Genomic DNA, 43,950 nt, shown 5'->3' with positions numbered 1-43,950 from the left:
AGTACACGCGTTGCAAGACGTCGTGGACCGCGGGGTGACGCGTTGTTTTTACGTCTAGAAGCAACGGGCAGCGGCACTGCGGCATCACCCCCAGTCCTCTGTGCCGCAGACAACCGCTGCGGTCGCACGTCGGTGCGAGGGGGCGGCTTACCCTCCTATTGCCGACTTTGAGACAACGGCGATGCGAGCGTCGCCTATGGGTCGACTACAGCCGACCGCGTCGGGCAGCAGTCGGCCAACGGCGGACGTAGCTGCGCGCCGCTCTTATCAGCTGTTCAAGTCGGTCGGGTTTGTAGCACGTCGAGAGATCCCTGTCGCCATCGATCGTGGTCACGCGAATCGCGCCTTTCTTACAGGAACAGTGTCGTCAGTAACGACCGTGGTCGTGCGTATCGTCTTTGGCGCTTTCAATGCTAAGGATGTCCCGGCTTGCGCTAGTGTAGCTACTACAGTAAGTGCGAATGTCGGTGAGAGTTTCGAAGCTGTCAAGATGCCGGTGAGTGTGTCTCCAACGACATCGCGGCAGTCAAGGAGAACGCCCTTTTTTAGCCCCGCAAAGAGCGGGGCCAGCATTCAAAACTTTAGTCGTTTGCCACAGCCGCTATCTTCTTCTTCGCCTCATTAATATCATTCAGCCCAATCGTTTGAACTCCATTGCCGCGAAGCTCATAAGGAACATTCATCTTATACAGCACCTTCGATCCATTTCTGTAAGGCATCACATTGACATAAAGCGGCACCTTTCTAGTTCCAACCTGAAGATTGTATGCCGCAAACTTCTCTATATCACTGGCTTTAGGCTCGTTTTTGCTAAACTGATATGCTCCTAGTTTTCTCAGAAAGTTAGCGTATGTCGATTCTGAATTGAATGGAACGTTAATTTCTCCGCTAACAGGCGCGGAACGGTGGATGATAAAATTCTCTGGACTGGATAGTGCGCTGCGCAAATCAGCTGCAAGCGTTTGAGTCGCAGCTAACTCGGGATACTCCGTGCAAAGCCTCACACTTGCTTCGGGGCCAATTTTGATTTTGGCCGAACTTTCCCCGACGCTATCTACGTCGACGGAAAAAGAAACTTTCGATTGGAGTCGCGCAGACGGTATAGGCGTTTGGATTGCTGCGCCTCTTGTGTCGCCTCGCGCATATGAAGCTGTCATATGATTGGCGGTTTGCGTTGTATACAAGCCTTCGAAATTGTAAAATTTTGTGGTTTGATACTTATATTCCGTGCGAAGCGGGAAGTGCGTGTTTGCATTTGCCGCTGAAGCCACGGCATTGACTATATCCGTTGGAGTAACGGGGGCGCCGGAGATGCTGTCCCTCACAAAATGAACGGACGTCTCGGATGTCGAAATATGGACTGATTCGTCGCTGAATGTTGTCGGAGCCGCACATCCGGACAAGAAACAAGCGGCCAAGACACCACCAGCTCCAACTAGGCAATCTGATTTCATCGTTATCTTCCTTGACATTTTGTAAGCGCATGCGGCTGCAACAAACAAAGAGCTGGCGATTCGAATCATTTGTGGTCCCCCAGGTTATGTGGTTGTGTAATGTTTGGAAAGGCGCCGGAACTCTACCCGGATCCCGTTGTTTTTTGAAGGGATCAATCACGCTAGGGCAAACCCGTGTTCAGAAACTCGTCGCGGCGTGCCCCAGTCGCGGCAACTTCATCGCCTCGATATTCGCCATGCACGCGAGTCGCGCCGCGTCGATTTGCGGGCCGCGCCTTGATCGAGCTGCGCGAACTCTCGTATGTCGTGCGTCGTGGCTGGCGTTCGCGGCTGCCGCCTAGTTAGGGCGTGCATATTGGCAGCTCGCTGGCTATCGTCGCCTGGACGCCTCTCGCCTTGAGCGACGCGCTTCGCACGTAAGCGTCGAGCCGCTTCAACGCGGCGCGATCGTTCCGGTCGTCGACGACAGCGCGCACAGGCGGGCCGAGGCCGAGCGACAGAATGCGTTCCGCAAAACAGTCCGCAAAGGTCGAGCGTAGACCGAAGCGTGCAGTGTTGCGGATGGCACCGTCTCAACACGGCCATGAGCGGCCGGTCGAGGTCGTCGTCCAGTTTGGGTGGCCGAGGTGTCGTTCGCCCTCGCTCAATGGCCGGTATCCGGCCAGCAAATTGCGGAGGGCACTGCCTTAACCCGGCCAGGAAGAGACAATCGAGACTCTCTTTCCATGGACATTTGAACGGCAGGTACCGGTCCGCCAAGCGTCATTCAAGCGTGGAAGGGCCTTAAGTGGACAGCGTCAAGCAGCGCGGCGGGTCGACCACTTTGCTTGTCGCGCCCATTCAAGAACGCCGAGCCAAAGGTCGACCGCTTGGGAAAGCTTCGGAAGAGACGGGTTCACCGATGGAGAAGGGCCAGTTCGTGAGGCTTACAGCATCGGCCAGCCATAACGAGGTCCGCCGGCTAGCGGGCAAAAGGACAAGTCATCGTTGCTCGGTGCCAATTTTAGTCGCCGCCTGGCGCAGGGATGCCGGTTGCTCAGCTTGCAATCGAGCTTCGGCCTTCTGCAGCCTGGCAGGATAGTCCACATCATCGGGGATCGGGTTGTATCCAGCTCTTTCGAGCTTAACGAGTTCGGCTCGTACTTGTGCCCGCGTAACTGGTGCGTCAGTTTGGGCGAACGAAGCGACGGGAGCTGAGGCAAGCAGGGCGAGCGTACCCGCAACGAATATCTGTTTCATCACAAAACCTACTTTTTGGCGCTAGTTAGTCGGGCTTCTCAGAGGCACGAATTATATGTGCCAAAATCTAGGTATTTACCCTCATCCGTACAAAAGTGAATTTCCACCCACAAGCAGAACTGTGCGCCCGCAGAAGCTTCTCAGATGGATCGCAGGAAGGCTGCAGACATGCCCAGCCGAAGGTCCGAGGACAAATTTCGCGATCGCGCGATTTCCTTGGTGAGTTGCATCACCGTGCGGCACGCCAGCGTTAGTTCGCCATGTGGGGACATAGCCAGCGCAATGAACCGCGGTACTGGCGGATCGACCACCATCGACGCTTGCAACTGACATTCCTTTTCGAGATTCGCGATCGCGTAAGGTCCGAGCAACGCGTAGATTCCGCCGTCCGCCACGATGTGCCCTTGCAGGCTCAATGAGTCGGCTTCTGCCGCGAAGTTAAGGGTTACCCGATGTTCACCAGCGATTTGTTCCAGGCGGTCGCGCCAGCTATTGGGGCGGCAGAAAGAGACCAGCGGAATTCCGTTGAGCTTCGAAAAGGCGATCGTACGCTGCTCGGTTAAAGGATCGCCCTTTGCCCCGACAAGGTAAGTGGCGGCCTCAACCAGATACTCATCACCGTCTTTCGGTGTCGGACTGTTTCGGAAAAGGATTGCGAGATCAACGCTGCCGTTTTCCAACCACGTTTCCAACAACGCTCCTTGACCTTCGCGCACCTGCAGTTGCACCAGGGGGTAACGCTCCCTGAGACGATGGTAAAGGGTGCTGACAAGGGGATGAGCGGTTGAGGGCAGTATCCCGATTCTGACCACCCCGATCGGCTCTCCCGCCGTGCTCCGGATGTCGTTGGACAATTGTTCGGTACTGGCGAGCCACGTTCTGACGCGCGGGGCAATTCGCGCCCCAAGCTCCGTCAATACAACGCCGCGCCCCGTCCGCTGAAACAGGCGGCCGCCGCAGTATCGCTCTAGCTCGACGATCTGGCGGCTGATGTGTGGCTGACTTGTCTCATAAGCATTGGCAACCTTGCTCAAGCTCCCCAACTCAGCCGCGTCGATGAATAGCTTCCAGGCAGCGTAGTCCATCGCTGGCCTCCAATCGAGATATACCAAATCAGTATAGCTGAAATGTCCCTTTCAGCAGTTCTCGCATGGGCCGCTCCTCCCTACACTGCAACGCATGCACCGTTGTTTCCAGCCTGAAGCGAAAGAACCAGCGGGCTCTCCTCTGCGGAAAGAGGAGCCGAAAAGCTCATATTTGGAGGCGTCATGAAGGCAATCGATCTGCGCGGTTTGGTCCCGGCACCTGTTACCCCCTTTACCCGTGATGGAGCAGTGGACCATGCAGCAATTCAACGGCTGGGTTCCTGGCTTGGCAGTATCGAGGGCGTGAAAGGTCTGACTGTTCTTGGCCACGCTGGCGAAGGCACGTTCCTCACGCAGAAAGAACAGGCTGAGGTCATTCAAAGCTTCGTCAAGTCGGTAGACGGCAAGATCCCGGTCATCGCCGGTATCACGCTGGAAGGCACCGAAGTGGCGGTGGAAGAGGCGAAGCGCGCTGTAGAGGCAGGCGCGTCGGCAGGTCTTGTGTACCCGTCGCACGGCTGGTTGCGCTTTGGCTACCAGAAGGGGGCGCCGCAAGATCGCTACCGCGCCATTTACGAAGGTAGCGGCCTGCCGCTCATCCTGTTTCAGTACCCGGATGCCACCAAGGCAACCTACAACCTGGACACGCAACTGGACATCGCAGCACAGCCTGGCGTCTTCGCAATGAAGAACGGCGTGCGCAACATGCGCCGCTGGGACACGGAAATCCCCGTCATCCGTCGCGAGCGTCCGGAACTGCAAATCCTCACCTGCCACGACGAGTATTTGCTCCACACGATGTTTGACGTCGATGGTGCGCTGGTCGGCTACGGTGGCCTGGCCCCCGAACCGCTGATTGAGCTGATCAAAGCGGGCAAGGCGAAAGACTACAAGGCCGCTCGCGCTATCCATGATCGCCTGCTGCCCGTGACACGCAATGTGTACCACCGCGGCTCGCACATGGAAGGCACCGTCGCACTCAAGCACGGTCTGGTGGCGCGCGGCATCCTCGAGCACGCTACGGTGCGCTCGCCGTTGATGCCGCTCGCCGAAGGTGCCGACGTGGAAATCGCAGACGCGCTTCGCTCGGCGGGCCTCGTCGACTGACGACAAAGCGGCGCACTGAAAGCGTCATTGCGGTAGTGGAGCGGCGCCCGGCTTCGCTATCGATGTCGAGCGGTAACGGCGACGCGCGAAGCCTCGTTTCGCGCGTCGCCCACAACAGGATCGGTAAACGACCAAGAAAGCTCCGAAGTCGCGACACAACCATAGGGAAACGCGACCAGTGCTTCAAGACAAGAAGAAATCTGAGGGCCCATAAAATGCAGCTTTTCAGGAGACAGCATGAACACCCCTTTGACCGCTTATGGCGTCGGCGTTGGTCAATCCGAGAGCGCAACGCGCACCACGCGCGAGCGGTTGCGTGCGGCGAATTTGCTGTTCCGGATCGAGAACGTACCGTTCTGTCGGTGGCACACGAAGGCCCGGATCATCATGGGCAGCGCGACCCTCTTTGACGCATTCGATGCGCTCTCGCTTGCTTTTGTCCTGCCGGTTCTGGTGGGTCTCTGGCATCTTTCTCCCGGCCAGATCGGCGTGCTGATCGCCGCCGGCTATCTCGGCCAGGTCGTGGGTGCGTTGGTGTTCGGCTGGCTTGCTGAGCGTATCGGTCGCGTACCGAGTGCGACCGTGACGGTAGGTGTGATGTCAGCCATGAGCATCGTCTGCGCCTTCACCGGCAGCTTCCACATGCTGTTCTTGATGCGTTTTCTGCAAGGCATCGGCGTGGGCGGAGAAGTGCCCGTCGCGGCCACGTATATCAACGAGCTGTCGCAAGCGCATGGCCGAGGACGCTTCTTTATCCTGTACGAACTCATTTTCCCGCTGGGTCTGCTTGCAGCCGCGCAGTTGGGTGCGTTCATCGTCCCACGCTTCGGTTGGGAGTATATGTTCCTCGTGGGTGGCATTCCGGGCATCATTGTCGCCTTCCTGATTGCGCGTCTCCCCGAATCGCCACGCTGGCTTATCTCAAAGGGACGCTTTGATAAGGCGGAAGGAATCATCGAGCGCCTGGAGGCCAGCACGCCCAAGCGCAACCTCGATACGCAGACGCAGAAGGCCGAGGTTGACGAGCGCGTGGTGAGCCTTTTGAACGGCCTGCAGTCTAAGCAGAAGGGATCGTGGAAGGAACTTTTCTCGCCGTTCTACCGTGGGCGCACCATCATAGTGTGGTTACTTTGGGCGACCTCTTACTTTGTCGCGAACGGCATCAACAACTGGCTGCCCAGCCTCTACAAGACTGTCTACCATCTGCCGCTGCAAGAGTCGCTTCACATGGCGTCCATCTCGAACGTCCTGAGCACGTGTGGGGTGCTTGCCTGCGCGTTGTTGATTGATCGTGTCGGGCGCCGCCGCTGGGCAATGGCCTGTTTCATCATCAGCGGCATTCTGCTCGCCGTGCTGGGCATTCATGGCGCTGGCAGCGCGTGGTCCGTGATGTTCCTGGGATCGTCGGCCTACGCGGTCATGGCGACCACAACCGTACTGCTGTACCTCTACACCCCTGAAATCTATCCGACCCGGATGCGCGCGATCGGTACGGGCCTCGCGACGTCCTGGCTGCGAGCCGCTTCTGCTGCCGCACCCGCGATCGTCGGCGTCGTATTAACAGGGAAAGGTATCGCTGCGGTATTCATCCTGTTCGCTGTGGTCAGCGCAGTGGGCTTCTTCGTGGCTTCGCGAATGGTGGAGACGACCAATCGCGCGCTCGAAGAGATCTCCCCGTAACCGCTCGCATCCCTTGTCGCTCCTTCTCCTGATATTGACTCAAGGGAAGGAGCCTCCGGGCTCGCAACACCTTTAATTTCAGCGCGACAGGTTCGCCAGATAGCGACAACGCTCCCAGACCTTCCGTTCGTAGTCCTGATCGGATGTCGGTGGAGGTCGCATATAAAAAGATGAATGGAGACAGCCGAGATGAAAAAGGCACAACGGGTCATGGCCCGCGCTTCGATACGGAACGTTGCAGGCACACTTGGCGTAGCAGCGATGCTAAGCTCGGGCCTCGCATTGACCTCTGTCAGCGCCCGCGCAGATAGTGGTTCCCAAGTCCAACTGTATGGGATCGTCGGCACCTATGTCGGCAGTGTCAAACGTAGTGACACGCCGCAATCCACGGTACTTATGGGCAGCGGCGGATTGACCACTTCATTCTGGGGAATCCGCGGCAAGGAAGATCTGGGCGGCGGCGTTAGCGCGATCTTCGCCTTGGAGAGCTTCTTCCAGCCTCAAAACGGCGCGCAGGGCCGCAATGCCACAGACCCGTTCTTTTCACGCAATGCGTACGTGGGCTTTCAAGGCGACTTCGGTCAGTTGACGTTCGGGCGCCACAGAAATCCGACCTATACGGCCGAATCCCTCATCAATCCGTTCAGTTCGTCGACTGTCTTTTCTCCGCTCGTCCTTCAGACATTCGTGACCAATTATGGCGGCACGATTATCGGCGATACGGTGTGGAATAACACCGCCAAGTACACAACGCCAGACTTCAAAGGTTTCGGCGCAACGGTGATTTATGGCCTCGGTGGCGTCGCGGGGTCGCCCGGCGTCAGTAACCTCGGCGTTCACCTGAATTATCAAGGTCACGGCCTCACGGCAGTGCTATCCGGTCAGCGCGTACGGTACACCGCAGCCGGGCCGGTGGGCGCACAATACGCCTACCTCGCGGGCGCAGCGTACGACTTCAAGGTCGTGACGCTTTATGGCGCGTGGGCGATGACAAGTGACGTGAGTACGCCTACAGGCAGCCACACGTACCAGGCGGGTTTCTCCATCCCATTCACACCGGCCGATTTCCTGCTCGCCGAGTGGGCGCGGACGCAACGGTCGGGACCGACCCCTGCGACCAACGGCTTCCGCAATACGGCGTCTCTCGGCTATGACCACTTTCTCTCGAAGCGCACAGACATCTACGCGATTTACACCTACGACAAGCTGAGCGCTCGCCCCACCGGCAACACCTTTACGGTCGGCGTTCGACACACGTTCTAGTTTCGGCCCGGTGGTGAGCACCTCCTCCATTGGAGCCAGTGGACGATTCCAGCGGGTTCCCGAAGCATCCTGCAGACGGGAAGCGCCTCGATGAGCCTGCACCGAGATGGCGGGTGCTCGGTCGGCACTAACTCTGCCCGCGAGTGGCGGTTGTGCCCTCGGAAGCCGCCGTTCTGGCTAGATGAGGCGGAACGGCGGCTGAGGGTCGGGAGTACGCACTGCCGACTGGCCGCTTACGGGCCGCTGAATTCAGTGACCGTTTTCGGGCGACGAGTTTCGGGAGCGGACTGACGCAGCCCGACCCTTCCCGGTCATCCCCTGGATTCGAGTTGAGAGAGCGAATTGGGTCTATGAGCGGTCATCCGGCCTGATAACCACTTGCACGGCCTGCGCCAACAAGCCATCCGCTGCCGAAGACTAGTTCTTGCGGAGGCTCATCGCATCAGGAATCTCTGTTTCCAATGCAAACAGGACGCCGTTCAGCCCGCGCCGGTATCCACACGAGGACGCCCAGAGGATTCCAGAAGCAAGGGCAGCAATCGCTTGAGGGCGGACTAGGTGAGAAGGACAGCGAGATAGACAGCGTCAAGCAGCATGGCCGGTCAAGATAATTTTCGCCGCCCAGCGAGACGACCAGGAACCCCCAAGCGGGGGCGGGGTTGCTCCTTCATTGCGAGCTTCGGGAGGCCGTCCCCGAAGCTGTCTCACCTTTGCCTTTGCTTCCCCCGAGTGCATCCAATCGAAGCGACACGATCAGCCTGGCTACTAGAGGCCGAGATCTGACAAGCCGGGATGATCATCCGGACGGCGGCCGAGCGGCCAATGGAACTTCCGCTCTTCTTCCTTGATTGGCAAATCGTTGATGCAAGCGTAGCGACTCACCATCAGACCGTCCTCGCGGAACTCCCAGTTCTCGTTGCCATAGGACCGGAACCAGTTACCAGAGTCGTCACGCCATTCGTAGGCGTAACGCACGGCGATCCTGTTACCAGTGAACGCCCACAGCTCCTTGATGAGACGATACTCGTGCTCCTTCGACCATTTGCGCTCAAGGAACCCTCGGGCTTCATTGCGGCCGTTTGCGAATTCAGCACGGTTGCGCCAGCGAGTATCCAGGCTATATGCGAGGGACACTTTGGCAGCGTCGCGGGTGTTCCAGCCATCCTCGGCCAGGCGCACTTTCTCGACGGCAGATTCGCGTGTGAAAGGAGGGAGCGGCGGACGGATTTCAGTATTAGTCGACATGGTATTACCTCAGTGGTTAGTGGATGACCCGAGACCGGGCCGAAGGTTGGATAAGAGCTGTGCTGCGAGTCCTTGATCGCTCGATCTGGCGATTAGCCCGTGTACATGGCGGACTTCGCTCGCTTACGCCGCAAAGGTGATGTAACCGCCAGAGTGCGTCATGATGTGCGCCCAACGCACCGCCGCGTACAGGCCCTCGGCGCACGCAAAGTCGCTGCCGTCAATCGCGACGACCCACTGGTCTTCTTTGAGGCGTAGCGCGAGTCGTTGGTGGTCGACCAGATCGCTGTACCAGCGCCATGTGGCTAAGTTTGACTCGTCCGACTGCAGAGCTTGATGAAGGACAGCGACTTCGTAATGTGAGTGGCTCATGACAGTCTCCGTGAAGTACCGACCTTCATATGATGTAGACCGGTCTATATCCGATGGGCGACGCGATTGCCCGGGTTCGGCTCGTTCGCTAGGCAAACTAGCGAGCGAATCGTTACCTGGCGAGAATGAAGCACGCGGACGTGCCAGGACTTGCGCGATACTTCAGATCGCGTGGCGTCTAGTATCCGCAGTGCCGTTGGACCATTATTGGCCGAAATAGATTGGCTGCATGCCGTCGTTGTCGAGGTGACGGGCAGTCTTGGGAACACCCGCTGACGAGGAGCCTGCCTCGGCGACACCGCCATAGCTCGCATCCCCGCGTTGCGCTGCCAGGCGTGCTTCGGCCGCCTGAATCTCGGCGGGGTAGTTGGGGTCTTCTCCACGAGACTGGTCGTAGCCCACGGCACGCAGTTGCGCGAGTTCCGCGTGAACCTGGGCGCGAGTCAATCCGGATGTGTCAGTGCCTGCGAAAACGGGGCTGGTGACAGATGCAGCGATAACGAGTACCGCAAGGAAGCGAGATTTCATGATTCTCTCCAAAGAAACAGTGACGATGGAGCAAGAATGCATCAATCCGGCTATAGGGTCTAAGACCGATATCCTATGTTCTCTATAGGATAGGCAAATAGTTCTGGCGATGGGTTGAGAAGCCCGTTTTCTGACCAGACTGCAGACTTCTCGGAATGCGCCGTTGCTAGCTTCCGTCCCGCGATTGCCGAATCTAGGCCCGGTGCTCGAGTTGCTTAGTGCCAACCCCGGCTGTCTTCAACGCCGCGTAAACCACAATCCAGTTCCTGGCCGAAGTCGAGCGCCCACTCCTCACCGTCTCACCGCACAGTCATGCTCTTCAGCTGAAGCTTTGCGATGCCCACACCACCGGCGCGGGTTGTGCGAAGCGGCGTAGGTGTCGGTCCTAACGGAGAGCGCGTTACGTGTCGATCTCTTCGCTTCGCGCGTCGCGCGCCGCGATCTCCATTAGCGTCGGAAGTTCTCCGTCAATTCCATCAACACCTGGACGAAGGCCCTGCTCGCTGCCGTCCGATACGCGTCCTTGCGTTGCAGCAGCACGGCCGTGCGCGTCGGCAGCGGCGGGTCGAGCAGCACGGGGTGCAGCTCGGTATGCTCGCGCGCGATGCCGTCGGGCAGTACGGTTGCGAGCTGCCCGCGCCGCACGATTTCGACGATCGCACTGATCGAACTGACCTCGATGGCAACCTGCGGGAGAATCCGGTTCTGCGTGCAGTATTCGTCGATGTAACGCCGCGTCGCGAACGCCTTGTTAAGCAGCACCAGCCGTTCGTTGGCGAAGTCCTGCACGGACAGCGGCTTGCGGCGCGTCGCGCGCGCATGGCCGCCGCCGACGACGAGGCTCAGCGTCTCGCGAAACAACGGCTCGCTTTCGACTTCCGCAGTGTGGACGGGCTCGAACGCGATGCCGGCGTCGAGCCTGTCGTCGGCGAGCTGCGCTTCGATCTGATCCTGCGTGATTTCCTGAATGTCGATCGCGATGCCGGGATGCAGGCCGTAAAAACGATCGATCACGGGCCCCACGAGATACGCCGTGAAGGTCGGCGTCACGGCAAGGCGCAGATTGCCGCGGCTCAGTTCGCCGACGTCATGTATCGCCCGCACGCCCGCATCCAGATCCTGTAGCGCGAGCTTCGCATAGCGCATCCACGCCGCGCCCGCATCCGTAAGTTGCACGTTCCGCCCCGAACGGTCTAGCAGCTGCGTGCGCAGCGTCTCTTCCAGTTGCCGTATCTGCTGCGACAGCGTGGGCTGCGAAACGTGCAGCGCCTCGGCGGCGCGCGTGAAATTGCAGTGTTCCGCGACAGCCAGGAAATAACGGATATGACGCAACAGCATGGCGAATTCCTCGTCCTCGAATAACTATTGGTGTTGCCTATGGTGCGCATCATAAACCCGTCTTGGACACTATGACGGAACAGGTTCATTCTCTGTTCAACGCATCGCACTTGAGCGACACGGCAACGAACGCCAGATTGAATGGAGCAGACCATGCAAGAGATCATCGACGGTTTTCTGAAGTTTCAGCGGGACATCATGCCCGCGCGCAGGGAGTTGTTCCGCAAGCTGGCCACCAGTCAGACGCCGCGCACACTGTTCATTTCCTGTTCCGATAGTCGCATGGTTCCCGAACTGGTCACGCAGCGCGAACCGGGCGATCTGTTCGTGATCCGCAATGCCGGCAACATCGTGCCTTCGTTCGGTCCTGAGCCCGGCGGTGTGTCGGCAACGGTCGAATATGCGGTGGCCGCGCTCGGCGTGACGGATGTGGTGATATGCGGCCACTCGGACTGCGGCGCGATGACGGCCGTCGCGACGTGCAAGTGCCTCGACCATATGCCCGCTGTCGCGAACTGGCTGCGCTATGCCGACTCGGCGAGGCTCGTCAACGAGGCGCGTGAACATGCGGGCGAGCGCGAGCGCGTCGACTCGATGGTGCGCGAGAACGTCATCGCCCAGCTCGACAACCTCAAGACCCACCCCTCAGTTGCACTGGGACTCGCGCAAGGCCGCCTAAATTTGCACGGATGGGTCTACGACATCGAATCCGGCTCGATCGACGCGCTCGACGCCGCGACCCGCCAGTTCGTGCCGCTCGCTGCGCATCCCGATGTCACCGCGACGCCCGCCGAGTGCGTGGCTGCGCTCTGATTCCCGGCTTGTCACACCGACTGTCGATCTCACCAGGTTGATTTTTACCCAAGGAGCAACATCATGACCCAATCGCAAGTCACACCGAAGGCACGCGAAGCATTGACGGAAACGATCGTCGACGCGAAGGTGCGCAAGAACCTCACCTTCGAAGCCATCAACGAAGGCACGGGCTTGAGCCTCGCATACACGACAGCCGCGCTACTCGGTCAGCATGCGCTGCCGGAGAATGCGGCGAAGCTCGTCGCCGAACGCCTCGGGCTCGACGACGACGCCGTTCGCCTGCTGCAAACCATTCCCGTGCGTGGCAGCATTCCGGGTGGCGTGCCGACCGATCCCACCGTCTACCGCTTCTACGAAATGGTGCAGGTGTACGGCTCGACGTTGAAGGCGCTGGTTCACGAGAAATTCGGCGACGGCATCATCAGCGCGATCAACTTCAAACTTGATATCCAGAAGGTGCCGGACCCGGAAGGCGGCGAGCGTGCCGTCATCACGCTCAACGGCAAGTATCTGCCGACCAAGCCGTTCTGAATCCAATGATGCAAAGACGAAAATTCTTACTGAGCACCGGTGCCGCGCTTGCTTCGGGCGGCCTTGCCCTCTCGGGTTGCACGATGCCGAGGCCGCGCTCCACGTCGAGCACCAGCAACGCGCTGTACCCCACACGGAGATCCGAAATGACTTCACCCGCAGCAATTCGCCCGCCGCTTCCCCCGTTCACGCTGGAGACGGCCATCGAGAAAGTCCGTCTCGCGGAAGACGGCTGGAATTCGCGCGATGCCGCCAAGGTCGCGCTCGCCTATTCGCTCGACACGAAATGGCGCAATCGCGCAGAGTTCGCGAACAATCGAGCGGAAGCGCAGGCGTTCCTCGAGCGCAAGTGGAAGAAGGAGCACGAGTATCGTCTGATCAAGGAACTGTGGGCGTTCGGCGGCAATCGCATTGCCGTGCGCTACGCCTACGAATGGCACGACGACTCGGGCAACTGGTTCCGCTCCTACGGCAATGAGAACTGGGAGTTCGGCGAGGATGGTCTCATGCAACGCCGCTATGCGTGCATCAACGATATGCCGATCAAGGAATCCGAGCGCAAGTATCACTGGCCCTTGGGCCGTCGACCGGACGATCATCCGGGACTGAGCGAGTTGGGGCTTTGAAGCCCGGATCGTTACAGCCGCGGTGAGCGATCAGCGCCCGACAATTTGGTAGCGAAGAACGACGGATTGTTGGGCGTGCGCCGGCGCGCCGTCGGGATGTAGCGACTTAAATGTCGTTGAATTGTTCGCGACTTTTCGTTTGCTCCTCTTGGGTGAAAGTATGATCTGTGTCCGGTGTCAGGTCTGAGCTGCAAACCAGTCTTTCAAATCGCCAGTCTGCGGAATCGACGATCGGCCGCAGTTGGCCGATCGGGAGAAGTCGCCAACGGCTGCTTAGGGGCACGCCGGTTCGCAAAAACTGAATTCAGCTGACTGACCGGTTTCGAGAAGGCAATCTGACCGGAGTGGGTCGACAGTACGCATTCGTTGAACCGTTCGTAGCCCCGTCTCGGCGAACGGCCGGTGAGCGCCCGTAAGCACGCATGTCGGCGTCGACACACGAGCGTCAGCATTGGCCGAATCGCGCGCGTTCTTCTTAGTCGGACCCGAGTTTTTCGTTGTATCTCGTACCCCACGAGTTCCATATGGCAGATGAGCCACTTGTTCCTCCGCGAGATGAGGATCGCCTCATTATTGGACTGCAGAGCACGGAGACGCAACCCGGTGGACGGGTAGAGCCCGGGCGTTTCGTGGGCACCGTCGGTCGATGGATGGCGAGCGGAACCCAGCGTGCGACAAACGAATTCCATCGTTCCGATGGGGTCACTGAAAAGCGACCCGATTCAGATGCCTTGATCGCATGCTGAGATGCGTTCCGGACGCGAGCGATCATTCGCATGTTGCGAAAAATCACATTCGCCAGCACTGATCGCCAATGGCTTCAAAGTGACCTGCAACCGCCATACGGCGCATTATCACCGAGCGTCCCGAAAGGTCGAATTTGCGCCCGTACCTCGTCCGTCAGGTCCCGAATAATGCGGCCGTGCCAACGGCAGAAGGCGTGCGTTTCCCATTCCTGCCGAGAGTACGGAAATATTTGTGCAATGCGTCAATAGCACTAGATTTTAGGGCGCAAGGCGAGGAACATTTACGTTGCGGCGCATCATTCTGATGCTCAGTGCAAGAAAAAGTGCTTTGAGAGTCGGACCGCTAGCAGACCGCTTCTGTGAGTTTTTCTCGCAGGAGTCCCCATACGATGTCCTAGTGCATGTCTCCCCTGCTCCTGAAAATGCAGTGTCCGTCTACGCTGAAAATGCCCTCACGTCGCGTGGGCCGATTAAGCTTCAATAGATCTTGTCTGCTGGCGCTGGCTGCAAGCCAATTGTTGCGGCCCGGTCAGGACGGTGCACACGTTTCCACCCTAACATATGGCATAGAACTCGCCGATGTCCAGAAAGTCCTTAACTGATAAGGATAACAAACTATTAAAATGAACGTCACGAGGATGCCAAGTCATAGTCTATCGAGAAATAAGGAATGTACGAAGAGTATTGCCGCGACGGCAATCATCCATCAGAAATTGGCTTCTATCACCATTCTCACATCGTATCGAAAATTACAAGCCCGCACGGCCGCGCGTGAAATTGCGTCTTTGGAACATATAGCATGAAAATATCATGCGATATGAGAATCGGGCCTACTTGCCAATCGGAGAGTAGCTTAAGAACTCCACGCTATGACGAATAAATCTCATACGTCTTAACGCACCTTAATCCACCGACGAAATTTACCTCTTGTAGCTTTGAAAAAGATGTGCTCTTCTGCATTCTGCTTGGGATTGTGGTCGGTCGCTCGGATGGAAGATCGACTCGCGGACGCCTCAGTTCCAACGCTTTCATCTCCACCAGCGGTAGCGGCAAAGCGGTGGGTCCGATGAAACTGTGACGACGCAAAACATGTGAGCCAGCGGCAGATTTTCGACCGCCGACTCGCAAGTGCGAAAGGAGGTATGTAGCGAGAGATTGCTTTCCGGCGACTCGGTGACCCGGACGTCTATGTCCGATTGTTACGCAACGCGCGGAAGGGATAGGTGCGGCCAAAAAGCTCCCGCACAAAGAGAAACGGATGCCCCGTCGGGACGGGGCATCCGCTATTGTCGGCCCCGGACAGCGAGCCATGTACTGCTTGGTTGCAGCGCTTATGGTCGCGCGGACGAGGCGATTTGTCAACCATTCTCCGAAGGAGAAGGGATATGCTTTCGTCTAATGATTGCCCGCAAGTGCACGATCAGGCCATTGTCGGCCGAGGAAGCCCTGCAGGGCTGCGGAGAGGGTCGCCGGATTATTCCAGGCTGCTCGATCGGCAATTTGCAGTCCTGCAGCAGCCTGCAACTGCCGTAGACGACTTCCGCCGCGCCAGCCCTCCCGTTGAATGTCGCGATGACGTTCCAACCGAGGTTCTCATGTTCAACGGCGCGCGGTCAGGGGATCGCCTATTGGAGTTGGACAGTTTGGCGAACCATGTCGCGTGCATCTCACCTCGTTATCGGCTGATTGCCCATGGGCACTGCCTGCTTAGAAACACCGTGTCAGTGAGCCTTGACGCCGCGTTGGAGAGATTGGCGACGGGAGAACCCTTTAGGCAAGCAGAGGTCATCGCGCTGGATGCCCCCGATGAGGATTGTCAGCACCTAATCCGGGCGGCGGTCCTGATTGCAATTATCGTCGCTCGTGGAAGCTTGATCATCTGCGCGGTTGATCCTTGTCGAACGCAGGCTAAGCTGCTCAAGTTTGTCCTAGTGAGCCTCGGACTCAAGCTGAAGGAGCTCTCCTTCGAACCCCGGGGGAGCGCATCCGCGTCCTCCAGCTCGAACGCTGAGAAGCCTCCCAAAACTCGTGACGCGAATCGAAAGAAGCCCGTGGCTACTTACGCCGTCAGTGAGCCTTTGCGTCCGACGATTAGCATCCCCGCGGACCATTCGGGACCGAAGAAACTGAATGTCGACCCGGCACGAATTGATGCTCTTATGGACTCTTCAGCCCTTGCTTGGGAGGCAGCGCGGCGGGTCGCATGTACCGCCGCATACCGCAACGATTTTGCAATTGGCCGATTGTTGCAAGAGCGTCGTTTGCGGTGATCGTCTGGTCCACAAGATCGCTGGTCCCATAGGGGCAAAGCAGCGCCTGATCGGTGCTGCTTCGTCACACCAGTGGTCCACAGCGAGAGGCTGTCTTTCCAACTCTGCGCCGGATGCTTCTTAGCACGGCATCCGGCGCTTCTCGTGCTGGAGGCTCAAATGACGAAGAAAACGTTAAAAAACGAAAAGTCAACGCTGGTACGCAAGCTCAAGGAACAGGACAACGCAAACAGCAAAGGGTTTCACTACCGGTGGCGGCATACGGGGGAAATGCGAGGGTCCGGAATCAAAACACGGTTGTTTTGCGAGAAGGCGGCGCTTGGGGAGTTGCACTTAATGTCCGAGGCGCAGCACGCGGAATTTCTCGCAGGTTGGTACCGCAATGACGTAAAGGTTATCTACGAACATGTTGCTCTTGACCGCGATAAAACGCAACGAGCGGCTGCATCAATTGATGTACCTCATCCGATCTATCCGCGGATTGGTTACGCAGCGGTGCTTAGCACCGACCTTGTTTACGTCACGGAACGAGGGGCGCTCCATAACCGCGAGGCGAAGTCCGTAAAGTCCTATAGCCGACGAACTGAAGGCAGGCTGACGCGTTCGCAACGGATCGAACAGAAGACCTGGGAAGCCGATGGAGCCTCGTACTCGGTGGTCCGGGCCAACGGCATGCATGCATCGTGTTCCAAAAATTTGGCCTGGATCTTCCGGGCGTACAACGACACGTACAAGCGGAAACTGTCTGACGGCGAAATAGTGGCGCAGCACGAGTTCCTTCGCCTCGTCCGACGGCAGAAAGGGATGCGTGTCATCGAGGCATGCAGACTCATTGACCGGACATTTGCCCTTGCTGCAGGTTCCGGCGTACGCGCCTTCCGGCAACTCGCCGGCGCCAAACTGTTGGCGTTTGACCTCACCGTTCTTGACCCTCTGAACTTACGCCTCGAAGAAATCTGGCGGCCAAAACCCGACAAAGAAAGAACGTTAGGACGGTCATCTTAAAGGAGGCTCGAATGCAAGTGCAATCGACGTGTCCATGCACGGTCGCCGTTGGTGAGGTGCTAAAAGAGCGCGCCGGCGACCGCATCTATATTGTGTTGAAAACTGGCAAGAGCTCTAGATGGACCCATCTGATCGACATCGAGCATAAGGCGAAGTCGGCATCCTGCCGAAGGGCATTACCGTTTAAGCTTAGAACGGACGATCTGCTGCTGCGACTGTCCACGAATGTCGAGCCTGAACTCGCGCTCGAAAAACTGCCGAAGCACCCAGGTAATGTGTCCGAGCGGAGGCGTGTACTGGCTTTCTCCCCGTCGCGGAGGTCTGAAAAATTCCAGGAAACTGCCGATGATCCGACCAAGTCAAGAGGCTGGCAGATCATCACGGGACTGTTGACCTTCGACCTCCCGTTCGATGATGACGGAACGCAGCCTTCGCCTTCGATCTACGGAGATCAGTTTGAAGAGTTGCTTCACAAGGAAACACGCAGGACAAGAATTTTGCGATATTGCGCAGTTGCGGGCATATCGGAAGACACTTCTTATAGAACGCTTAGGCGCTTTTGGCAGCAGGGAATGACGCCGGCGGCGGCCTCTGATGATTACGACCGGTGCGGCGGAAAAGGGAATCCGCGGCAGTGGAAAAAAGCAGGTGGGTCGACACCAAAACGCAGGAAAATGAAGGCCTCAGCCCGGGGGAAGGAAGTGCTGCGGTTGCTGGCGCTGGCAGCTGACTACTATGCTTCTTTCGCGTACTCGAAAGGAACGAGATCACAGAAGACGCTCGAGCAGGCCTTAAGCTGGATACGGTCGACCTTTCTACGTGATAGGGTGGTCTACAACGACAAGGGGGAAATGCTCGAACTGACACTCAAGGGTCGTATCGTTTTGACAGCAAGACAGCTGCAATACTACATCTATCAAAACTACACCTATGAGGAACGACGCATCCATAAGGTTGGCAGACAATATCTGCTTCACGAGCGCCCACTGACTGGCCGACTTCGAACGTCGAGAGGGCCCGGCGAGCGTTTCCACATTGACGCGACGATCGCAGATATTTACCTCGTGGGTCAAGTCTTGCGGACCAAGGTTATCGGCAGGCCGGTTCTCTATCTCGTAGTCGACGACTACTCGGCAATGGTCGTCGGGTTCTATCTCACGTTCGACCCACCGTGCTGGGACGGGGCGATGATGGCCCTTGCCAATGCAATCAGTCCAAAGGTCGCTTTTTGCCGATCGCTGGATATATACATCGAAGAGAGCCAATGGGACGCAAGTCGCATGTGCGAAATCGTTTATGCCGACCAGGGAGAGGTCAGCAGCGTTCATAAGGCACATCCCCTCATCACGTATTTTCGCGTAGAGGTATCGAATGCGCCGGCTTATCGTCCGGACCTTCGAAGCATAATGGAGCGGCGATTTGGAATCATCCCGGCCATCTGGAACGCGCTCGTTCCGGGGATTGTCGAAAAAGGATCATTCGAACGTGGTGTTGAACACCCCGCATATGACGCGCCGCTCGACATTCAGGAGTTCAGGCGGGTCGTCTGCTATGCGGTGCTGAACTACAACAACCGGATCATCCGTGGCTATCCCACACCCCCGGAGATGGTTGAACGCGGACTTGCTCCGACACCCCTAAATCTCTGGGCGTACGGCACGGAGATAAATGGGTGTGGGAGACACGTCGATGTGGCCGATTTTCGGGCGAAGGTTATGCCGACATCGACAGTCCCAATAGATGGTAAGGGAATTTGCCACAACGGGCTGCATTACGCTTGTCCAACGCTTTCGCTCCTCGAACGTCAGTCCATGTTCCGAGGCCAGAAAACCGAGTCGATGGTCGAAATCGGATACGACTCCGCTGACAACAGCGCCATCCAGCTCTTTGGATTGGGCGAGCCGATCTCCTGCCCAATTTCCGATCATGAAATCGACCCACTTCGCGGGATAACTTACCAGGAACAGTCGCTCTACAACGAGCTGGACGCTACAAATCAAGGCATGACTAAGGAAGCTGCTGAGCCGGACCGCGCGATGACGGACTACAACATCGCGAAGATCGCCGAGAACGCCAGCTCGAAAACTTCACGGGCCTTGGAAGAAGCCGGTATGACGCGCCCAGACATAAGTGATATGGACGAAATGCGCCAGATGGAGCGGTCCGTCCAGGCGGGGGCTAAACGGCTGGATGGCAGGAAAAAATCGGGGGAACGCAGGAAACGGGCGTCGCTCAAGAACTCGCTGAATAACATTCAGCAAGAGGAGGGCCGCACGAATGTGGAGCCACCAGAGACATATGACGATGAAGGAGACGCTTATGAGAAGTCAGGGAACAAGAGCAGTATCGCGCTGGACGATCCGAGCCGGATGACCACGAAGGAGCTTCGTGAACGGCGCGCCCGCAAGTTGCTTGCGACAATCGGTGAATAGGAGGGCAAGATGGCTATCAAGGATTTGGATAAGAAACAAGTGTCTGATGCAGGATCGCGCGTACTTGAGCCTGTCAGGCAATGCGTTGAGGCGGTGGAGGCGGTGTACTACAAAGGTGACAGATTGCTCCCGGAGTACAGGAGCAATCAGCTGATTTCTGCCCTGGGGCCGATCTGGAATAACACAGAGCTCCTAAGGGCGATCGACGTGCCTGTCGTCATTAATGAAAGTGAGAAGACGCGAAATGAGGAATACCGATTGCACGCAATAGGACGCCTTTCTAATCTTGTCGTGGCGTTTCCTGCTCATCTCGAAGTGGTAAACACTACACAGCTCATCATTCGCCAGCACTACGTCAATCAAAATATTCAGGGCAATGTTGCTCAAGGCATTGGGGAACGGTATAGGGAGAATTGTGATGGGAAACTCGTGGCCGTATATCCGCACCAAAGGTCCCATGCTTATTGCTTTGGATTATTCGGTCAATCGGGGGGCGGCAAGAGCACAATATTGTATTCTGCGCTAAGGTTGTTACCGAAAGTGATTCATCACAAAGAATACGGCGTCAATCAGGTTGTCTGGATAAAAATAGACTGCCCACGGAGTGCCAGCCTTAAAGACACACTCAAACTTCTTATATTGACCTTTGACGACCTGCTTGGGACCGACTATATGAAGGAGGTCGGCAACAGGGCTACGCTGGCGGATTACGCAAACAAGCTTCATCGCATTACCCGTCTTCATCAAACTGGTCTCATCGTTCTTGACGAGATGCAGAATGCTTTGCATGCAGTCGCGAAGAACGACCCTCTTTTCGACTTCTTTGTCAATCTCACCAATGTGGTCGGGATACCCGTTATCGTCAGCGGAACACCGAAGGCCGCCCAGCTCTTCCGTAAGACGTTACGTCCCGCGCGGCGTATTAGCAGTCATGGTGTGACTAACTGGAACGGAATAACGAACGACGACGACTGGCGCCGGTTCTGCAATCAACTGCAGAAGTACCAGTGGCTTGCTAATGCAGCTGACTTGTCGGAGAGCGTGCGGAAATATTTGAAGGTCCTTACACAAGGTCTTCCCGGCGTAGCCGTTCCTCTGTTCCAGTTGGCTCAGTACGCCGCAATCTACACTGGAGCTGAGAGGTTATCTGGAAAGATTTTCCGCGAAGTGTTCGATGAAAAGATGGCTTCGCTGAGGCCGATGCTCGATGCAATCCGCTCCGGTAACAGGGCGCGGATGATTGAATACGACGACTTGCTGGGCGATACATTGCACGACGTCGTGGAGTCCATGGAGACGGAGGCGAGACGATACGGTTACTACCAGGCCGCGATGGAGCATGAGAAAAATGAGTCGGCGATTCATGCCGTGTCACGCCTCATGCTGCTTGGAGTACCGCAGGAACAGGCGTCGTCGCTTGTCGACACTGTTCAACGGGAATATCCTGCGGCTTCCTCGCAAGATCTGAGCAATGAAGCAGCACGCCGCTACTTTATAAAAAAGGGGCCCGCAGACTCGCTTAAGAGCTCCGAACCGAAATCCACGGAGAAGATCATCCCGTAACCGGGATGTCAGTGATGAAATTGGCTGTCGCAAGCCTGAAGGCTCACTGTCCTACCGGGACAACCTTGGCCTTAGGAATGTGACAGTCGTACGAACTCGAATTGTGGGTCACACCCTGGGGAAAAATCGGCACCAACGCGCCGAATTCCCCAAGTGCAGAGCTCTGGTGACGGAAGTTGTTGAAACCGGCAGGAGCTCCGAGAGCGAGGAAGCTTGGGCCGGCGTTCTGCGGGCGTGACGTTCCTGTATTGAGTGGCACTGATAGGGAGAGATGCAATGGCTATCGCACTGTTTCCGCCTAATGAAGGCGAAACCCTTGAAAGCAGCATTGGACGCTACGCAGAGTATATGGGTCTCAGTTCTACAGTAGTTCTAAGGCGGTTGCTTTTCGGCTATGCCTGTTCGCCAGGCACTCGCCTTCCCAGCGCCATGTCTTACTTCGCTGAACAGACAGGTGCCTACTGGGGTATGGATGGGGAGGCCATAATTAGACGCCATACAGAATTTCAATACGTTACTATGATGGCATCAAACTTTTTGACAGATAGTCTGCTGCTTAAACTACTTGCTCCTCCCGATAGCGGGAAGGAGGTGATGAAATATAACGGCGGTTTATCGCGTGAGGTCGTTAGAAAATTACGATACTGCGAAGAATGCTTGAGTGAATGGCGAAGTAAAAATATTACTCCGTTTTGGAAAATTGATCACCAGTTATCGGGAGTGTATTGCTGCTCTCTTCATTCGAGCATATTGAAAGCGACAGGTCAGCAATTTTCCAAAAATTCGTTAGATCCCACGGTATCAAGTTTAAGGCGAAATTCGGATGAGGCAGTGCTTAAACAGGTGTCGTCATTGGAAAGAGATGCTATCGTTGACGTCGCTACAAGGAGCGCACAACAAAGGATGACCGGCCACTCATGCCGGCAGGCAAAAACATATCGTGAGCTATTGATAAGATTGGGATTTTTGCGTCCCGATGGCACGATAACTAAGGCGGCGCTTATTAGGAACTGGTTAAGATATTTCGGCCCAGAATTTTGTCACTTAACCGGCATGGACGCGCAGAAGATTACAACATGGTCCCACAATATTTCGGGATGTGCAAGTGCTTCACAATTTCCTCACCCGTTTATGTTTGTCGCGGCGGATTCATTTCTTGACTACTGCTGTAAATCGCCAGGTTCGTTGGTGCCGGCGATTCATGCCGACGGGAAAGGCCAGGAAGCGCACAGCCGTCAGGGCGAGCATATAATTCCCTCCAATTCTGAGCTACCTGAATGCACCGGGGTTCTGCATAGAAGCGGCGATGGTTATAAATTTGCTGGGGGACTGAGGAGATCAGGCGGGTGGAAGGTTGTATGTTCCTGTGGGATTTCTTATCGAGCTAAAGACGAACCACAACGTGGTTTGATGCGCCTGACGCCGTTCGCTTATGGGCCACGATACATGCGGCGATTCTGTACCTTGCTGGCGCGAGGTGATACTTACATAAGCAGCGGACGGAAATTGAATATACCGAAGTCGACTGCGTTGGGTTGGGCGCGTAAGGAGGGATATGTCCGGCGTGTTGAAACGATGCCGCTGGCAGAAGTGGGGAAACTACGCTCAACGTGGCGCCGTTTGGTGGAGAGGGCTCCCTCGGAGAGTCGCATAACCTCAGCTTGTCAAAGCAATCCCGGTGTGTATAGAACCTTGCGTCAGAGGGACCGGGCATGGTTGCTCACGTTTAATCGTAAGCATCGGTCATGGCGTTCTGGTGGGTCCTATGATGCCGCAGGAAAGGAATCAATTCACAACAGGATTCGCGAAGCCAAGAGCGCAGTAATTCAGATGGATCCGCCTGTTCGGGCGACTACTGCCAAGATTGTCGGAACTGCAGCATTGCCCGTAACTACAGCTAAAGCCAGAAAGTCTACTTCTGCCCTGCTGCGGGAATTGACAGAGCCGAGACAAGACTACCTTGAAAGGGTTATTTCGTGGCTTGCTACGCTGGCCGCGAGCGGAAGGCTGAAAAATTGGGAAGAAGCTGTTCATCTTGCTGGCCTGAGCCGTAGAAGCTATACGAAAGAGCAAAGAGATCGAATTCGTTGCTTTCTCAAAAGGCAATAGCTATCTTCGTGCCCGACACCGCCGGGCATCTCTTCGAAGCGGCAGGATAGCAAGCGGGGGATGGGTATTGAAGCCACCTTTTGTCTCAAAAAACACAAATGCGCCGGCGGCCATTTTTTCCGGTGCTGCCTGTCCGGAGAAAATCCCTAGATGCGACCAACCTGTCGGACGGCCGGACAGCAGCGACGTAGCTTGACGAGCGACGGCGAAATGGCGTCCGCGAAGGCCCGATGACGGATCAGGGTGATAGTTGCCGGCGCTGGATTTCCGGGACGATTCTCCGTCAACCTTACCCGGGCCTTTCGTCTTTGCAGTCCATCCGGTTCGCTCGATCCACCCCCACCTGCTGGGATTCCCATGGGCCATGGGCTGCGACGCCCAAGCTTGATGCCCGATTCCTGCCTGATTGCGGTGCAACATATTTTTGATGCACCCCCTTTTTAATTCAGTCTGGAGGCCGTTGAGCCGCGGGCTTCTCGCAGACATTGTGTTTCCGAGAATCCGTTGGCTCGAGGGCGACAGCTAGTTGCCGCAAACTTTGAAGATATTTAGTGGCGCGTCGTGCGACGGTGGAGTGGGCCTAGGAGCGGACTTTTGTCGCAGACTTTGATGTGCGCAGATATCTCACTATCGGTGCTCTGAAGGGAAACAATTAAGTCAGTCGGAGAACAATTAAGTCAGTCGGGCCTAACGATAATTTTTCTCTCTTATCTAGTATGTTTCAAAAGTGATCCTTGCTTTTACGCAGCGAACCAGCGTTTTGCTCGCCTTCAGGACCCGCGACGACTTATTCTTTACCTGGTAACCCGATAAAAAGTGGAGATCGATTGCGCCAAGAGGATAGGCTTGCCAACGGGGTTCAGGAGCCAGAGAAAACATTTGTTTCTTGGCTCGATGGTCAGCGCGCCCCTGAACGGCAGTTCCGCGAATCGTCGCAGGAGGCATACACCTCAATTTTTGCAATTTGGGTCCGGCATTTGGCGGACCGCCAAGTTAAGATTGAAGCGGCCCGAAGACCTCCAGTCCGCGACGCTGCTTCACAACACGCTGCATCCTCACTGGAGGGCGTGGTTGACACGATTCAGCAATCTTGCCGATGAGCAGATCGAGGCGATCGTCGGCATTGAGTTCGACCAGTCGTTGATGGCGATCGACGCCGCGGTGCGTGCGCAAGGGGTCGTCCTGACCAGTGCGATTCTGGTGGAAGGCGAGCTTGCTGCGGGTTCGCTTGTGGAGCCGTTTGGAAAAGCGTTGCCGTTGTGCGAGGGATACTATCTCGTACACCCCGATGCGGACGAGCTTCAACCAGGTGTGAAGGCGCTGAAAGCGTGGATGGCCGAGAGGATGGCTGTAAAAAACTCAGTTTGATGCCGGCCGAACAGCACATCGACGAATGGAAGCCCAGCCTGCGCGACCTGGCTTTATTGGCGTTCAGGTGATTGTCGCGAGTCGAATGGCCGGTTGTTGCCTCCGAAACCTGACGGACCAGCTACGCACAGAATTCGGCGAAAACGGTCACTGGGTCGATCGCCGGCCATGGGCCGCTATGGTTTGCTCTGCGGTCATCCGTTACGCGATGCCAGCCCTGCAAATGCACTAGGCGGAAGGGGTGTCGCTGCGGATCGTTGTCGGGTTGGTTCTTTCTACCGTCAGATTGACCGATCGCTGCACGGCAGGACGGGTACGATGGCGCGTGCCCGCAGGAACAGCGAGCATCGACTTTCACGATCAATGTAGCCAGGTTGGACAGCGGGACGACAGTGAAGGAATCCGTGTCGAACCAGTCGGGCCTCGTCTTCGCCGTGGCGTGTTATGGCCCGGCTCGCGCGCCGCTGCGTGAAGTACTGGGTGCGGCAGTGCTGAGTACCTTTCTGAGTGCGCCCGCGACCTCGTGGTCAACAGCACGGTGTTCCGCCGTCGGCCTTTCGCGCAGGACGCACGTTGCGCCCGCAAGGCACACGCAGGTTAATGTGGCAGGCGCGAAGCCGATTAATATGTGATGTCTGTGGATATCCGTGAAGTGGGATGACTTACGACCGCTTGTATATCCTGCGCGCAGGCTCATGCCACTGGTCTCTACAGGTAGACCCGAAAGCGAAACGATTCGGGGTACAGCTGCGCGCCATCACGAACCCGCGATGAACCGTTCTATAACCGGTGTAAATTTTTCAGGCACTTGTCCCAACAGCGTTCCAGCATACACCCTGAGCCACTGCCGAACGCTTTTCTCGGAAATCCCTGATTCACCGCAATACCTGTTCAGATAGTATTCGGCGATTTCCGTACCGGTAAAACTCCACGCTACATACGAGCAAGCGGCATCCGCCGCCGGATCGCCCCTGCTGACCTGGAGCAGATCGATAACCGTGTACTTCGCGCCGTCAAAAAAAACGTTGCCCGCATGAAAATCGCAGTGACATAACGCCTGACCGTCCGGCAGACCGCCCAGAACCCCCTGGAGGTTTTTCTTGAGATCAGCGGAAAGCCTGTCGTTAATCACCAAGTCGTCGTGAAAACGCTGTTTGAGATCCGGCATCCACCCAGTCTTGTCATACTTTTGCAAGCGGCACTGGAGAGCCACAAGAACATCCAGCGTGTCTTTACATCGCACCGGATCGCGGCGCGCCGGATCGCGGAACTCCTCCGACATCACTTCGCCTTTTACCCGGTCCATGCGTAAACCATATCGCCCGTCTACGAGGAGTATTTCGTAAATCATCGGCCCGGGGAAATTCACGAGCTCCAGATTCGCCATGATGTACGCTTCGCTGAAGACGTTCCTCTTTGGATAACCTTCGCGATACAGTTTTACCGCGTGCTCTCCCTTCGCATACACCGTGGCTTGCGCTCCTCTCCCCACTATCTCGCCAAACAATGCTTCAAAATCGCAACTCATGTTCAGCATTCCTCTGCCGCGAATTTGGGAGCAGTATACTCCTGACCGCTAGCATGGAAAACGGCCTGGACCAGGCAGCTGGATTCGGCTCAGCTCAGCGCCAAGGACGGCTTTAACCTGCGTGGAAAGATGATGCAGCCTGTCCAATCCTATATCCGCGCACAAGGCGCGGCCTGCGCCGTCATTAATGCCGTGCTGAACCCGGCTATTACGTGGCTCGGCAATCGGCGGATGGCATTCGTGCCGCTCTTCGGCGACAGTGGCATCATCATCGATATCGCAGTGACGTCCATCGTGCTGTCGCTGCTGGTATCCCTGTTTGTCACACCGGCGGCGCGCGGGGAGTTTCGCGCCGGTCGGCTCACAGGGAGCGACACGGTCTTCGCGGAGAGCGGCGTGCTCGCGCATTTGCCAAGCAAAGCCTGGTCTTTCGGGCTGGTGATCGGTGTTGTTGCCGCCGCCGTGATCACCGCACTCATGTCCGCGACGTTCCTTTTGCTAGGGTGCGCCGGGCTTTCTTTTGCCGGATTCGTTATTCTGAAAGCCGTGTACACCGCGGCGCTCGGGTTCGTCGTCACGCGCTGGGTCATCCTCCGGCAACTGCTTCACTGTCGCGCAAATTCGGCGCATACCGGCTGAGTGGGGCGATAGCTGGCCCCCGAGCCCGGCGCGCAGACCGCTCCTCGATACAGCGGCGCAAGATGCTTTCGAACATGCGACTACCTGAGCAACCGCGCACTGCAGCGGTTGGCGGTCGGTCGGCGCACTGGCGAAGCGGACCATTGAGCTGCGGGTTTCGAGCAGACATTGTGTTCCGAAAATCGATTGGATTTGCGGCGACAACCGGTTGCGTCAAACTCTGTGATATTTGGTAGCGCGTAGTGCGACGGTGGAATGGGGTTCAGCGGGAATTTTTGTCGCAGACTTTGATGTGCGCTGATATCCCACTTCCCACCTCCTCCATAGCCCCGATTTACGCGCGGCGTTTCCGGTCGAGCACGACGAGCCCGATCGTCTGCGATCGTTACACCGACAACGGTGATGAGCAAGGCAACCACCACCTCTCCGATTTGAATGGAGGCCGGCAGCATAACGCGGTCCCGAACACGCGCGGGTGCACCCCGTACCTTTCCTGAGTGAAGGCGGCGCGAGTGTTGCTGTCTCAATTCACATGAAGGTTTCGAAACATCCATGTGGAAGCCTGAGCGCAATGCGCAATTTCGCCTGGTCGTTTAGAGGGACACTGACATGTCGCTCGAGGTAAGGATTGGCCCGCCGCAGATTGCCATCCATCAGGGGCATACGGTCCTGCTCACGCAGCCGGACGGGCAGATCATCAGCGGGTCGCGCAAGGGGCTGTATTTCCAGGACACGCGTCTTATCAGCAACTGGACGATCTTCGCCAATGGCGAGCCCTGGGATCTGCTCAGCTCGGGAGCGCTGCAGTCCTTTTTGATGCGGGCGTGTCTCGCGAATCGTTCGCTCGACAGCGAGGACGGGCTCATCGAGGAACATACGGTCAGCCTGATACTGACCCGTCATGTCGGTGGTGGAGTCCACGAGGACATCGACATGACCAATCACGGCCTGCATACGGTGTCGTTCAATCTAGAGATCGCGGTGCGTAGCGATTTCGCGGACATCTTCGAAGTCAGGGCCGGGCATGTGGTTCGTCGCGGTCGTGTCGTCACCACCTGGAATGAGCACACGCAACACCTGAAGACCAGTTACCAGAACGGGCACTTTGGCCGTGGCATCAGTCTGAGCGTGCACGATAGCCACACGCGAGGCGCTTATGCAAACGGCCGCATCACATTTGGTGTGAGCTTGCGACCCGGCGCGCGTTGGCATTGTTGCTTGAAGTACGACATCGACGATGACGGCCGGGCCGTCCGCGCGCCGCAGCGCTGCGGCGCGGCCGGCGAACTGTCGCCCGAAGGAAAGCGGCTCGCACAATGGAAACGCGCGATTCCGTCGCTCGAGTGCAGCAACGAAACCTTCAACCGTCTGTTTCGTCAGGCGACCGATGATGTCGCGGCGTTGCGGGTGCCGGAGCACGTCAATGGCAGGCGTCTGATGATTCCCGCAGCGGGCTTGCCGTGGTTTGTCGCGCTGTTCGGACGTGACAGTCTGATCACCTCGCTGCAGACGGCGCTGATTTACTCGGGGTTCGCGCGCGGCACGCTTGCAGCGCTCGGCGCACGACAAGCCACGAAGCGTGACGACTTTCGTGACGGCGAGCCGGGCAAAATCATGCACGAGCTGCGTCGGGGCGAGCTGGCGAAGCTTGGACTCGTTCCTCATACGCCGTACTACGGAACCGCGGACGCGACGGCTTTGTATCTGATCGTGCTCCATACCGCATGGTGTTGCACCGGCGACCGTGAATTGCTGATCCGTCATCTGCCCAATGCCGAACGGTGCCTGAAATGGATCGACAACTATGGCGATCGTGACGGCGACGGGTTCCAGGAGTACGAGACGCGTTCGACGAACGGCCTGAAAAACCACAGCTGGAAAGATGCCGGTGATGCCGTGGTGTACCCCGACGGCATGCTCGTCAAAGGACCGAAGGCGCTCTGCGAGCTGCAAGGCTACGTGTATGACGCATGGCTCCGTATGGCCGCGGTCTACGACCTGCTCGATGAGAAGCGCCGTGCATCCAGGCTGCGCGCGAAAGCCGCCGACTTGTACGAGCGATTCAATGACGCGTTCTGGGACGAACGCACCGGTTTCTACGCACTATGCCTGGATGGCGACAAGCAACGGGTGATGAGCATCGCCTCCAATCCGGGCCACTGTCTGTGGTCGGGAATCGTTCCGCCCGAGCGCGCGAGCCGAGTAGTGCAAAGACTCATGAAGCCGGACATGTATAGCGGGTGGGGCGTGCGCACACTGTCGTCGAAACATCCGGCCTTCAATCCGCATTCTTATCAGAAGGGCGCCGTGTGGCCGCATGACAACGGACTCATCGCCGAAGGGTTCAAGCGTTATGGTTTTGCGGACGAGGCAGGACGGATCGCGAAAGACATCTGCGATGCAGGCGGCTATTTCGCGCTGAACCAGTTACCCGAGCTATTTGCAGGCCTCCAGCGCACGGAGGCGAGCTTTCCGGTGCAGTACATGGGCGCAAATGTGCCGCAGGCATGGGCCGCGGGATCGATTTTTTCGCTCGTGTATGCGATCCTGGGTCTTCAGCCCGACGCGCCGCGCAGGCAACTGTACGTCGACCCGGTGCTGTCTCCCTGGATCGACACGCTGACCTTGCGAAACCTCAAGGTAGGCGCGCAGATATTCGATATCCGGTTCACGCGAACCGACGGAAGCACAGAATTCGAAGTGTTGAAAGGGACTAGCAAAAGCGTGAGCCGGCGCCCGATTACGAGTTGGCGCGACGAACTGGCTGCGGGCCTTTGATTGCGGCGGGCCGCTCGCGTACAAGTGCCTGTGAGATACTTCCTCATCCACGCAAAGTCCCTGCGTCCACCGCGTTTCAAACGGCCCAGGCATGCAAGCACATCCCCTCCGGCTCTCGCCCGGCGACGACCTTCGCGTCGCCATCGAAGACGCGCTTCGTCAACCCGAGCTGCAAGCGGCCTTCGTCGTCCAGGGCATCGGCAGTCTTCACGTTGCGGCATTGAGATTCGCTGGCGCGCAAGCGCCAACGGAAATTCGCGGCGACCTCGAAATATTGACCCTCGCAGGCTCCGTCTCGCCCGATGGCGCTCATCTGCACATGTCGATCGCTGATGCACGCGGGCAGGTGTTCGGCGGTCATGTGGCGCGCGGGTGCATGGTGCGCACGACCGTCGAGTTGTTGCTCGTGTCGGTTCCGGGCTATTCGTTCGCGCGGGAGCACGATCCGCAGACAGGGTTTATGGAACTCGTGATTCGCGGCGGTGCGCCGCAAGCCGATTCCGCCTGACCGTTCGAACGCGGCATCACTTCGTGCGCCCGTAGCTGTTCAACGCCCCACCAACATCCGCCCGCCGACTCCGACCGGCAACGCACCCGCTACGGTATCGAGCACGGCCTTGCGGCGAATCAGCGTGCGCCGAACCGCCGGATGCGATCCAAGCAACGCCATCGCGCAGTACCACGCGCACGACATGCCGATCGACAGCGCCACGACCGCGATATCGAGCCACAACGGTGCATGCGCGGGCACCATCAACGCGAAGATGCTGCCGTAGAACGCGATGGATTTCGGATTCGTCATGCTGACGAAATAGCCTTTCTTCGTCGCGGCCCAGCCGGACGCGGCGCTGCCGACGCCTGCGGACAATGGCCGCCGCGCGGTCACGATCATCTTGATGCCGAGCCAGATCAGGTAGAGCGCGCCGGCGATCCGCAGCACGGCGCCTCAGCGCATCAACGCCAAACACAATGCAATCCCTGTGCCATAAGTCCCAATCGCACCGACGAAGCGCAAAGGGTTGGGCTTCGCCATCGTCGGAAACGCGACAAGCCCTACGACGAGCAAGCACCGGCACAAGGTCGCGATGACCATCAGCGACACCGTCACCGTGGACGGCGATCTCGCGCCCAGAAAGAGAAATAGCACCGCCAGAAACGGCGCGTATTCCGCTGTGTTGCCATGCGCCCGAACCAGCTTGTGCAACAGGTCGGCAGGATCATCGGCGCAGCCCGCAGTGGTACGTTCGCGAAAACGCAGCATCGATACCGACAAGCCGAGGCCGAATAACAGCAGCCCCAACACCGCTACGCATCCGAGAGCAATGTTGTTCATGGCAGCGCGGCTCCTTGTCAGGCGATCGACGCACGCCTGTTTGGCGAAAATCAGGCGGCTCCCATTCTCGCACGCGCCGGCGCGCGAGGTCCGCGCGGCTGGACCCCGGCAAAAAACGACCGCGCCACGATCGTTCCAACACCGATCGCGGCGCAGCTCACTACTCGAATACGTCGACTACGGTAAGCACTCAGTCTTCGCGATCGAACTCCGGCAGCGGACGCGTTCCTTCAATCGCGACCGAATGCAGCAGTTCAGGCTTCAGATCGAGCAGACGCAAGATCGTCGGCGCGACCTGCGTGGTCAGCACTCGCTCGTCGTTGACCTTCCCGGCATGATGCGCATGAGGCACGTACATCACGAGACCGAGATGGCTGTCGTCGGGCGCGTTGCCGCCATGCTCCTCGTCCTTCGACTTGCTCGACGTATAGATGACGCCCAGGTTCGGCTGAACGATGATGTCGGGCGTGCGGCCGCGCGACGGATCGCCGAACCGGTTCGCCAGTTGCGGGCCGGACAGGATGTACGCCTGCGGACCGTCCGCGCAAATCCCCGGCGCGTTGCAGCTCAGATTGTCTTTCAGCGTCTTCACGACCGCGGCCGTCTGGCTTTGATCGCGCAGCCAGATCAGACCGACGTCGTCGGTCTGCACCATGCCGGTGCCGACGAGCCCGGTGCCATCGTTCAGGTTGCCGCTCGTCGTAGCGTTTTGCCCAAAAGCGCCGCCCGAATCCAGATAGTTGTTGGCTTCTAGCAGCTTGGTCAGCGTATCGCCGTTCTTCACCAGCTTCGAATGATCGGTCGGCGACTGGCCATGCTTCGCGGTCACGATGATCGCCGTCGACGAATAGAGATTGCGTTGCTTCAGTTCGGACACGATGCGTCCCAACGCGTCGTCGATATACGCGATCGCACCGGCCACCTGCGGACCCGGCGTGAAACTCGCATCCAGATAGCCGCCGCCCGACGCGACCGTGGCCTTCTGCGCGACGCTCAGCGTCTGGAAGTTGGCGCCGAACACCGTCGGCACCGCGACGTTCTTTTGACCGGTCGAATCCTTGCCATCGATTTCATGGATCAGCGATTGCACATGGTAGTTGTCGAACTTCTCCGTGTGCGTGTACGTGTCGAGATAGTTGCTATTGGTATCCGGATCGATCGAATTGATTTCGGTGCGCGCAAGATCGTCGACACCCGTGCCGGACGGTCCGTTGAGCCAGTCGTAGCCCCACGCGTGTTTATCGGCCCACGCGGTGCGCGCGCCGTTCACGTTGCCCTTGATCACTTCGAAGACCGTGTTGGTCTTCAGATAGTTGTGCGGATAGACGGGCGTGCAGACGCCATTGACGAGCGCATGCGGAATCGCCTGCGGATTGAACGCGCCGCCGCCGTCGAGATGGATCAGCGCGCCGCCGTTCTCGCCGTCGATGCCGGTCGTTTCATCGAACACGACATTCCAGCCGGTCGGGCCCGTGCAACTGGTATCGGACGGCGCATAGAGCGTGCGGTCGTAGGAGACGTCGTAGAACAGGCCCGCGGACTTCGGCGAGCCGCCGGTCACGAGTGCGGCGAGGCCCGGAAACGAATCCGACAGTCCCGGTGTATGCGCGTTCGTGTACGTGGTGCCTGACTTCGCGAGCAGCGCCAGATTGGGGCAGGTGTTCGCGCCGATGCAACGCGCGACGTCCTGCTCATGCAGACCATCGAAGCTGATCAGCAGCACATGCTTGACCGACGCGCGATCGCGATCGTGATCGCGGTCGTGATCGTGATCGTCGCCGGCGGTCGCGACTGCCGAGGACAGCCCGGCGAGCAGTGCGACGGCGGCGCACATTGCGCTTTGCTTACGCTTCCATTTCGTAATCGGTTTCATGTCTCGTCCTTTGCTTGACAACGAATTTGGGTAAAGCGGGACGAATTTGAACCGTAAAAAAAGTCATTTACGTGACCTTGGTTTTTTTATTTGGCGATACTGAAGTCTTAAGGTCTTGTTTAGGTCGGTGTGATCCGTTCGACGCGCGGGCGCTGTGAATCGGCTTCGATTCCGCGCGTGATCCGCGCGAGTCGTCAAGCATAAAAAACGGCACGGGTTATCGCAGTCCGTGCCGTTTCGTCGGTCGGTGGTCAAATGCCGCGAGGGCGTGGCGGAACAGGGACCGCCAAGCCGTGCCGGATTGCCGGGCAAATAATCCGCGCGAGTCCGCCTAATGAGCGGCCGGCTCCTGCGTGATGGAATCCACGCGGTCGGGGTAGAACGCGAGGTGTTCGCGGATCGACGCGACGGCGTCGTAAGGGTGCTCGTAGGTCCACACCGCGTTGGTGCCGCGCTCGCCGGCCGATGGAATCGAGAAGTAGGCGCATTCGCCTTTGTATGGACAATAAGTCGCGTGCGCCGTGCGTTCGAGCCGGGTCATGTCCACGTCGTTGCGGGGGATGTACAGCACGGCCGGATAGCGGGCCTCGCGCAGCGTCAACGCATCGTGTGTATCGGCGATCACCTGGCCGCCAGCCATCACGATCACGCGCGCGCGGTGCTGCTCGATCGTGATCGGATGGTCCGGGCCGGGGATCTTGACGGGTTTGTCGTTCGGGACCGAATGGGTGGACATAACGATGCTCCGTGGGGAAGTGGGTGGTGTCCCTTGCCCGAGCGCCAAGGCAAGCGACTGAAGATATGCCCGTATTGCCGTACAACTTCACTTCAGGTATTTCTATACATACTAGCGCAGACCTTCCAGGTGCTGTGAGCGGCGCAACGCCCGCCGGAGTCGCATCGACTGCGTGCACCTGTTTCAGTGCAGCGGAATCGCGACTTCGCGGAAGACGAACACAATTGGCCGACTGACAGGAGTGCATGATGCTCGTTGGATACGCCGTGGGTGAGCGTGCAAGTGAGCCTGCAAGTCAGCCTGCAATCTGGTCGTCGACAAATGGCGAGGTTGTTTGACTATGCCGGCACTTCGGAAGCGTTGGTCACTTCGCGCATGGGGCGCGGGTGCCGCTCTGCCTTTGAGCCTGCTGTCCTGCCCGTCGCAAGCGCAGGTCGTGCCGGGGCAATTGTCGAGCAATACCGTGATCGGCGGCAATGTAAAGCAGCACGCGGACGCTGTGCTCGCGATCATGAGCTACACGACGGTCCCGGACGTCACGACCAGCAACCTGTCGGTCAATAACGGCCTGACCGGTAATCCCGGCTTCGGGCAGACGCAATTCGGCGGCGGCTTCACGCTCAGCAGGTCGTTTCCGTTGTACATGGAGGGCACGCTCGCCTACAGCCGCTACGATCCGGTTTTCATTGCCACGGATGGCGCCCAGCAGCGTGCGGTGCCCACCAAGTGGAACACCTTCAGCGGCACGGTCGGCCTGGGCTGGGATTTCCGCATCACGGACGAACTGGCATTCCGTCCGATCCTGAACGGTACGATCGGGCGCGTGTCGAGTGACCTGAAGGTCGGGCAGACGCTGTTCAATCACGTCACCGACAGCAACCTGCAGTTCCTCGAGAATGGCTCGCTCAATGCCTACGGCTATGGCGGCTCCCTGATGCTCGACTACGAGCACTACCGCGAAAACTACGAAATCGACGCGGAATTGCGGGCGACAGATATTTACCTGCGCAGTTTCGGCGGTTCATCGCAGGCCGTTCAGGGCTCGGCCACGGCCCAGCAAGTGAGCCTATGGACACGCTGGCGCGCGCCCACCGGCTGGCACGCGCTGGACCGGCCAGTCCGCTATGTGCTCGAAGCCGCTTACTCGCACTACTTCGGCGACAGCGCCGGGGTGCTGGGTTTCAACGACCTCACGTCGCTGGGAGTCGGCCTCGAACTCGATAGCAGCAGGTATCCCGTCATCGTCACCCGCACGCGCGCGTTGGTGCGCTACGTGTTCGGTCGCAACGTGCACGGCGTGTCGTTCGGATTCGCGATGAGTTTCTAGCGCGGACTGCTTTACCGGACTACACGAATGGCGCGGGTACCTGCCTTCGGCGCTACTTCGTCACCCCCTTCTTCGTCGCGAGATCCTGCGCCATCTTGTAGTGTTCCTCGATGGTAGGCAGCGCTTTTTGCGCGGCCTTCTTCAGATCAGCGTTCTGGCCATCGGAGATTTCTTTCTTGAATGCGCTCAGCGCGTCCTCGTGTCCCTGCATGCCGACCTTCTGGATATACGCCTGATCGAATGCCTTGCCATGCAGGCTCTTCAGCGAGTCCAGCATCGTGGTGTCGGAATTGTCCTTCGGCACCGCGACGCCGTGTGGCGCAGCCATCTTCAGTTGCATCGTGAGCTTCGTGTGATCGAGCATCATGTGATGCGCGAACGATTTCACATCCTTGTCGCTGGAGTTCTTCGTCGCGAGCTTGGCCGCGTCGATTTCGGTCGACGACGACATGCTCGCCGCCTGCACGAAGTCCTTGTCGGCCTGAGGCAGCGGATTGGCGCTCGTGGTCGAGGCGGCCTCGGTTTGCGCGCCGGCGATATGAGGGATAGCGGCAAGCCCACAGCAAAGTGCGGCAATGGCGGTAACGCGCTTCATGTTTTTCTCCTCTACGAAGTGGAACGGGATGAATCGAAGCGGGACGGATGACACGCTTCGATCGACAACCCGCAAGCGCCATACCATCGTCCACCGCGCGTCTGGAATGGTGGATGCTCGACGACGGAGGTCTGCACGGCGGAAGAACGACGGAGGCTCGCATGCGCATCGCGCAAGTGTCGACGCTCTACGAGCGCGTTCCGCCCGTCGCCTATGGCGGCACCGAGCGCGTCGTGTCGTGGCTGACCGAGGCGCTGGTCGAACTCGGCCATGAGGTCACGCTGTTCGCGAGCGGCGACTCGCTGACGCGCGCGCATCTCGTGTCCGTCTATCCGCGGCCGCTGCGCGGGCTCGAGAACACCGCCGACCCGCAGGCGTTTCATGTCGCGATGCTCGAACGGGTCGTGCAACTTTCGGCCGACTTCGACATCGTGCACTTCCATACCGACTACACGAGCTTCCCGTTCGGCAGGCGGCTGGGCTGCGCGCACGTGACGACGCTGCATTGGCGGCTCGACATCCCCGGTCTGGAGGCGCTGTACCGCGAGTTTTGCGACGTACCGCTGGTATCGATCTCCGACGCGCAGCGCGCGCCGCTGCCGCGACTCGCGTGGCAGCGCACGGTCCATCACGGCCTGCCGCGCGACCTTCACACCTTCAGCCGCACGCCGTCCGACTACCTGGCATTCGTCGGCCGCATCGCGCCGACCAAGCGACCCGATCTCGCGATCGAGATCGCGGGCCGTGCGAACGCGCGGCTCGAAATCGCGGCCAAGATCGACGACGGCGATCGCGTCTACTACGAGCACGAGGTCGCATCGCTGATGCGGCAACCGCATGTGTGCTATCGCGGCGAGCTGGGTGGCCGTGACAAGGATCGCTTCATCGGCGCCGCGCGAGCGCTGCTGTTTCCGATCGACTGGCCCGAGCCGTTCGGGCTCGTGCTGGTCGAGGCGCTGGCGGCGGGCACACCGGTGATCGCATTCGACCGCGGCTCGGTCCGCGAGATCATCGACGACGGCGTGACCGGCTTCATCGTCGATAGTGTCGACGAGGCCGTCGATGCGGTGAACCGGATCGGCGAGCTGGACCGCGCGCGCTGTCGCGAAGCCTTCGAGCGGCGCTTCACCGCGGCACGCATGGCCGACGAGTACATCGAGGTGTACCGGAAGCTATTGGCGTCGGAGCGTTGAAGCGCAACGACGCCTGCGCGAGCGTGGATTTTTTCTAACGCGGCACGCCATTCTTGACCAACGCCATCGGCTCTGATGGCCACGGAGCATGGGACAGGTCCACGCGTCACGCGGCCGCCGGCTGCACGCGCGCAGCGGCCCGAGCGTATCGCGATCGGCGAGCACGAGTCGGGCAGACCGTTAGCGCGCGTCGCAGCGCGCAGTCCGGCGTCCTACAGGCACGCCGGATGCGAAGGCACGAGCATCCGCGCGTGCCCGAAGCGATGCCCGGCACGGATGTACAGCCGGAGCAGCAGCCGGTACGCGACACGCCGGACGTGCAAGCACCGGGCTCGGCGCCGCCGTGACGCGCCATTCCCGGCCAGCACTTGACCTTCCTTCCACGCAACCCATCAGGGGAACGAAATGACCAACTCCCGTTCGACCACGGGCGAGCGCCCGCTGAACCCGTTCATCGACGTGCAGAAAGCGCTGAAGGGCGCTTCCTATCCCGCCGACAAGGACAGCCTCATCGAAACCGCGAAAGCCAATGGCGCCGATGACGACGTGCTGCAACGGCTCCAGGATCTGCCCGACCAGCAGTATCAGAGCCCCGCCGAAGTCTCGAAGGGCGTCGGCAATGAATAGCCCGCAAACTGCATCGCCGCCCCCGCCAGGTCAAGGCTCACCCGCGACCCGTCCCCGCGTGCAGCGCGGCTCCCGGCCGCGCTCGCGGTGCCGGGCGTTGTCTTCGTCGTCGTTGGCGGGCTGCTCGCGATCGGCGGTATCCGGCTCGCGATGCTCGGCGGCTCGTGGTACTACCTGCTCGCCGGCATCGCGATCGCGGCGACCGGCGTGCTGATGTGGCTGCGCCGGCGTGCCGCGCTGTTCGTGTTCGCGATCGTGCTGTTCGCATCGACGATCTGGGCGGCGGTCGAGGCGCGCTTCGATTTCTGGCAATTGCTGCCACGTCTTTGGGTGTGGGTGCTCGCGATCTGGCTGCTGCTGCCACCGGTGAGCAAGCGGCTCGCGCTCGGGCCACCCGCCGCGCCGCGCGAAGGCATGGCGCATCGAGACCGGCGACAAAGCCGGTCCGGGCGACCCGACCGAAACCACCTACGAAGACACGCCGATCGACCTATGCCGACAGCAACGGCAAGCAGTATGTGCTGGTGGTAGCGGGCGGACATGGCTCGCTCGGCACGAAGCAGCGCGACTCCGTGGTCGCCTATACGTTGCCGTAGTCGCGCCGCGGTAATCACACTGCCAGCGCGCGCCACGCTCAATGCGTGGCCGCGCGCAGCAGAAGCTTCAACACACCCGCCACTGTCGCGACCCCGACGACGCCGGCGAGCCACAGGCCGGCGAACCACGCAAGGCGGTGCCACATGTCAGTGGTACCCCTCGCCCGCGCGCATCTTTCCCTTGAACACCGAGTACGCATACACGGTATAGCCGAGAATCATCGGCACCGTGATCGCGGCGCCGACCAGCAGAAACAGCAGGCTCGCATGCGGCGCTGCCGCCGCGCGGAACGAAATCGACGGTGGCACGAGGTTCGGATAAAGACTGATCAGAAGCCCCGCGTAGCACAGCACGAAGATGCCGTACGCAAACAGCAGCGGCAACAGATGGCGGCGCGCAGACAGGCTGCGGAAAAACCCGAAGGCCAGCAGCACGACCAGCACCGGTACCCAGGCGGTGAACAGCAGGTCCGGCCAACGGAACCAGCGCGCCGTCAGCGAGTTGGGCAGCATCGGCGTCCATAGCGTGACCACCACGATCAGCGCGAGCACGGCGATGGCCATCGTGCGCGCGTGTCGCCGGCAACGCTCGTGCAACGGACCTTCGGTGCGCCAGATCAGCCAGCACGAGCCAAGCAGCGTGTAACCGGCCATCACCGCGAGACCGCACAGGATCGTGAAGCCGGTCAGCCAGTCCCACCAGCCGCCCACATACGAGAACCCCGAGACCTCGATACCTTGCAGCAGGCCGCCGAGCACGAGCCCCTGGCACAGCGCCGCGAGCGCCGAGCCGCCGAAGAACGCGGCGTCCCACCATGCGCGGCCGCGACCTATCGCGCGAAAGCGGAATTCGAAAGCGACGCCGCGGAACACCAGCGCGAGCAGCATCGCGATGATCGGCGGATAGAGCGCCGGCAGAATCACGCCGTAGGCAAGCGGAAACACCGCGAACAAGCCGCCGCCGCCGAGCACGAGCCACGTCTCGTTGCCGTCCCATACCGGTGCGATCGAATTCACCATCACGTCGCGGTCGTCGCGGTGGTGCTCGACAGCGAACAGGATGCCGACGCCGAGATCGAAGCCGTCGAGCAGCACGTATGCGAGCACCGCGAACGCGAGGATCGCGGCCCATACCAAAGCGAGATCAAACGTTCCTGTCGTCATCGGCCTGACTCCCCGGAGTTGATGGGACGGACGGTGCCTGTGCTGGGCCCGGTGTGATGCCGGCGCTGCGATGCGGCTTGTCCTTCGCGGGGCCGGGCGTATCGAGCGTGGGCGTCGCCGCCATCAGCCGGAACAGAAAGACCACGGCCGCGCCGAACACGATCGCGTACACCACGCCGAAGCTCGCGAGCGATACCGCGACGCCGGGCGCGGCGATCGGTGACACACTGTCGGCCGTCCGCAGCAGACCGTACACCGTGTACGGCTGCCGGCCGACTTCGGTGACGGTCCAGCCGCACAGCAACGCGATCAGACCAGCCGGCCCCATCGCGACCATGATCCGCTGCATCCAGCGCGCTTCGTACAGGGTCCTTCGATAGCGCAACGCGAGACTGCCCAGTCCGAGCAGCGCCATCAGGATGCCGAGTCCGACCATCACGCGAAACGCCCAGAACACGACCGGCGAGAACGGGCGCTCGGACGGCGGGAACGATTTGAGGCCCGCGATCGAGCCGTCCCAGGTGTGCGTCAGAATCAGCGCGCCGAGATGCGGTATTTCGAGCGCATAGTCGGTCGTCTCCGTGCGCATGTTCGGGAACCCGAACAGAATCAACGGCTGACCGGGACGCGCGAGCCAGTCGCCTTCGAGCGCGGCGATTTTGGCCGGCTGGTGCTTGAGCGTGTTGATACCGTGCTGGTCACCGACCACCATCTGGATCGGCGCGACGATGCAGGCCATCCATAGCGCCATCGACACCATCAGGCGCGCGCAGACGTTGCGCGAATCGCCGAGCAGATGCCAGGCGCCGACCGCGCCGACGAGGAACGCGACGCTCAGATACGCGGCCAGCACCATGTGTAAGAGCCGGAACGGAAATGACGGGTTGAAGATGATGCGCATCCAGTCGGCCGGAAAGAAGCGTCCGTCGACGATCGCATAGCCCTGCGGTGTCTGCATCCATGAATTGACGGCGAGAATCCAGAACGCGCTCATTAGCGTGCCGATCGCGACGAGCACGGTCGCGAGAAAGTGCAGACGCGGGCCGACGCGTTTCATGCCGAACAGCATCACGCCGAGAAAGCCCGACTCGAGAAAGAAAGCGGTCAATACTTCGTAGCCCATCAGCGGCCCGACGATCGGACCCGCGCGAAACGCGAAGCCCGCCCAGTTGGTGCCGAACTGATACGACATCACGAGGCCCGACACGACGCCAATGCCGAACACGACCGCGAAGATCGTCAGCCAGTAGCGGTAGACGGCGAGATATACGGGCTTGTGGGTGACGAGCCATGCGCCTTCGAGCACGGCGAGGTAGCTCGCGAGACCGATCGACAGCGCCGGAAAGATGATGTGGAAAGCGATCGTGAAGCCGAATTGCATTCGCGCGAGGGTCACGGCATCGATGGGAATGGACATCAGGGTTCCTCGGGGCAGGCTGGCGGCGGCTCCGCTGCTTCGACACGACCCGCAGCAAGCCCCATACCGTTGGGCGCGGGTCGCGGGGTATAGCGCTTGCTGAGCGGACCCATGAATCGATCAAAGGAGGCGTGCACCATGCGATTTTTTGCGCTCGCAACCGACTACGACAACACGCTCGCCAGCGACGGCCAGGTCGCCGATTCGACGTGGGCCGCGCTCGAACGCCTGCGCGCGTCGGGCCGTCACGCGATCCTCGTCAGCGGACGTGAGCTCGACGATCTGCTTGCGATCTGCCCGCGCGTCGAGCTGTTTTCGCGCGTGGTCGCGGAAAACGGTGGCGTGCTGTATTGCCCGGCCGATGGCGCGCGCCGTCTGCTCGCACCCGCACCGCCGGAGACTTTCGTCGCGGAGTTACGGCGGCGCGCACCCAACGCTTTCAGTGTCAGCCAGACGTTGGTCGCGACCATGAAGCCCCATGAGCATGTCGCGCTCGATGTGATTCGCGACCTTGGGCTCGAATTGCGGATCATCTTCAACGGCGACGCGGTGATGATCGTGGCGCCGGGCGTGTCGAAGGCGAGCGGTCTGAGCGCGGCGCTCGCCGATCTCGAATTGTCGCCGCTGAACGTGGTCGGTATCGGCGACGCGGAAAACGACCATGCGCTGCTCGACGCGTGCGGCCTCGCGGCGACTGTCGCGAACGCCTTGCCGGAGTTGCAGAAGCACGCCGATATCGTGACGGGCGGCGTCGCGGGCGCGGGCGTCGCCGAACTGATCGACGCACTCGTCGCCGACGATTTGCGCAGCATCGCCGATGCGTCGCCGCGCAATCGCATCGTGCTCGGCCCTCGTTGTGATGCGCCGGGCAGCGAGCCGCTGTCGTTGCCCGCGTACGGCAGCGTCGTGCTGCTCGTCGGTGAATCGGGCTGCGGCAAGTCCACCGCGACGGCGGGCCTCCTCGAACGGCTCGCGGGCGCGGGCTGCCAGATGTGCATCGTCGATCCTGAAGGCGACTATGACAATGACGATGCGACCTTCGTGCTCGGCGATGCGGGCAATGCACCGTCGATCGACGAGGCGATGCAGTTGCTGCGCCGTCCGGCGCGGCCCGCCATCGCGCTCAATCTGCTGCGGGTGCCGCCGTCGGATCGGCCGCTGTTCTGCGCGAATCTGCTGTTGCAGGTGCAGCGTCTGCGCACGCGCACCGGGCGGCCGCACTGGCTCGTGTTCGAAGAGGCGCATCACGTGTTTCCCGCGCAATGGGCCGGCGCGAACCAGGCGATTCCGGATGCGCTGGAAACGGCGCTCGCGGTCACCGTGTCGCCGGAGCAGTTATCGCCGGTGTTGCTGCAGCAGGTCGGCACGGTGCTCGCGATGGGCGACGGCGCGCATGCGGCCTTGCAGCGCTTTGCGGCGGCAAGTGGACGTGATGCGCCAGCGTCGAGTGGCGACGGGGCGCAACTCGCCAAAGGTGACGCGCTGTTATGGCGCGTCAGCGCCGCCGCGCCGCCGCAGCTCGTGCGGCTCGAGCCCGGCCGCAAGGAAAAGCGCCGGCATCGTCGAAAGTACGCTGAGGGGCTGCTGATTCCAGAGCGCAGCTTTTACTTTCGCGGCGAGCACAACGCGCTGAACCTGCGCGCGCACAACCTCGTGCTGTTCGTCGAGATTGCCGAGGGTGTCGATGCGGCGACATGGCAGTTTCATCGCCAGCGTGGCGACTATTCGCGCTGGTTCGAACAGCAGATCGGCGACGCGGACCTGGCCGACGAAGCACGCGGCATCGAGCAGGACAGCGCGCTCGATGCCGCGCAAAGCCTCGCGCGCATCCGCGCGGCGATCCACGCGCGCTACACCCAACCGGAGAATCCTTCGCTGCCCGCGGTGTTGACAGGCTCGCCGCAAAGTCGCGACGAGCCCGACCCGCGTCGGTCCGACACGGATCAGCGGCCGTGAGGCGGGGATTGCAACGCGACGCGCGCGCGGTTCGCGCCAGGCACGCGCAATGCGCATCTCCGCTCAAAACGGTCCGATGCAACGGACCGAAGGAGCCGAACATGCGTGTGCAGGCGATAGAGATGGCCGACTTTCTCGTAAGCTGGACCGTCATCAGAGATTCGGAAGGTGCTTTCCAATGGATCGTGCTCGTGACCGAGCGGGGCGGCGGACATGGCACGGTCTTCGAGCGACGCGGGACGTGTGGCCACGTGTCGTGGGGCGACGCGCAGGACATCGCGGCCGAGAATGCGCGCCGCGTCGCGGCCACGCTCGTCGACCCGGGCACGCTCCACAAGACGAAACAGCGGCGCGCGCGGACGCCGTCGGCGCCCGGCGCGAATCGTTGATGCCAGCTTGCGCCAGTCGTTCGCGCATCTGCTACTCATATTGACGCTGCGTCCGTGCCGCGCGACGCGACCTCGGCAGGCTGCGCCGCAACGCGAGCAATAAGGTCGATCCCAGTAGCAGCGTGGCGATCGGAAACGTACCCGCCGCATTCACCGCAATGTTCATCGGACGCTCTCCGAGCAACTGCATCCGGCGGCGCGTCATCGCGGCGCCGAGCGACTGCAGTTCGTTTTTCAGCACGCGCTCGGCGTCGGGCAGCAGGATGGTTTCCTCGTCGGCGACGTGATGGGCGACTTCGCGGATCAGTTGAAGAAACAGCCCGTCGTACGCGGCGTTTTCGGGGCCCATTGCGCGCAGCTTTGCGATCGTCGCGCGCATCTCGTCGTGCTCGGAACGACTTTTGGTCAGTGTCTCGTCGTTGCCCAGCGCGCGGTCTAGCGCCGGGTAGAAAATTTCTTCCTCCAGTTGCGCGTGGATTTCAAGCGCATCGCACACGCCGTTGACGATCGCGCGTTTTCGCCACCACGGCGTGGACGCGTGGTATCGGTGCGAAGCGGCGAGCACGTGCATATGGTCGAGGCGGATCATCGACGTAATCGACGGCGACAACGATGAGGCGTCATTGGACATGGTGTTTCTCCACGAAAAGGGTGCTCGCGGATACCGCATGCGCCATTCCTGATGCCCCACAATGGGTCAAGCGTGCGCCAGCGCCCGCTAGCGGAGCTCTTTGCTGCTCGACAGTGCGCTCAAGGCGGAGTCCGTGGCGTCCGCTGCACGGGCGAACAGGTCGTCGACGATTCGGCGCGCCGCGCTATATCCGCCCATCAACGCATCGGCCTCGGTGTCGAATGGCCGTCCGCCGGCAATGTCGAAGCGCAGCGGCGAGAACGTGGCAATCGCGGCACCCGCCTGATAGATGTGAACCACCGCCGCATAGCGCGTGCGTACCGCCGCGCGCCCGGCGGGGCGCAACGTGAAGTCCGCCTCGACGATCACCTCGATCGTGAACCCGTGGTAT

38 protein-coding genes and 1 pseudogene (1 of these 39 cut by a window edge) are annotated in these 43,950 nt (G+C 59.6%); 21 read left to right on the top strand and 18 right to left on the bottom strand.

What is annotated here, in order from left to right; translation table 11 throughout:
- Positions 1-581 precede the first annotated feature (581 nt).
- The 3 genes from AB3X94_RS34450 to AB3X94_RS34440 form a co-directional block, all read right to left on the bottom strand.
- Positions 582-1,523: a hypothetical protein gene (locus tag AB3X94_RS34450; RefSeq protein WP_368613834.1), complete on the bottom strand. Its 942-nt coding sequence runs from the start codon at positions 1,521-1,523 to the stop codon at positions 582-584.
- Positions 1,524-2,435: 912 nt separating this feature from the next.
- The gene (locus AB3X94_RS34445; protein WP_368613833.1) at positions 2,436-2,693 is read right to left on the bottom strand and encodes a DUF4148 domain-containing protein; all 258 of its coding nucleotides are present in this window, start codon (positions 2,691-2,693) and stop codon (positions 2,436-2,438) included.
- A 140-nt stretch (positions 2,694-2,833) separates the two neighbouring features.
- The gene (locus AB3X94_RS34440; protein WP_368613832.1) at positions 2,834-3,778 is read right to left on the bottom strand and encodes a LysR family transcriptional regulator; all 945 of its coding nucleotides are present in this window, start codon (positions 3,776-3,778) and stop codon (positions 2,834-2,836) included.
- A 183-nt stretch (positions 3,779-3,961) separates the two neighbouring features.
- Here AB3X94_RS34440 and AB3X94_RS34435 point away from each other — a divergent pair, with 183 nt between their 5' ends.
- The 3 genes from AB3X94_RS34435 (at position 3,962) to AB3X94_RS34425 (ending at position 7,828) form a co-directional block, all read left to right on the top strand.
- Positions 3,962-4,885, top strand: coding sequence for a dihydrodipicolinate synthase family protein (locus AB3X94_RS34435; RefSeq protein ID WP_184227211.1), 924 nt, complete (start codon positions 3,962-3,964; stop codon positions 4,883-4,885).
- A gap of 237 nt (positions 4,886-5,122) precedes the next feature.
- Positions 5,123-6,565, top strand: a complete 1,443-nt coding sequence (locus tag AB3X94_RS34430) for an MFS transporter (protein WP_184227210.1) — start codon at positions 5,123-5,125, stop codon at positions 6,563-6,565.
- Between the two features lie 189 nt (positions 6,566-6,754).
- Positions 6,755-7,828 (top strand): porin, encoded by a 1,074-nt coding sequence (locus AB3X94_RS34425; protein WP_368613831.1) that lies wholly within the window; start codon positions 6,755-6,757, stop codon positions 7,826-7,828.
- Positions 7,829-8,593: 765 nt separating this feature from the next.
- Here the strand turns inward: AB3X94_RS34425 and AB3X94_RS34420 are convergent.
- From AB3X94_RS34420 to cynR, 4 genes are all read right to left on the bottom strand, one after another.
- Entirely contained in the window at positions 8,594-9,073 is a 480-nt protein-coding gene (locus tag AB3X94_RS34420) for a DUF1348 family protein (RefSeq protein WP_368613830.1), read from the bottom strand.
- A 123-nt stretch (positions 9,074-9,196) separates the two neighbouring features.
- Positions 9,197-9,445 (bottom strand): hypothetical protein, encoded by a 249-nt coding sequence (locus AB3X94_RS34415; protein WP_342964143.1) that lies wholly within the window; start codon positions 9,443-9,445, stop codon positions 9,197-9,199.
- Positions 9,446-9,649: 204 nt separating this feature from the next.
- A complete protein-coding gene (locus tag AB3X94_RS34410) occupies positions 9,650-9,973 on the bottom strand; it encodes a DUF4148 domain-containing protein (protein ID WP_018437282.1) in 324 nt (107 codons plus the stop codon).
- Positions 9,974-10,420: 447 nt separating this feature from the next.
- Positions 10,421-11,311: a transcriptional regulator CynR gene (gene cynR / locus AB3X94_RS34405; protein ID WP_368613829.1), complete on the bottom strand. Its 891-nt coding sequence runs from the start codon at positions 11,309-11,311 to the stop codon at positions 10,421-10,423.
- A gap of 153 nt (positions 11,312-11,464) precedes the next feature.
- Between cynR and AB3X94_RS34400 the strand changes: the two genes are divergently transcribed.
- The 9 genes from AB3X94_RS34400 (at position 11,465) to AB3X94_RS34360 (ending at position 25,409) form a co-directional block, all read left to right on the top strand.
- Positions 11,465-12,124 (top strand): carbonic anhydrase, encoded by a 660-nt coding sequence (locus AB3X94_RS34400; RefSeq protein ID WP_036661880.1) that lies wholly within the window; start codon positions 11,465-11,467, stop codon positions 12,122-12,124.
- A gap of 63 nt (positions 12,125-12,187) precedes the next feature.
- Positions 12,188-12,658 (top strand): cyanase, encoded by a 471-nt coding sequence (cynS, locus tag AB3X94_RS34395; RefSeq protein ID WP_368613828.1) that lies wholly within the window; start codon positions 12,188-12,190, stop codon positions 12,656-12,658.
- A 146-nt stretch (positions 12,659-12,804) separates the two neighbouring features.
- A complete protein-coding gene (locus AB3X94_RS34390; protein ID WP_010808884.1) occupies positions 12,805-13,284 on the top strand; it encodes a DUF1348 family protein in 480 nt (159 codons plus the stop codon).
- A gap of 3,175 nt (positions 13,285-16,459) precedes the next feature.
- On the top strand, positions 16,460-17,305 hold the full coding sequence (locus AB3X94_RS34385; protein WP_368613827.1) for a TnsA endonuclease C-terminal domain-containing protein: 846 nt from the start codon (positions 16,460-16,462) through the stop codon (positions 17,303-17,305).
- A gap of 11 nt (positions 17,306-17,316) precedes the next feature.
- On the top strand, positions 17,317-19,737 hold the full coding sequence (locus AB3X94_RS34380) for an integrase (protein ID WP_368613826.1): 2,421 nt from the start codon (positions 17,317-17,319) through the stop codon (positions 19,735-19,737).
- A gap of 9 nt (positions 19,738-19,746) precedes the next feature.
- Positions 19,747-21,300, top strand: a complete 1,554-nt coding sequence (locus AB3X94_RS34375) for an ATP-binding protein (protein ID WP_368613825.1) — start codon at positions 19,747-19,749, stop codon at positions 21,298-21,300.
- Between the two features lie 276 nt (positions 21,301-21,576).
- Entirely contained in the window at positions 21,577-23,409 is a 1,833-nt protein-coding gene (locus tag AB3X94_RS34370) for a TniQ family protein (protein WP_368613824.1), read from the top strand.
- 894 nt (positions 23,410-24,303) lie between these two features.
- Complete coding sequence (locus tag AB3X94_RS34365) at positions 24,304-24,777, top strand: LysR substrate-binding domain-containing protein (protein WP_368613840.1); 474 nt, start codon at positions 24,304-24,306, stop codon at positions 24,775-24,777.
- Positions 24,778-25,169: 392 nt separating this feature from the next.
- A complete protein-coding gene (locus AB3X94_RS34360) occupies positions 25,170-25,409 on the top strand; it encodes a hypothetical protein (protein WP_368613823.1) in 240 nt (79 codons plus the stop codon).
- A 125-nt stretch (positions 25,410-25,534) separates the two neighbouring features.
- Here the strand turns inward: AB3X94_RS34360 and AB3X94_RS34355 are convergent, their stop codons facing one another.
- A complete protein-coding gene (locus AB3X94_RS34355) occupies positions 25,535-26,305 on the bottom strand; it encodes a phosphotransferase (protein ID WP_368613822.1) in 771 nt (256 codons plus the stop codon).
- Positions 26,306-26,434: 129 nt separating this feature from the next.
- On the opposite strand from AB3X94_RS34355, the gene AB3X94_RS34350 reads away from it, so the two are divergent.
- From AB3X94_RS34350 to AB3X94_RS34340, 3 genes are all read left to right on the top strand, one after another.
- Positions 26,435-26,944 carry a hypothetical protein gene (locus AB3X94_RS34350; protein WP_368613821.1) on the top strand — a complete coding sequence of 170 codons (510 nt, stop codon included), beginning with the start codon at positions 26,435-26,437 and terminating at the stop codon, positions 26,942-26,944.
- A gap of 609 nt (positions 26,945-27,553) precedes the next feature.
- Complete coding sequence (locus tag AB3X94_RS34345; protein WP_368613820.1) at positions 27,554-29,722, top strand: glycogen debranching N-terminal domain-containing protein; 2,169 nt, start codon at positions 27,554-27,556, stop codon at positions 29,720-29,722.
- Positions 29,723-29,813: 91 nt separating this feature from the next.
- On the top strand, positions 29,814-30,230 hold the full coding sequence (locus AB3X94_RS34340; RefSeq protein ID WP_176111657.1) for a PPC domain-containing DNA-binding protein: 417 nt from the start codon (positions 29,814-29,816) through the stop codon (positions 30,228-30,230).
- 39 nt (positions 30,231-30,269) lie between these two features.
- Here the strand turns inward: AB3X94_RS34340 and AB3X94_RS34335 are convergent.
- The 4 genes and pseudogenes from AB3X94_RS34335 to AB3X94_RS34320 form a co-directional block, all read right to left on the bottom strand.
- A pseudogene (locus AB3X94_RS34335) lies at positions 30,270-30,659 on the bottom strand (LysE family translocator); the annotation flags it as partial.
- A gap of 9 nt (positions 30,660-30,668) precedes the next feature.
- On the bottom strand, positions 30,669-31,055 hold the full coding sequence (locus AB3X94_RS34330) for an MAPEG family protein (RefSeq protein ID WP_176111658.1): 387 nt from the start codon (positions 31,053-31,055) through the stop codon (positions 30,669-30,671).
- Between the two features lie 190 nt (positions 31,056-31,245).
- The gene (locus tag AB3X94_RS34325) at positions 31,246-32,928 is read right to left on the bottom strand and encodes an alkaline phosphatase family protein (RefSeq protein WP_368613819.1); all 1,683 of its coding nucleotides are present in this window, start codon (positions 32,926-32,928) and stop codon (positions 31,246-31,248) included.
- A 331-nt stretch (positions 32,929-33,259) separates the two neighbouring features.
- The gene (locus AB3X94_RS34320) at positions 33,260-33,664 is read right to left on the bottom strand and encodes a DUF427 domain-containing protein (RefSeq protein WP_368613818.1); all 405 of its coding nucleotides are present in this window, start codon (positions 33,662-33,664) and stop codon (positions 33,260-33,262) included.
- A gap of 340 nt (positions 33,665-34,004) precedes the next feature.
- Between AB3X94_RS34320 and AB3X94_RS34315 the strand changes: the two genes are divergently transcribed.
- Positions 34,005-34,991, top strand: a complete 987-nt coding sequence (locus AB3X94_RS34315; protein ID WP_368613817.1) for a hypothetical protein — start codon at positions 34,005-34,007, stop codon at positions 34,989-34,991.
- 52 nt (positions 34,992-35,043) lie between these two features.
- Here AB3X94_RS34315 and AB3X94_RS34310 read toward each other — a convergent pair whose 3' ends face one another.
- Entirely contained in the window at positions 35,044-35,586 is a 543-nt protein-coding gene (locus AB3X94_RS34310) for a DUF4142 domain-containing protein (RefSeq protein ID WP_368613816.1), read from the bottom strand.
- A 161-nt stretch (positions 35,587-35,747) separates the two neighbouring features.
- On the opposite strand from AB3X94_RS34310, the gene AB3X94_RS34305 reads away from it, so the two are divergent.
- From AB3X94_RS34305 to AB3X94_RS34295, 3 genes are all read left to right on the top strand, one after another.
- A complete protein-coding gene (locus AB3X94_RS34305; protein WP_368613815.1) occupies positions 35,748-36,779 on the top strand; it encodes a glycosyltransferase family 4 protein in 1,032 nt (343 codons plus the stop codon).
- Between the two features lie 405 nt (positions 36,780-37,184).
- Positions 37,185-37,406, top strand: coding sequence for a DUF2795 domain-containing protein (locus AB3X94_RS34300; protein ID WP_176111663.1), 222 nt, complete (start codon positions 37,185-37,187; stop codon positions 37,404-37,406).
- 87 nt (positions 37,407-37,493) lie between these two features.
- Positions 37,494-37,937 (top strand): hypothetical protein, encoded by a 444-nt coding sequence (locus AB3X94_RS34295; protein WP_368613814.1) that lies wholly within the window; start codon positions 37,494-37,496, stop codon positions 37,935-37,937.
- Positions 37,938-38,040: 103 nt separating this feature from the next.
- On the opposite strand, the gene AB3X94_RS34290 is transcribed toward AB3X94_RS34295, so the two are convergent.
- Genes AB3X94_RS34290 through AB3X94_RS34280 form a run of 3 tightly spaced genes read right to left on the bottom strand, consistent with a single transcriptional unit; the run spans position 38,041 to position 40,583 of the window.
- Positions 38,041-38,148, bottom strand: a complete 108-nt coding sequence (locus AB3X94_RS34290; protein WP_368613813.1) for a DUF2474 domain-containing protein — start codon at positions 38,146-38,148, stop codon at positions 38,041-38,043.
- 1 nt (position 38,149) lies between these two features.
- On the bottom strand, positions 38,150-39,166 hold the full coding sequence (gene cydB / locus AB3X94_RS34285; protein WP_368613812.1) for a cytochrome d ubiquinol oxidase subunit II: 1,017 nt from the start codon (positions 39,164-39,166) through the stop codon (positions 38,150-38,152).
- On the bottom strand, positions 39,147-40,583 hold the full coding sequence (locus AB3X94_RS34280) for a cytochrome ubiquinol oxidase subunit I (protein WP_368613811.1): 1,437 nt from the start codon (positions 40,581-40,583) through the stop codon (positions 39,147-39,149). The genes cydB and AB3X94_RS34280 overlap by 20 nt, the downstream gene beginning before the upstream one ends.
- A gap of 138 nt (positions 40,584-40,721) precedes the next feature.
- On the opposite strand from AB3X94_RS34280, the gene AB3X94_RS34275 reads away from it, so the two are divergent.
- Both AB3X94_RS34275 and AB3X94_RS34270 read left to right on the top strand, forming a co-directional pair.
- Positions 40,722-42,539, top strand: coding sequence for an HAD hydrolase family protein (locus tag AB3X94_RS34275; protein WP_368613810.1), 1,818 nt, complete (start codon positions 40,722-40,724; stop codon positions 42,537-42,539).
- 101 nt (positions 42,540-42,640) lie between these two features.
- A complete protein-coding gene (locus tag AB3X94_RS34270; protein WP_176111669.1) occupies positions 42,641-42,928 on the top strand; it encodes a hypothetical protein in 288 nt (95 codons plus the stop codon).
- A gap of 31 nt (positions 42,929-42,959) precedes the next feature.
- On the opposite strand, the gene AB3X94_RS34265 is transcribed toward AB3X94_RS34270, so the two are convergent.
- The gene (locus tag AB3X94_RS34265) at positions 42,960-43,559 is read right to left on the bottom strand and encodes a hemerythrin domain-containing protein (protein ID WP_176111670.1); all 600 of its coding nucleotides are present in this window, start codon (positions 43,557-43,559) and stop codon (positions 42,960-42,962) included.
- An 87-nt stretch (positions 43,560-43,646) separates the two neighbouring features.
- Positions 43,647-43,950: the 3' portion of a hypothetical protein gene (locus AB3X94_RS34260; protein WP_368613809.1), read on the bottom strand. It continues 20 nt past the right edge of the window; 304 of the gene's 324 nt are visible here — the last part of the coding sequence; the start codon falls outside the window, past its right edge — the gene reads right to left on this strand; it ends in the stop codon at positions 43,647-43,649.

Source organism: Paraburkholderia sp. BR10923, from assembly GCF_040948765.1.
GTDB lineage: Bacteria > Pseudomonadota > Gammaproteobacteria > Burkholderiales > Burkholderiaceae > Paraburkholderia > Paraburkholderia youngii.
This window is presented reverse-complemented; position numbering and strand designations above follow the sequence as displayed.

Excerpts from the sequence above, each read along its gene's own strand:
- cynR (WP_368613829.1), bottom strand. The coding sequence starts at position 11,311 with ATGCTGTTGCGTCATATCCGTTATTTCCTGGCTGTCGCGGAACACTGC.
- AB3X94_RS34365 (WP_368613840.1), top strand. The coding sequence starts at position 24,304 with ATGGTCAGCGCGCCCCTGAACGGCAGTTCCGCGAATCGTCGCAGGAGG.
- AB3X94_RS34430 (WP_184227210.1), top strand. The coding sequence starts at position 5,123 with ATGAACACCCCTTTGACCGCTTATGGCGTCGGCGTTGGTCAATCCGAG.
- AB3X94_RS34320 (WP_368613818.1), bottom strand. The coding sequence starts at position 33,664 with ATGTCCACCCATTCGGTCCCGAACGACAAACCCGTCAAGATCCCCGGC.
- AB3X94_RS34290 (WP_368613813.1), bottom strand. The coding sequence starts at position 38,148 with ATGTGGCACCGCCTTGCGTGGTTCGCCGGCCTGTGGCTCGCCGGCGTC.
- AB3X94_RS34420 (WP_368613830.1), bottom strand. The coding sequence starts at position 9,073 with ATGTCGACTAATACTGAAATCCGTCCGCCGCTCCCTCCTTTCACACGC.
- AB3X94_RS34400 (WP_036661880.1), top strand. The coding sequence starts at position 11,465 with ATGCAAGAGATCATCGACGGTTTTCTGAAGTTTCAGCGGGACATCATG.
- AB3X94_RS34450 (WP_368613834.1), bottom strand. The coding sequence starts at position 1,523 with ATGATTCGAATCGCCAGCTCTTTGTTTGTTGCAGCCGCATGCGCTTAC.
- AB3X94_RS34280 (WP_368613811.1), bottom strand. The coding sequence starts at position 40,583 with ATGTCCATTCCCATCGATGCCGTGACCCTCGCGCGAATGCAATTCGGC.
- AB3X94_RS34315 (WP_368613817.1), top strand. The coding sequence starts at position 34,005 with ATGCCGGCACTTCGGAAGCGTTGGTCACTTCGCGCATGGGGCGCGGGT.
- AB3X94_RS34300 (WP_176111663.1), top strand. The coding sequence starts at position 37,185 with ATGACCAACTCCCGTTCGACCACGGGCGAGCGCCCGCTGAACCCGTTC.
- AB3X94_RS34445 (WP_368613833.1), bottom strand. The coding sequence starts at position 2,693 with ATGAAACAGATATTCGTTGCGGGTACGCTCGCCCTGCTTGCCTCAGCT.
- AB3X94_RS34345 (WP_368613820.1), top strand. The coding sequence starts at position 27,554 with ATGTCGCTCGAGGTAAGGATTGGCCCGCCGCAGATTGCCATCCATCAG.
- AB3X94_RS34330 (WP_176111658.1), bottom strand. The coding sequence starts at position 31,055 with ATGAACAACATTGCTCTCGGATGCGTAGCGGTGTTGGGGCTGCTGTTA.
- AB3X94_RS34355 (WP_368613822.1), bottom strand. The coding sequence starts at position 26,305 with ATGAGTTGCGATTTTGAAGCATTGTTTGGCGAGATAGTGGGGAGAGGA.
- AB3X94_RS34275 (WP_368613810.1), top strand. The coding sequence starts at position 40,722 with ATGCGATTTTTTGCGCTCGCAACCGACTACGACAACACGCTCGCCAGC.
- AB3X94_RS34425 (WP_368613831.1), top strand. The coding sequence starts at position 6,755 with ATGAAAAAGGCACAACGGGTCATGGCCCGCGCTTCGATACGGAACGTT.
- AB3X94_RS34310 (WP_368613816.1), bottom strand. The coding sequence starts at position 35,586 with ATGAAGCGCGTTACCGCCATTGCCGCACTTTGCTGTGGGCTTGCCGCT.
- AB3X94_RS34325 (WP_368613819.1), bottom strand. The coding sequence starts at position 32,928 with ATGAAACCGATTACGAAATGGAAGCGTAAGCAAAGCGCAATGTGCGCC.
- cydB (WP_368613812.1), bottom strand. The coding sequence starts at position 39,166 with ATGACGACAGGAACGTTTGATCTCGCTTTGGTATGGGCCGCGATCCTC.
- AB3X94_RS34410 (WP_018437282.1), bottom strand. The coding sequence starts at position 9,973 with ATGAAATCTCGCTTCCTTGCGGTACTCGTTATCGCTGCATCTGTCACC.
- cynS (WP_368613828.1), top strand. The coding sequence starts at position 12,188 with ATGACCCAATCGCAAGTCACACCGAAGGCACGCGAAGCATTGACGGAA.
- AB3X94_RS34380 (WP_368613826.1), top strand. The coding sequence starts at position 17,317 with ATGCAAGTGCAATCGACGTGTCCATGCACGGTCGCCGTTGGTGAGGTG.
- AB3X94_RS34385 (WP_368613827.1), top strand. The coding sequence starts at position 16,460 with ATGACGAAGAAAACGTTAAAAAACGAAAAGTCAACGCTGGTACGCAAG.
- AB3X94_RS34375 (WP_368613825.1), top strand. The coding sequence starts at position 19,747 with ATGGCTATCAAGGATTTGGATAAGAAACAAGTGTCTGATGCAGGATCG.
- AB3X94_RS34415 (WP_342964143.1), bottom strand. The coding sequence starts at position 9,445 with ATGAGCCACTCACATTACGAAGTCGCTGTCCTTCATCAAGCTCTGCAG.
- AB3X94_RS34305 (WP_368613815.1), top strand. The coding sequence starts at position 35,748 with ATGCGCATCGCGCAAGTGTCGACGCTCTACGAGCGCGTTCCGCCCGTC.
- AB3X94_RS34390 (WP_010808884.1), top strand. The coding sequence starts at position 12,805 with ATGACTTCACCCGCAGCAATTCGCCCGCCGCTTCCCCCGTTCACGCTG.
- AB3X94_RS34370 (WP_368613824.1), top strand. The coding sequence starts at position 21,577 with ATGGCTATCGCACTGTTTCCGCCTAATGAAGGCGAAACCCTTGAAAGC.
- AB3X94_RS34350 (WP_368613821.1), top strand. The coding sequence starts at position 26,435 with ATGATGCAGCCTGTCCAATCCTATATCCGCGCACAAGGCGCGGCCTGC.
- AB3X94_RS34270 (WP_176111669.1), top strand. The coding sequence starts at position 42,641 with ATGCGTGTGCAGGCGATAGAGATGGCCGACTTTCTCGTAAGCTGGACC.
- AB3X94_RS34265 (WP_176111670.1), bottom strand. The coding sequence starts at position 43,559 with ATGTCCAATGACGCCTCATCGTTGTCGCCGTCGATTACGTCGATGATC.
- AB3X94_RS34340 (WP_176111657.1), top strand. The coding sequence starts at position 29,814 with ATGCAAGCACATCCCCTCCGGCTCTCGCCCGGCGACGACCTTCGCGTC.
- AB3X94_RS34435 (WP_184227211.1), top strand. The coding sequence starts at position 3,962 with ATGAAGGCAATCGATCTGCGCGGTTTGGTCCCGGCACCTGTTACCCCC.
- AB3X94_RS34440 (WP_368613832.1), bottom strand. The coding sequence starts at position 3,778 with ATGGACTACGCTGCCTGGAAGCTATTCATCGACGCGGCTGAGTTGGGG.